Source organism: Streptomyces sp. NPDC048392, from assembly GCF_043200575.1.
GTDB lineage: Bacteria > Actinomycetota > Actinomycetes > Streptomycetales > Streptomycetaceae > Streptomyces.
Genome location: NZ_JBICYB010000023.1, coordinates 37459 through 94022, shown reverse-complemented (window position 1 = coordinate 94022; position 56564 = coordinate 37459). Strand labels below are relative to the sequence as shown.

Genomic DNA, 56564 nt, shown 5'->3' with positions numbered 1-56564 from the left:
CGCAGTCACCGAGGTGTTGGCCACGGTCACCGTGCCGCCGGCCAATGTGGCGACGCCCATGCGGGCGTCGGCGCCTTCCTTGATGGCGACGCCACCGCCGACGCTGCCCAGGCTGAGGGCCTTCGGGCTGGCGTCCCAGAGCCCGGGGCGAGCTCCACGCGTCCGTCGGGGAGGGTGACTTGGGCGGACGGCGGTATGGCCGTGGGCGCTGTGTCGGTCATGGCAGGCCAGTCATGCGGTGGACGGGAGAGGCCGTGCGGCCGGTGCCGAGGGGTGTGTGCGGACGCGTCCCGGGCCCTCTTCCCCGAAGGGAAGAGGGGCGGGGTCGGGCGGGGTCAGGCGTTGACGGCGGGGATGACCTTCGTGCCGTAGGTGTCGATCACGGCTTCCTGCGCGTCGTGCATGTCGTAGAGCGCGAACTGGTCGACGCCGAGGGCGCGCAGGGCGGTCAGCTTCGCGATGTGTGTCTCCACCGGACCGATCAGGCAGAACCGGTCGACGATCTCGTCCGGCACGAACCGGGTGTCGGGGTTGCCGCTGCGCCCGTGGTGGGCGTAGTCGTAGCCCTCGCGGGCCTTGATGTAGTCGGTGAGTTCGTCGGGAACGGCGCCGGTGTGGGCACCGTACTTGGCGACCAGGTCGGCCACGTGGTTGCCGACCATGCCGCCGAACCAGCGGCACTGCTCGCGGGCGTGGGCGAGCGCCCCGGGCGAGCCGTCGGCGGTGACGTAGGCGGGGGCGGCGACGCAGACCGTCACCTCGGAGGGGTCGCGTCCGGCGGCCGCGGCGGCGTCCCGGACGGCCTTGACCATGTACTCGGTCAGGTAGAGGTCGGCGAGCTGGAGGATGAAGCCGTCGGCCTCCTCACCGGTCATCTTCAGGGCCTTCGGGCCGTACGCCGCCATCCACACGGGAAGTTCGGCGCCCGGTCTCACCCAGGGGAACCTGACGACCGTGCCGTCGCCGAGGTCGGCCTCCTCTCCCCTGCCCAGCGCGCGGATGACCTTGACGGCCTCGCTCATACGGGCGAGGGTGTTGGGCTTGCGGCCGGCGACGCGCATCGCGGAGTCGCCGCGGCCGATGCCGCAGACGGTGCGGTTGCCGAACATGTCGTTGAGGGTGGCGAAGGTGGAGGCGGTCACCTCCCAGGTGCGGGTGCCCGGGTTGGTGACCATCGGGCCGATCTTCAGTGTGGTGGTGTTGGCCAGGACCTGGCTGTAGATGACGAACGGCTCCTGCCACAGCACGGCGGAGTCGAAGGTCCAGCCGTGCCGGAAGCCGTTGCGTTCGGCCCGCTGCATCAGGCTGACGACGCGGGAGGCCGGCGGGTCGGTCTGCAGGACGAGTCCGAAGTCCATGGGCACCGCTCCTAGTTCAGGTACTGGCAGGTGGCGCGGGGGGTGTAGACGCCGTGGCCCTTGCGCCCGGTGTACTCCCGCTCGGTGACGACCGGTTCGCCGCGCGAGAGCACGGTCTCCACGCGACCGGTGATCCGTTTGCCCTCGTACGCCGAGTAGTCGACGTTCATGTGGTGGGTCTCGGCGGAGACGACCTGCTCGGCGTGCGGGTCGTAGACGACGATGTCGGCGTCCGCGCCGGGCGCGATGGTGCCCTTCTTCGGGTAGAGACCGAACATGCGGGCCGGGGTGGCGCAGGCGATCTCGATCCAGCGGCGGCGGCTGATGTGCCCGTCGACCACGGCCTGGTGGAGCAGGTCCATGCGGTGCTCGACACCCGGCATACCGTTGGGGATCTTGGAGAAGTCGCCGCGCCCCAGCTCCTTCTGTCCGGTGAAGCAGAAGGGGCAGTGGTCGGTGGAGACGACCTGGAGGTCGTTGGTGCGCAGGCCCCGCCACAGTGCCGCCTGGTGCTCGCGCGGGCGCAGCGGGGTGCTGCACACGTACTTGGCGCCCTCGAAGTCGGGCTCGGCGAGATTGTCGGTGGACAGGAACAGGTACTGGGGGCAGGTCTCGCCGAAGACGTTGAGGCCCTCGTCGCGGGCCCGGGTCAGCTCCGCGACCGCCTCGGTCGCGGAGACGTGCACGACGTAGAGAGGCGCCCCGGCGACCTGGGCGAGCTTGATGGCGCGGTGGGTGGCCTCGGCCTCCAGGAGGGCCTTGCGGACCTCGCCGTGGAAGCGGGGGTCGGTCTCGCCGCGGGCGAGCGCCTGCTCCACGAGTACGTCGATCGCGATGCCGTTCTCGGCGTGCATCATGATCAGGCCGCCGTTTCCGGCGGCGCGCTGCATGGCGCGCAGGATCTGGCCGTCGTCGGAGTAGAAGACGCCGGGATACGCCATGAACTGCTTGAAGGAGGTCACGCCCTCCTCCACCAGCAGGTCCATCTCCTTGAGTGTCTCCTGGTTCACGTCGGAGACGATCATGTGGAAGCCGTAGTCGACGGCGCAGTTGCCCTCGGCCTTGGCGTGCCAGGCGTCCAGGCCCTCGCGCAGGGAGTGTCCGACGCTCTGGATGGCGAAGTCGACGATGGTGGTCGTACCGCCCCAGGCGGCGGCCCGGGTGCCGGTCTCGAAGGTGTCGGCGGCGTAGGTGCCGCCGAAGGGCATCTCCATGTGGGTGTGCCCGTCGACACCGCCCGGGATGACGTACTTGCCCGTGGCGTCGATGACGTGCTCGGCCGTGAAGGCGCCGGCCGCCGGGGTGCCGGTCGCGGCGAGCGCGGCGACGCGGCCGTCCTCGACGAGGACGTCGGCGTGGATCTCGTCGGAGGCGGTGACGACGAGGCCGCCGCGGATGACGGTACGGCTGCTCATGCTGCTGTTCCCTCCTGTCAGGGGCCCCGGTGGGTCAGGGCGCGGTCAGCGGGGAGTACGCGCCCGGCGCGCGGTCCCGGTAGAACTGCCAGCGGTCGCGGACCTCGCGCAGCTTGCCCAGGTCGAGGTCGCGGACGACGAGTTCGCTCTCCTTGTCGCTCGCGACCTCGCCGACGAACCGCGCCTCCGGGTCGACGAAGTACGAGGTGCCGTAGAAGTCGTTGTCGCCGTACTCCTCGACGCCGACGCGGTTGATCGCGCCGACGAAGTACTCGTTGGCGACGGCCGCCGCCGGCTGTTCCAGCTGCCACAGGTAGCCGGAGAGGCCGCGCGAGGTGGCCGACGGGTTGAAGACGACCTCGGCGCCCGCCAGGCCCAGGGCCCGCCAGCCCTCGGGGAAGTGCCGGTCGTAGCAGATGTACACGCCGACCTTGCCCACGGCGGTGTCGAAGACCGGCCAGCCGGAGTTGCCGGGGCGGAAGTAGAACTTCTCCCAGAAGCCGCGTACTTGCGGGATGTGCGTCTTGCGGTACTTGCCGAGGTAGGAGCCGTCGGCGTCGATGACGGCGGCGGTGTTGTAGAGGACGCCGGGCTGCTCCTCCTCGTACATGGGAAGCACCAGGACGATGCCGTGCTCGCGGGCGAGCCGCTGGAAGCGCTCGACGATCGGGCCGTCGGGGACGTGCTCGGCGTAGGCGTAGAACCCGGGGTCCTGGACCTGGCAGAAGTACGGTCCGTAGAACAGCTCCTGGAAGCACATGACCTGTGCGCCCTGGGCGGCGGCGTCGCGCACCGCCTGCTCGTGGACCTGGATCATCGATTCCCTGTCGCCCGTCCAGGCGGTCTGGAAGAGCGCGGCACGGATCACTCGGTTCATCTTCGGCCTCCACTCGCTCGGTGTGGCGCTCGGTGTACGGCGAGACTAGGGACGGCGGGTGGCCGGAATGAGTGGCACGGTGTCACGTCTGCGGGGCTCGGGCATGGCACGGTGTCACCCCTGTTGCGCGTCGTGGGCGAGGAGCGCGATGTGGACGGAGGCGGCCTGTTCGAAGTCGTCGAGGTCGACGCCGAGGCGGCCCTGTATCGCCTCCAGACGCCGGTAGAGGGCGGGCCGGGAGACGTGGTGGAGCTGGGCGGTGCGGGACTTGTTGCGTCCGGTGGCGAGGTAGGTGCGCAGCACCGGCAGCAGGTCCGGGTCGGCGCCGCGCAGCAGTCCGTCCAGCTCCCGCTCGGCGAAGGACTGCACGTGCGGGTCGTCGCGCAGCAGCCGCACGAGCCCGCGCAGGTGGACGTCGCGCAGGCGCACCACGGGTGGCGGGTCGAGGGCGGCCGCGGAGTCGGCGACGGCGTCCGCGACGTGCTGGGCCTCGCGCAGTCCGGCGGGTACGGCGGTCCAGTCGGCGCGCGCGTCGGCCGCCGCGACCACGGCGCGGGAGGAGTCCGGTTCCGACCGCAGCCGTGTCGCGAAGTGGGCGGTCAGTGCCCTGGCGTCCTGGTCGGGGGCGAGGCTGAGCAGGACGGCCGCCGTGCCGTCGGTGAGCCTCGCTACGATCCCGGGCAGGCCCAGCACCCGCAGTACGCGGTCGAGGCGGCCCGGCGCCGCGTCGCGGACGACCAGGGGAACGAACGCCCGCCGGTTGACCGGCAGTCCGGCCGCCCGCGCCCTCGGCAGCAGCTGCCGCGCCGGTACGGCCCCGTCGACGAGGTCGGTGAGCAGGCCGTGCGCGGACTGCTCCTCCCAGGTGGGCGTCGACTGCCCGCCGAGCATGCGGTGCAGGACGAGGGCCTCGGCGGCCCGGTCGGCGAGCAGGCGTCCGGCCGCCCGGTCGCCCCGGTGTCCGCACAGCACCAGCCGTCCCCAGCGTTCCCCGCGGCAGCTCAGTTCGGCGCGGATCCAGCCGTCGGCCGACCCGGCACCGGCCTGGCGGGCGATGCGGTCCCAGTCCCGCAGCACGTCGTCGACGGCCGCCCGCTCGCCCGCCGTGGCGAGGACGCGGTGGGCGAGGTTGGTGACGACGACCGGGCAGCCTCCGTGCCGGGCCACCTCGTCGAGCAGGCGCTGCGCCGGGGCGCCCGCGGTGATCAGGCCGGTCAGTTCGGTGCGGACGGCCTCGGAGAGGCTGACGGCGGCGAACTTGCGCCGCAGCAGCCGGGACTGCACCTCTTCGGTGAGTTCGGCGAAGGGGAAGGGGCGGTGCAGGACGACCATGGGCAGCCCGCAGCGCTCGGCCGCCCTGCGCATCACGTCCGGCGCAGTGGGGAAGGCCCGGCCGAGGCCGAGCACGACGGCCGCGGCCTCCGCGCGGTCCAGTGAGCGGATGTACTCGCCCTGCTTGTCCTCGTCACCGGCGAGCAGCACGCCGGTGGTGAGGACCATCTCGCCGCCGCTGAGCATCACGCCGACGTCGGCCGCCTCGGCGACGTGCACCCAGCGCACGGGCCGGTCGAGCCGGTGGGCGCCGGCCACCACCTCGGGCTGTCCGGCCAGCACCCGCTCCAGGTCCAGGACCTGGCGGACCGACAGGGCGGGTTCCCAGGGCTGCGGGGCCGAGGTCTCCGAGGTGGCGGTCATGGCTGCGGTTCCTCTGCTCGGGACGCTGCTGTCGGATGCTCCGCGGAGCGCGTGCACATCTGCTCCGCGAAGCGCGTGCACATCTGCTCCGCGAAGCGCGTGCACATCTGCTCCGCGAAGCGCGTGCTCAGATGCTCCGCAGGGCGCGTTCGAGGATCGCGGCACCCTCCTCGGCCTCCGCGACGGTGAGGGACATGGGCGGGGCGATGCGCAGGGCGCTGGTGTCGTGTCCGCCGCCCTTGCCGATGAGCAGCCCGCCCGCGCGGGCCTCCTCCAGCACGGTGGCCGCCGCCTCGGGAGCGGCCTCGTCGGTGCCGGGCCGGGTCAGCTCGACGCCGATCATCAGCCCGCGTCCGCGCACCTCCCGTACGTGCGGCACCTGGGCGGCGACGGCGCGCAGCCGCTCGATGAGCAGTCCGCCGACGCGCCGGGCGTTGCCCTGGAGGTCGTGTTCCAGCAGGTAGGTGAGGTTGGCGAGGCCGGCGGCCATGGTGACCTGGGTGCCGCCGAAGGTGGAGATGCTGTTGGCGTCCAGGCAGTTCATGATCTCGGCGCGGGCGATGACACCGCCGATCGACATGCCGTTGCCGATGCCCTTGGCGAACGTCACGATGTCCGGCGGGCCGCTCCGCCCGTGCGCCTGCCAGCCCCAGAAGTGCTCACCGGTGCGCCCCCAGCCGGTCTGCACCTCGTCGGCGATCCACAGGATGCCCCGCTCGTGCAGCACCTCGCGGAAGGCGGCGTACAGGCCGTCCGGCGGGGAGGTGAAGCCGCCGACGCCCTGGACGGGTTCGGCGATCAGTGCGGCGGGGGCGCGGGTGTGGCCGAGGAGGTCCTTCAGGTCGGCGACGCAGGCGTCGGTGAAGTCCCGGTCGTCCAGGTGCGCGTAGGGGCCGCGGGTGCGCACGCCGCCGTGGACGTAGAGGGTCTGGAGCGGGGAGAGGGAGGTCGGGGACCAGCCGCGGTTGCCGGTGATGCCGACGGAGCTGAAGGAGCGGCCGTGGTAGCTGTTGCGCATCGCCAGGAGGGTGTTGCTGCGCCGGTAGGCGGTGGCGAGCAGCAGGGCGGTGTCGTTGGCCTCGGTGCCCGAGGTGGTGAAGAAGACGCGGGCGTCGGGGATGCCGGACAGCCGGGCGACGCGCTCGGCGAGCTCGACCATCGGCCGGTTGAGGTAGAGCGTGGAGGAGTGGATGATCCGCCCGGCCTGCTCGGCGACGGCCTTGGTCACCTCGGGCAGGGCGTGCGCGGTCATCGTGGTGAGGATGCCGCCGAAGAAGTCGAGGTACTTGTTGCCGGCGGCGTCCCAGACGTGCCGGCCCTCGCCGTGGGTGATCTCCAGCGGGTCCTCGTAGTAGAGGGCGAGCCAGTCGGGCAGGACGGCGCGGTGGCGGCCGAACAGGTCACGGGTCACGGCCGCACCAGTCCCTCGTAGGCGTCGGGGCGGCGGTCGCGGTAGAAGGCCCACTGCTGCCGCACCTCGTCGATGAGGTCGAAGTCCAGGTCGCGGACGACGAGCTCCTCCTCGGTGTCGCTGGCCGGGTCGCCGACGAACTGCCCGCGCGGGTCCACGAAGTACGACGTCCCGTAGAAGTCGTTGTCCCCGTACTCCTCGACGCCGACCCGGTTGATGGCGGCGACGAAGTACTCGTTGGCGACGGCGGCCGCGGGCTGTTCCAGCTGCCACAGGTGGGCGGAGAGGCCGCGGTGGGTGGCGGACGGGTTGTACACCAGCTGGGCGCCGCCCAGGCCGAGTTGGCGCCAGCCCTCGGGGAAGTGCCGGTCGTAGCAGATGTACACGCCGACCTTGCCCACGGCGGTGTCGAAGACCGGCCAGCCGAGGTTGCCGGGGCGGAAGTAGAACTTCTCCCAGAAGCCCTTGACCTGCGGGATGTGGTGCTTGCGGTAGGTGCCGAGGACGGTGCCGTCGGCGTCGATCACGGCCGCGGTGTTGTAGTAGAAGCCGGACTGCTCGACCTCGAAGACGGGGACGACGACGACCATGCCGGTCTCGCGGGCGAGTGCCTGCATGCGGCGGGTGGTCGGCCCGTCGGGCACGGGTTCGGCCCAGCGGTAGTGCCCGGGGTCCTGGACCTGGCAGAAGTAGGGGGCGTTGAAGACGTCCTGGAATCCGATGACCTTGGCGCCCCGCCGGGCGGCCTCACGGGCGTGCTCCTCGTGTTTCGCCACCATGGACTCGGTGTCGCCGGTCCAGGTGGCCTGGACGAGAGCGGCACGTACGACGTTGGCCATGAGCTGCTCCTTCGACACGACGTCAGAGCCTCTACGCCCGTAGAGCAGGCCGTAGAGGGACGAACGTAAGCCTGGCCGGACGGGCTTGCCAAGACCATCGTCGTCAAGGCGCGGTGTCGATCACGTTTCGCACTCCTGTGGGTGAGTGGCACCGGAGCGGCGCCACCCTCAGAGCGCCGCGGGCACACACCTCCCCACCAGCTCGTCCATCGACAGTCCCAGCGCACCGGCCAGCGCGGCCACCGTGAAGAACGCCGGGGTGGGCGCGCGGCCGGTCTCGATCTTGCGCAGGGTCTCCGCGGAGATGCCGGCCCGCGCGGCGACCTCCGTCATGCTCCGCTCGCCGCGCGCGGCGCGGAGCAGGCGCCCGAGCCGTTCGCCGCGCTCGCGCTCTTCGGGGGTCAGAGGGGTGCGTACCATGCCGTCATTCTAATACCGGCTTCCCGTACCGGCTCCGATGTCCCGCGACCGGCGGCTCGCGATCGGCGGCTCGCGATCGGCGGCTCGCGATCGGTGAACCCAATTAAATACCGGTATAGTAATTGGCATGGTGGAACTGAAGACGGATACATCGATCGACGCCATGCACGAGGCCGGGCAGGTCGTCGCGCGCGCCCTGACGGCCGTGCGGCGCGCCGCGGACGTGGGCGTGTCCCTGCTGGAGCTGGACGCGGTGGCGCGCGAGGTGCTGCGGGAGGCGGGCGCCGGCTCGCCGTTCCTGGGCTACCGGCCCTCCTTCGCGCCGACGCCCTTCCCGGGCGTCATCTGCGCGTCGGTGAACGACGCGATCGTGCACGGCATCCCGGACGGCTACCGGCTGCGCGACGGGGACCTGGTCTCCATCGACTGCGGGGCGACGCTGGACGGCTGGGCCGGCGACTCGGCGCTCAGCTTCGTCGTGGGCACCCCGCGCGCGGCGGACATGACACTGGTCGAGACCGCGGAGCGGGCCCTCGACGCGGGCATCGGGGCGGCCGTCGTCGGCAATCGCATCGGCGACATCTCCCACGCGATCGGCAGGGTGTGCCGGTCGGCCGGCTACGGAATCATGGAGGACTTCGGCGGTCACGGCATCGGCCGGCGTATGCACGAGGACCCCGGGGTGCCCAACGAGGGCCGCCCGGGACGCGGGCTCCCGCTGCGGCACGGCATGGTCCTCGCCATCGAGCCCATGCTGATCGGCAGCGGCCGGGACGACTACCACGCGGCCGCGGACGGCTGGACCCTGCGCACCAACGACGGTTCCCGCGCGGCGCACGCGGAGCACACCGTGGCCATCACGGACGGCGGTCCGCGCGTCCTGACGTCGAGGAACGGCCTGTGAGCCGCTGAGTGACCCCCTTCGCGAGGTGCTCCGCCCGCCCGGCCCCCGGCATGCCCGGCGGAACAGAACGTGTCATGTTGGGCATGACCGCACGCCGACCGGGTTACCCGGCCCCGGCACGTCGATCAGCGATGCAGCGGAGGTCCGTACACGATGAGCAGCGGCTTCATGGGCCCGGAGGGTGACCCGTTCGCGGAATTCCTGGCCCGCTTCTTCGGCGGGCCCAGGCCCCGGCAGATCGACATCGGCCGACTGCTCAGCCAGCCCGCCCGGGAGCTGGTGCGCGGGGCCGCCCAGTACGCCGCCGAGCACGGCAGCCGGGACCTCGACACCGAGCACCTGCTGCGGGCCGCGCTCGCCACCGAGCCGACCCGGGGCCTGCTCAGCCGGGCCGGCGCCGACCCCGACGCGCTGGCCTCGCAGATCGACGAGCGGACCGGTCCGGTGCAGCACGCGCCGGGCGAGGCCCCGCCGCCCACGTCGCTCTCGCTCACTCCGGCCGTCAAGCGCGCCCTGCTGGACGCGCACGAACTGGCCCGCTCGACCGGCACCGGGTACATCGGCCCGGAGCATGTGCTCAGCGCCCTGGCCGCCAACCCGGACTCGGCCGCCGGACACATCCTGAACGCCGCCCGGTTCGCCCCCTCGGGCCTGCCCACGGAGACGCCCGACGCCGCCAAGGGCCGCGCGGAGAAACCCCGGACCACGAACACTCCGACCCTCGACAAGTACGGCCGCGACCTCACCGACCTGGCCCAGCAGGGCCGGATCGACCCGGTGATCGGCCGCGAGGAGGAGATCGAGCAGACCATCGAGGTGCTCTCCCGGCGCGGCAAGAACAACCCCGTGCTGATCGGTGACGCCGGTGTCGGCAAGACCGCGATCGTGGAGGGGCTGGCGCAGCGCATCACGGACGGCGACGTGCCCGACGTACTGATCGGACGGCGGGTGGTCGCGCTGGACCTGACCGGCGTGGTCGCCGGCACCCGCTTCCGGGGCGACTTCGAGGAGCGGATGAACAACATCGTGGGCGAGATCCGCGCCCACTCCGACGAGTTGATCATCTTCATCGACGAGCTGCACACCGTCGTCGGCGCCGGCGGGGGCGGCGAGAGCGGGTCGATGGACGCCGGGAACATCCTCAAGCCGGCCCTGGCGCGCGGCGAGCTGCACATCGTGGGCGCCACCACGCTGGAGGAGTTCCGCAGGATCGAGAAGGACGCGGCCCTCGCCCGCCGCTTCCAGCCGATCCTGGTGCCGGAGCCGACCGTCGTCGACGCGATCGAGATCCTGCGCGGGCTGCGCGACCGCTACGAGGCCCACCACCAGGTCCGCTACACGGACGAGGCACTGGTGGCGGCCGTGGAGATGTCCGACCGCTACCTCACCGACCGGCGGCTGCCGGACAAGGCGATCGACCTGATCGACCAGGCCGGCGCCCGCGTACGGCTCCAGTCGCGCACCAAGGGCACGGACGTACGGGCCCTGGAGCGGGAGGTCGACCAGCTCGTCCGGGACAAGGACCAGGCGGTCGCGGACGAGCAGTACGAGCAGGCGACCCGGCTGCGCGACCGGATCGTCGAGCTGAAGCAGCGGATCACCGAGGCAACGGGCGACGGCGAGGCCGACGAGGGGCTGAACCTGGTCGTCGGCACCGAGTCCATCGCCGAGGTGGTCTCCCGCCAGACCGGCATCCCGGTCAGCAGCCTCACCCAGGAGGAGAAGGAGCGCCTGCTGGGTCTGGAGTCCCACCTGCACGAGCGGGTGGTCGGCCAGGACGAGGCGGTACGGGTCGTCTCCGACGCCGTGCTGCGCTCCCGCGCCGGGCTCTCCAGTCCGGACCGGCCCATCGGCAGCTTCCTCTTCCTCGGCCCGACCGGCGTCGGCAAGACGGAGCTGGCCCGGGCGCTGGCGGAGGCGCTGTTCGGCAGCGAGGACCGGATGGTCCGCCTCGACATGAGCGAGTACCAGGAGCGCCACACGGTCAGCCGCCTGGTCGGCGCGCCGCCCGGTTACGTCGGGCACGAGGAGGCCGGTCAGCTCACCGAGGTGGTGCGCCGGCACCCGTACTCGCTGCTGCTGCTCGACGAGGTGGAGAAGGCGCACCCGGACGTCTTCAACATCCTGCTCCAGGTCCTGGACGACGGCCGGCTGACCGACTCCCAGGGCCGGACGGTGGACTTCACCAACACGGTCGTGGTGATGACCAGCAACCTGGGCTCCGACGTGATCACCCGGCGCGGCGCCGGCATCGGCTTCGGCGCGGGTGGCGCGGAGGCGGACGAGGAGGCGCGGCGCGAGCAGGTGCTGCGGCCGCTGCGCGAGCACTTCAGGCCCGAGTTCCTCAACCGCGTCGACGAGATCGTGGTCTTCCGCCAGCTCAGCGTCGAACAGCTGCGGCGGATCACCAGCCTCCTGCTGGAACAGACCCGGCGCATGGTGCGGGCGCAGGACATCACCGTCGACTTCACCGACGCGGCCGTGGACTGGATCGCCGAGCGCGGCTACCAGCCCGAGTACGGCGCCCGTCCGCTGCGCCGCACCATCCAGCGCGAGGTCGACAACGAGCTGTCCCGGCTGCTGCTCGACGGCCGGGTGGCGGAGGGCGGCCGGGTGACGGTCGACGTCGAGGACGGGCGGCTGGCGTTCCGTACGCCCGAGCGGCCCGTCCCCGAACTGTGAGTCGCCGCCGGTCGGTCCCGGCTAACGCGCCGGCCACACCACCATCGCCGAACCGCCGCCGCGTCGTTCCTTCTCGGCGGCGGCCAGCCACCTGCCGTTGGGCAGCCGCTGCACACCGGTCGCGGCGCCGATCTCGGGGCTGAGTCCGAAGGAGTGTCCGAGAGCCTCCAGTTCCGCCCGTACGCCGCTGTCGTAGAGGCCGGGCTCCAGGTCGGTCCGGGCGGCGTTGCGCTGGCTGGCGCGCGGGGCGGCGATCGCGTCGACGAGCGGGAGTCCGCGGTCGACGAAGCCGGTGAGGGTCTGGAGCACGGTGGTGATGATGGTGGCGCCGCCGGGTGAACCGAGGGCCACCACCGGCTTGTGGTGCCGGTCCAGGACGATCGTCGGCGCGATCGAGGAGCGGGGGCGCTTGCCGGGCCCTGGCAGGTTCGGGTCGTGGACAGCCGGGGCGGCCGGGGCGAAGGAGAAGTCCGTCAGCTCATTGTTGAGCAGGAAGCCGCGCCCGGGCACGGTGATGCCGCTGCCGCCGGTCTGCTCGATGGTGAGGGTGTAGGCGACGACGTTCCCCCACTTGTCGGCCACGGTCAGGTGCGTGGTGTTCTCGCCCTCGTACGTCGTCGGCGCCGCCGTGCCGCCGCCCGCGCAGGGGGCCGGATGCCTCGGGTCGCCGGGCGCGAGCGGGCTGGTGAGCACCGCGTCGTCCCGGATCAGGCACTCGCGCGAGTCGGCGTACCGCTGCGACAGCAACTCCTTCGCCGGTACGTCCTCGAAGGCCGGGTCGCCGATCCAGCGCCCGCGGTCGGCGAACGCGATGCGGCTGGCCTCGATGTAGCGGTGCAGGTACGCGGCCTTGTCCGCCGTGGAGAGGTCGGTGCGCTCCAGGATGTTGAGGGCCTCGCCGACCGTGCTGCCGCCGGAGGAGGAGGGCGCGATGGAGTAGACGTTCAGCCCGCGGTAGGAGGTCCTGGTGGGTGCCTGGAGCTTGGCCTCGTAGGCGGCGAGGTCCTTGGCGGACAGGCCGCCGGGGCGGGCGTTCCAGCCGGAGTCCGGGTCGACGGGCGGCTTGTTGACGGTGTCGACGATGTCCTCGCCGAGTTCGCCGTGGTAGATCGCGCCGACGCCCTCGCGGCCCAGCTCCCGGTAGGTGCGCGCCAGGTCCGGGTTCCTGAACGTGGAGCCGACGACCGGGAGCTTTCCGCCGGGCAGGAACAGCTCGGCGGTGTCGGGGAAGTAGCGGAACCGCTGCTCGTTGGAGGCGGTCTGGGAGCGGAAGGTCTCGTCGACGGTGAAGCCGTGCCGGGCGAGGCGCTCGGCGGGCTTCAGCACGGAGGAGAGCTTTCGGCTGCCCCAACGGTCGAGCGCGGTCTGCCAGGTGGCCGGGGCCCCCGGAGTGCCGACGGACAGGCCGCTGGTGACGGCGTCGGCGAAGGCGAGCGGCCGGCCGTTCTCCGTGAAGAGCTTCGCGTCGGCGGTGAGCGGCGCGGTCTCACGGCCGTCGACGGTGCGTACGGTGCGGGACTGGGCGTCGTAGTAGACGAAGTAGCCGCCGCCTCCGACACCGGCGGAGTACGGCTCGGTGACCCCGAGCGCGGCCGCGGTGGCCACGGCGGCGTCGACTGCGTTGCCGCCCTTGCGCAGCACCTCGATACCGGCGGCGGAGGCGTCCCGGTCGACGCTGGCGACCGCGCCGCCGTACCCGACGGCGACCGGGGTCTTGGGCGCGGCGGGTCTGCTCTGGGGTGCGGGTGGCGCGGCCGCCCCCACCGACACCACGGCGGCCGAGACCGCCAGGACCGTCAGATTCCGTGCGACAGGGCGACGCATCCGCACCTCCAGGTAAAGGCCGTCCGGGCAGCTTAGTTGATCGTCATGGCCGCGTCAGGAGCACGGACCATGCGCGTGGGCGCCCGCACAACGCGGCCCGTCGAACACGGGTACGCGGCCGCCCGCTAGCATGCGCGCCCATGACCGACGACGTACGCAACATCGTCCTGGGAGTGGTGGCGGCCGGCATCAGCGCCACGCTGGTCGAGTGTGTTGTCCCTCTTGACAGCGGTGCGGTTGCCGTCGGCGTCGTGGGTGGACGAGGTGGTGTGACCGAGGGCGTCGGTGACGGTCTTGACGCGGTCGGCGGCGTCGTGGCTGTAGGCGGTCGTGTACTTCGCCGGGTTCGCACCGTCGACGTTGCCGCGCGGATCGGCGACCGTCTTCACCTGCCCTGACGGGAAGTAGGTGCAGGTGGTCCGGTTGCCCTTCGGCGTAGTGACCGACGTCAGCCATGAGGGCATGGCCTTCGCGCTCGTCGAGGGAGAGCGCACCCAGGTGGGCACCGCCTTCTACTTCGACTGCCAATCGGTCGCCTACCTCCGCACCGGGGACCTCCGGGACATGGCCATCGGCACGGGCTACATCCGCGTCGACGGGGAAACCGGGGAGTGCCGCATGCTGGGAGCAACCGAATCCGCCCAGCTCGATCTTTTCTGACCAACTGTGGCCGCACCTCTGGTGTGACGCATGAGGGCCGGGCCGGTGGACGGGGCAACGCCTCGCGCATCCACCGGCTCGGCAATGCCTCATGTCTACGGAGAGCCGACCCGAACCGGGGGCCGGACACATGAGGGCAGTCCATTGCTGCAGCGCATCGTTCCCTGACACCACAAGCGGTGGCTGGTGCAGTTACCCACGCCGCAGCGGATCCTCCTAGTCATCGGCGCCTTCCGCAGTCGCCGCTGCAGACCGACTCGACGCTGCTTCAGGCCGTGGCCTCGCGCCTCGCTGGTCTCCCAGCGCGGGACCAGTCCGGCTTCTGGAGGGATCTGCTGGGAGGCCCGGGCACCCGCTTGCCGGAGCAGACGCTGGTGACAGCAGGATGGCCGTCGCTACCCGAGGCATTCGCGGCCGAGCTGCTGATCGACGGGTACACCCGGGCATCCAGGAATCCCGACCGCCGAGCCGTACTCGACCTGTGGAAGGCCGCGAACGTCGCCGCACCAGCCGTGCGCCGTGAACTGGTCCAGCAAATCCTGGTCCCCATGCTCGCGGTCAATCAGGGAGCTGCCGAGGTCGCCGTCCTCTACCTGCCTCAGCTGATGCAGTCCGTCCCCCAAAGGGATGGGGAAGGCCGTACGTGAGGCCGTCGAGGCAAGCGGCAAGAAGCGGAGCAGCCTCGAGCAACGAGGCACCAAGGCGCTGAAGGCCGTCGGCTACTCCACCGAACGCACGGGCCTGCTGAAACTGCGCGAACGCATCAGCCGTAGCAACGACGACCGACACGAAACACGGCGAGTTACTCCGGACACCCGTCCCGACGCGGTGTGCCTCGCCCACTCCCTCGCGGGCCTGCCGGATCCGCGTAACCGCCGCGGCCGGCGTTTTCCGCTGGTGGCGACCGTGACGGCCGCCGCAGCCGGCGTGCTGGCCGGTGCGAGAACCTTGACCGCGATGGCCGAATGGATCGCGGACGCCCCACGCTGGGTCCTTCGGGCTCTCGGCTTCACGTTTGACCCGTTCAGCAAGGCGATCACGATGCCTCACCCCACCACCGTGATGCGGCTGCTCCCCCGCCTCAACAGTGATGTCCTCGATGCCGCGGTAAGGGCGGCAGGTGGGGTCCGACCGCGGACTTGGTGAGCATCGACCGGACAGGCTCCACAGCACGCGGTCGTGTCTTCCACACGACGCTCTGGCCGCATGCCCGCCGCGCGTTACACCCTGCACAGAGCGTGTTCAGGTACGGACCGTCCAGACCTCCGGGCCCCACCGCGGCCACTCGATCAGTTCGGACGTTTCCACGTCAATGTCTTGCGGGCCGGCCCGCCGCAGGAACTCCGTAACGACCCGCAGGGCACCGGGACACCATGAACACCCGTTGGTTGTCGGACCACCCTTCTGCGGTGCAGAGGCCCCACCTAGACGGGCGCCCTTGCATATGCGCAGGTCAAGCACCTGTCATAAAGATGAGTTCAAGGTGGGCCTCCTGGAACGCGTTTGAACCGGCGCATGGTGGCCCACATGGCCGCCATGCTGCCCGGGGTGCGGGTCAACGTCGATCCCGAACCCGGTCCGGACCGGGGCGCCTTCCAGATCGGCAGCGAGCGCTATCGCCTGGACGCGGGTGTCACGGAGTACGTGCTGCTGGCCCGCAAGCACGGCAACAACTCCTTCGTGCTGCTGCTCAAGGTGGCCAACTCACAGGCGTACGGCCCGGATGTCGTCGAACTCGTCGGGGACGTGACGCGGGCGGCGACCACTCCCCTGCCGACGCCGGCACCGGCCTCCCGCAACTCCCACCGGGCCCAGCCCGGTGTGCAGCTGACCTCCTCCTCGCCCGCGGACACCGTGTCGTGGTGTCCACTGCGCTGCGCGAGCAGTGATCTCCGGCTGCACCTGAGTATGTCCCCCGTGCGTTCCTGTGCGTCTCCATGTGCTCGGACCACTGCAACGTATCGAGACAAACCTCGCGTATGCCGCCGACACGCACCCTTCAGGCATTACCCCTATTTACGGCAAGAGTGGGTCTGGTGGAGAACGGGAGATTCACGCTTCGGCGAGTTCGCCGTACAGCTGCGAGAGTTCGGGTACGCCGTCCGCCGCCCACTCATGACCGGACGCCACCACGTCGAACTCCCGGCCGGAGCCCAGCCGGACGACGGGCTGACCGTCGGGCCGGATGGTCCAGGCGGCGCCGGGCACGGTACGCACGATCACCGTGCCGAGGTACAGACCGGCGTCGTTGCCGAGCCAGGACAGGATGTCCTCATCGCTCCGCCAGCGCGGCAGCACCTGGTCCAGCTGCTCCAGGGAGAGCGCGGAGTCGTCGAGTCGGACCCCCTCCCGCAGCGCCTGCGAACGCAGCAGATCACAGTCGGCGAGCAGATCGCCGATGCCCTCCGCGTCGTGGGCCCGGGGGTCTTGGCGCCGCTTGCCCAGGAAGGGGAAGTTCATACCTCCACACTGTCATTCATACCGCCATGTGCACCACAGGGCACGCAGGGGGTTCGGGGCTACAGGTCCAGGTCCACCACGACCGGCGCGTGGTCCGAGGCGCCCTTGCCCTTGCGCTCCTCGCGGTCGACGTAGGAGTCGGTGACCGCCTTGGCGAAGGTCTCGTTCCCGTACACCAGGTCGATGCGCATGCCCCGGTTCTTGGGGAAGCAGAGCTGGCGGTAGTCCCAGTACGTGAAGGGGTGGTCGTACTTCAGCGGGCGCGGCACCACGTCGGACAGGCCGACGCCGCGCAGGGAGGCGAGGGCGGCGCGCTCGGCGGGGGTGACATGGGTGGCACCCTCGAAAGCGGCGCGGTCGTGGACGTCCTCGTCCGTCGGCGCGACGTTGTAGTCGCCCAGCACGGCGAAGGGGCGGCTGCCGGAGGCGTCGCCCTCGACGGCGGCGCGCAGCGCCTCGAACCACTGGAGCTTGTAGGCGTAGTGGGGGTGCTCCACCTCACGGCCGTTGGGCACGTACACCGACCAGACGCGGACCGGACCGCAGGTGGCGGAGATCGCGCGGGGCTCCTGGACGCCCTCGTAGCCCGGGTCACCGGGCAGGCCCTTGACCACGTCTTCGAGGCCCACGCGGGAGAGCACCGCCACGCCGTTCCACCGGCCGGTGGCGTGGACCGCCGCCTCGTAGCCCGCCTTGCGCAGCTCGTCGAAGGGGAACTGTGCCTCGGCGACCTTGGCCTCCTGGAGGCACAGCACGTCGGTGCCGCTGCTCTCCAGCCAGGCGAGCAGCCTCGGCAGGCGGGCGGTGATCGAGTTCACGTTCCAGGTCGCGATACGCATGTCCCACAACCTACCGGGCGGGACTGACAACGCGGTCCGGGCCGGGGCCCCCGCCCGGGGGCGGGCCTGGAGGGGCGGCCCGGTGGCGGGATCTCACACCCGGGCGGAGTCGCCCGGGGTCAGCCGCAGGTGCTCGGCGCCGCCCAGCTCGCCGATCTGGCGGTCGTAGATCGGGCGTGCGAGGTCGGTCAGGAGCGCGTCGTGAATGTCGTAGGCACGCTGCGGCCGGACCTCGCGGACGTACTCGATGACCTCGGCGATTTTGTTCCAGGGGGCCATGACCGGCAGCATCAGCGTCTCCACCGGGTGGTCGGGAACGGTGAGGGCGTCACCGGGATGGAAGACCTTGCCGCCGTCCACGAGGAACCCGACGTTCGTGATGCGCGGGATGTCCGGGTGGATGACCGCGTGCAGCTCTCCGTGGACCTGTACGTCGAAACCGGCGGCGGTGAAGGTGTCGCCGTGCCCGACGGCGTGCACGCGGCCCGGGAACGCCGTCGAGATCCTCTCCGCGACCGACCGGAGCGTCCAGATCTCGGCGGCCGGATTGTCCTCCATCGCGGCGCGCAGCCGCAGCTCGTCGAAGTGGTCCGGGTGCTCGTGCGTGACGAGGATCGCGTCCGCGCCGAGGGCGGCGTCCTCCTCGGTGAATCCGCCGGGGTCGAGGACGAGCGTCCGCCCGTCCTTTTCGAGGCGGACGCAGGAGTGCGACTTCTTGGTGAGCTTCATGCCCCCATCCTGCCGCCGCGCACCGGCTTGCGGCCCGCTGGGCTCACTCGGGTGGTGTCGTCTCCTCGCGGATGACCTGCTGCGCCACCCGGAACGCCCGGTTCGCGGCCGGCACCCCGCAGTAGACGGCCGTCTGGAGCAGCACTTCCTTGATCTCGTCCGGGGTGAGGCCGTTGCGCAGGGCGGCCCGGAGGTGGGGCGCGAGTTCGCCCGGGTGGCCACCGGCGACCAGGGCGGTGAGGGTGACACAGCTGCGGGTGCGCCGGTCCAGGCCCGGCCGGTTCCAGACTTCGCCCCACGCATAGCGGGTCATGAGCTCCTGGAACTCCGCCGAGAACTCGTCCGCCTGCGCGAGCGCCCGGTCGACGTACGCGTCGCCGAGCACTTCGCGGCGCACCTTGAGCCCCGCGTCGTAGGGGTCGGGCCGCCCCTGCTCCTGCGGCGGCACGACGGCCGGGGCGATCTCGGCGAGGGGCGCGGCCTGAGGCGGCGGAGCCAGGGCAGGCTGGACGGGAGCGACGGAGGGCCCGGCATCCGGGGCCGGGTGCGCGGCGGGGTGGGGCGGGACGGGGGTCTGGCCGGTGGAGCCGGCGTCGCGGGCCGCCTGCCAGGCGGTGGTGAAGTGCCGCACCAGCAGGTCGGTGACGGCCGCGGGCTGCTCGACCGGTACCAGGTGGGAGGCGCCCGGTACGACCGCGAGGCGTGCGTCGGGAATACCGGCGACCAGGGTGCGGGCCTCGGCGGGGCCGGTGACCTGGTCGTCGGAGCCGACGAGGACCAGGGTCGGGGCGCCGACCCGGCCGAGTTCGCCGCGGACGTCGAAGGCGGCGAGGGCCTCGCAGGCGGAGATGTAGCAGCCGGGGTCGGTGGTCCGCACCATCTGCACGGCCCACTCGGTGATCGCGGGCTGGGCGGCCGCGTACCCGCCGGTGAACCAGCGCTCCGGCGAGCTGCGGGCGATGGGGTCGAGGCCGTTGGTGCGCACGACAACGCCGCGCCGGCGGAACTCGTCGGCCGTGCCGAACCGGGGCGAGGCCGCGATCAGCGCGAGGGAGGCGAGGCGCTCCGGGTGGCGCAGGGCCAGCTCGATACCGACGGCGCCCCCGAACGCACAGCCCGCGTAGCCGAAGCGCTGCACACCGAGACCGTCGAGGGTGGCCAGCAGACGCGTGGTGAGTTCGGCGACGGATCCGGCCGGGTGGGCGGGAGCGCCTCCGTGTCCGGGCAGATCGAAACGGAAGACCCGCCACTGCTGGGCCAGCTCGGGCACCTGCCGGTCCCACATGTGCCATGTGGTACCGAGGGACGGTCCCAAGATCAGCACGGGGAGGTGTTCTGACCCGTCAAAGCGGTATTGCAGCGTTTCGATCTTGGCTTCGGTCACGGGTTCACACCTTCATCTGTCACGACTGTCACACGCCCCCCGCGAGACCTCCCCATGCCTCCGCCGCCGGAAGCAGGTCCGCCACGTCCGGCTTCACGTACCACTTCTTCGTCGTCTTCACGTTCGTGTGTCCGGCCCACAGGGCGAGGAGGTGGTCCGGCGCCCCGTTGTTGGCGAGGTACGTGAGGCATGACGCCCGAGCATCGTACAGACGGACCCCGCGAAGGCCGTCTTCGTCCATGGTCGCGGTGTGATCGAGGGCGCTGAAGAGTCGGCCAGGCGGCTCGACGACTTCGCCGGGGTGGTGGAGAAGCGCGACGCGACCCTCTTGGCGATTTCGACGAGCTGCCGACCGCCGAGAAGGTCGCCGAGCACCGACTGGTCTATCCGCCCCCACGTCGAGGGCCCGCACGTGAAGCCGGTCGCGCGACGGACCGCGCTGCGGCACCTGGACCGCCTGATCGATACGGGTCGAATCACGGAGGTCGAGAGGGGAATGTTCCGCGCGACGTAGCGACCCGCGCCGCCGCGGGCGGTTTCCACCCGAACTCGACCGAGGGACCTCGGGACCAGGCGAGCTGGTAAGTGATCGACGCACCACGTCGGGGCGGTCATGTGATCGTGGAGGTACAGGTGCGTGGCTACGGGACTTCGCCAGCTCAGCAGGACGAGATCTGGTGACGCTGGTGAGAGGGGCAGTCGTTCAGCTTGATCGGGCGGGCACTCCGGACACCGATGCAGCACGCCTGTCGCTTCCTGTACCAAGGCGGCAGCATCCACCTCGCCCCGCAGCCGGGCTCTGCGCTCGCCGACTGGCGGGCAGGGCCCGGCTCAGGGCAAACTCGTCGCCAAGGAGACAGGGCCGGGGTCGGCGCATGGCCCCGGCCACGTGGCTCCCCGCCCGTCTCTCCGGCCGGGCTCTCACGTCGTCCCGGCCTCGAGTGGTGCAGGAGTTCCTCACGGCGTGGACCTTCCGAAGCGAAGGCAGCCATGGGCAGTCACTCGTCGCAGAGATTCGGTGAGGCGCCCTGCCTTTAGAAGAAGTGCTTGCGTCCACCGACCGCGCGACCGGTCGCACCCAGGATCCACAGGATGGCGCCAACCAGAATGAGGATGCCACCGATCGTCGTCAGCAGACCCATGCCGACAAGCAAGCCGATGATCAGCAGAATAAGCCCAAGAATGATCATTGTGAAACCCCATCGTCAAATCCGGCTCAGGCGCGTATGCGCATAAGCTGCACAAGAGCCTGCATTCGTCCCTTGGTTAGTGGTTCCGACCAGCTCCGGATGTCAGGACCTCGGTGCGATAGCCCTTGTGCCCGGCGACACGGTGTTCACACACTCCTTCGAAACTTCGTTCAGTACGTCATCTCCTGGACCGTCCTCCGCTCCGGAAGACCCTCTCGTCCCGGACGGTTCGGACGTTGGTGCGGGACCGACCCGGAGACCGTTGTCACGCAGGTGGTCTATCACCTGCTCGGCCTCGTCCGGGGACGGTCGATCTCCTGGGCAAGGCACACCGAGGCGGCTTTCAAGATGTCATCCGCCCGCTTCAACTCGGCGTTCTCTCTGCGGAGTTGCTCCAACTCGTCGAGCTGAGCGGTGGCGATCCGGTCGCCTCGCTCGCCGTGGTCGGCCTCGGCCTGGCGGACCCAACCGCGCAGGGCTTCAGGGTGGATGGCGAGGTCCTTGGCGACGTGCGCGGCCCGGCGGCCGGTGGTGCGGACCTCGCGGATCGCGCGCACGCGCAGTTCATCGGGGTACTTACGGGGTGCTGCCATAGTGCTGGTGGTTCTCCTTCGCCAAGGCAGTAACCCTGGCATCAGGGACCCCACGAATCTCAGTACAGCTCAGCTCGCCCCGCACCCAGATACGCAGCGTCTCCCGGCTGATTCCCAGATCCTTGCCGATGCCCTCGAAGGTGTGGCTTGGCTCGGGTCCGACAGGGACAGCGCGACAGCGTCCGCCTTGAACTCGGGCGAGCAGACCTTCATCACCACAAGAGGTCCCTCCTACCCGGCCCCTGCCGGGGCCGGGCTCAGAGGTCCACCACTCGGGGACAGGCCCCGGTTTCGGTGTGCAGGGGGAGCAGGATGCGGAAGGTGGCCCCTTGATCGGGGGCGGTGTGTACGTCCACTCGGCCGCCGTGGGCGGTGACCAGGGAGTGGACGATGGACAGGCCCAGGCCGGCGCCGCCGGTGGGGGTGCGGCCGCGAGCTGTGTCGGCGCGGTAGAAGCGGTCGAACACGTGGGCGGCCTGTTCGGCGGTCATCCCCGGCCCCTCGTCGCGCAGTTCGAGGACCGCGAGTCCGTCTTGGACACCCACGCCGACGCGGACCGGGCTGCCGGCCGGGGTGTGGGCGATGGCGTTGCCGACCAGGTTGGACATGACCTGGCGGAGCCTGGCCTCGTCCCCCAGGACCGGGGCGCCGCCGGGTGAGCCGCCGCCGGGCCCGGTCAGGACGACGCTCCGAGCGGGGTCGAGGGCCTTCAGGTCGCGCAGGGCGTCAGCAGCCAGGGTGCGCAGGTCCATGGGGGTGCGCTGAAGAAGGGTTTGCACGGCGGCCGCGCCGCGCTCGTCGAGCCGGGCCAGAAGGAGCAGCTCCTCCACCAGCTCGACCAGCCGCTCGGCCTCGCCCTCCATCCGGTTCATCGCGGCGTCCACGTCGCTGCGGGCGGGCATGCCCCCGATCCGGTACAGCTGGGTGAAGCCCTTGATGCCGGCCAGAGGGGTGCGCAGTTCATGGCTGACGTCAGCGATGAAGCGGCGCATGCTGTGCTCGGCGTCCGCGCGTGCGGCGTCACCGGCCTCAATACGGTCGAGCATGGTGTTGAGCGAGGTGGCCAGACTGCCAAGCTCGGTGCCCGGAGCGGCCAGCTGCGGTACGCGGCTGGACAGGTCCCCCGCGGCGATCGCGGCTGCCGTCGTCTCGATACGGCGCAACGGTCCCAGCCCGGCCCGCACGGCGAACCAGCCCGCCACACCCAGGAGCCCCAGCACGGCCACGTCGATAAGCAGGACCTGCCCGGTGAGCCGGTGCATGGCGCTATCGACCTCGCTGAGCGACCCGGCCGCCACCACGCTGCCCGCCGGCTGGCCGGGCCCGTTCGGCAGGGCGATGGCCCGCCACCGCCCGTCACTCCCGGTGGAAGGGGTGGAGAAGGGCTCGCCGTCGCGCTCGGCGACCGCCGCGGTGTCGAGACGGGGCAGGTCAGGCGGGGCTCCCTCGGCAGGCCGAACGACCTGCGCGATACGGCCGTCGGCACTCAGCCGGGCCACGTACATGTCGCGGATCGCCCGCTGCTCCACGGTGTCGCGTACCTGGCTGTCATCGACCAGGTCCTCCAAGCCGGGCAGGCGTTGGGTCACCATCGCGACGCTGTGGATGCGTTCGTCCAGCTGCCGCACCAGGGTGCCCCGGAGCTGGTCGATGACCAGGCCGGTACTGCCCAGCAGCGCAGCGACCAGCAGCGCCAGCGTGAGCGCCAGCAGCCGGGCACGCAGCGACAGCCCCCGGCTGCGGGCGGCGTCCTTGGTCACGGCAGGGGCCTGCGCAGCAGGTAGCCGGTGCCGCGCACCGTGTGGATCAGCTTGGGTTCCTGGGTGTCCATCTTGCGGCGCAGATAGCTGACGTAGGAGGCGACGATGCTGTCGTCCCCGCCGAAGTCGTATTGCCACACGAGGTCCAGGAGCTGTTCCTTGGACAGCACCTGGCCCGCGTGCTCCATCAGCACACGCAGCAGATTGAATTCGGTGGGCGACAGCGGGACGGTGTGGCCCGCGCGTGTCACCTGGCGGCTCTCCGGATCCAGTGTGAGGTCGCCGACGACCAGCTGGCCGTCCGGCTGCTGGCCGCTGACACGCCGCAGGATGGCGCGGATACGCAAAATCAGTTCCTCCAGGTTGAACGGCTTGGTGACGTAGTCGTCACCACCCACCGTCAGCCCGTTGATCCGGTCCTCGGCTGCATCACGCGCGGTCAGAAACAGTACCGGTGGAGGACCAGCCGGGGCCGGCAGCTCCTGCCGCAGCCGCCGTGCGACTTCGAAGCCGTCGAAGTCCGGCAGCATCACGTCCAAGACGATCAGGTCGGGCCGCGCCTGCTGGATTGCGGCCAGTGCCTCGGTTCCGGTGGTCACCGGTGTGACCGCGAAGCCGACCAGGCGCAGGCTCGCGGACAGCAGTTCGCGCAGCGTGGTGTCGTCCTCCACCACCAGAAGGTGTTCCGTCATGGCCGTCCCGTCCTGCTTGTCCTGTACTCATCCTGCTACGCATCCCGCTTGCGGAACGTGAGGAACGCGGCCGCCAGCAGGACCACGACGCATCCCGCCAGCACCGCCAGGCCGGGCCAGGGCTGCATGAGCGCCGGGTCCTGGTAGCCGGTCATGATCTGGCCGCCGGCCGACGGCGGCCAGTACTTCGTCGTCCAGTCCGAGAGGAATCCGGGAAAGGCGGGACCGAACGCCGGAACGATCAGGAACGCGGCGAACAAGGTCGTCACGGTCGCCGTCGTGGAACGGATCAACGTGCCCAGGGCGAGGCCCAGGAGCGCGGCCAGCGCGAGGAAGAGGGCGCCGCCGAGGATGCCGCGCCACGCGGTGGAATCCGACAGCGTCAGGTGCGGCACGGCCGCGCTCCTGAGCGTCGCCTGCCCGGCGAGAAACCCGACGAAGGTGAACAGCAGCCCGGCCGGGAAGGAGACCGCGCCGAGCACGACCGCCTTGGCGCCAAGGACCCGGCCCCGGTGCGGGACCGCGGTCAGCGTACTGACCACTGTCCGGCTGCCGTACTCGGCTGTCATCACCATGCCGCCCAGGAGTGCGATGGTGACCTGGGCCACCATGTAACCCCTCAGGCTGAGGGACAAAGGATCGAAAGTGAGTTTGTCCGCAGCCGACATGGCGGCGAACTCCTCCCCGGCCGAGGAGCCCACCAAGGTGGCAATGCCCGCCCCGATGACGAGGGTGCCCAGCACGACGTACAGCGTCGACCGCATTGTACGAATCTTGATCCACTCGGCGTGCAGGGAGTTCAGGAACGTCGCACGGCCCGCACGCCGGCCTCGCTCAGGCCTGGACGGGGTCGCCTCCAGGAGGGTGCGCGACGTACGGGTGCGCGTAGTGCTCGAGATGGGGGTCATCAGGCGGCGTCCTTGTCTGCCGAGTATTCGACGCTGTCGTGGGTGAGTGCCATGAAGGCGTCTTCGAGGGAGGTCTGCCGGGGGGCCAGCTCGTGCAATTCCACGCCGCCGGCCGCCGCGAGGGCACCGATCTGGGAAGCGTCGAAGCCGGCCACGACCAGGCGGTCCTCACCGGCCGTCTGCACAGCCGCGCCCGCACCGGTCAGCCGCTGACCGAACGCCTCGGCGTGCGGGCTGCGGACGACGACCTCACACGCGGAATGCTCAGCCATGAAGTCGGCCATGCTGGTGTCGGCGATCAGTCGCCCCCGACCGATGACGACGAGATGGTCGACGGTCAGTTCGATCTCGCCCATCAGATGGCTGGACACGAGTACGACCCTGCCCTCGCCCGCCATGCGGCGCATGAGCCCGCGCATCCAGACGATGCCTTCCGGGTCGAGCCCGTTGAGCGGCTCGTCCAAGACCAGCACCGGCGGGTCCCCGAGCAGGGCGCCGGCGATACCGAGCCGCTGCTTCATCCCCAAGGAGTAGGTTCCGGCCGCTCGTCGGGCCACCTGGGCGAGCCCCACCTCTTCAAGAACCACATCGACGCGGCTGCGAGCGATCCCATTGCTCGCCGCGAGCGCCAGAAGATGGTGGTAGGCACTGCGGCTGGACAGCACCGCGCCGGCGTCGAGGAGGGCACCGATGGCCTCCAGCGGCGCGGGGTGCGCGGCCATCGCACGACCGCTGACCGTGGCGGAGCCGCAGGTGGGTGTGTCCAGGCCCAGCACCATGCGCATGGTGGTCGACTTCCCAGCCCCGTTCGGCCCCAGGAAGCCCGTGACCTCCCCGGGACGAACCGTGAAACTCAGGTCGTCGACGGCCACCACGTCGCCGTAACGCTTGGTGAGCCCTTGCACTTCGATCATCAGTGTCTCCAGAGTCCTTTCCACAACACGCACCCCTCGGTACGTCCGGGATCAAGCCTGGGTCCGGGATCTGCACGCAGTTCCAGGATTCTGTACGTCCCATGTGAGCCGGACCGCCACAGTCGCCGCAGAGTGCCAGGTCACAGCCCTCCGTCAGCTCGCGAGCACCATCCGGACGTCAGAGCTCCCACGAAGCTCACAGAAACCACGGATCCCCTTTTCAGTAACGCTCAAGGAGAACAGCGCTGAGGGCCCGCTCGGTGCGCGAGTGGGGCGACGGCACCGTGACGCCGGGGCGATTCCTGCTGCTGGGGTCAGTAAACGGCGAGGGAGACGGCTGTGTAGTGCGCGGTGAAGGCTGCCACGGTCAGGGCGTGGAAGACCTCGTGGAAGCCGAACCAGCGGGGCGAGGGGTTGGGGCGTTGGACGGCGTACACCACCGCTCCCGCGCTGTGGAGGGGGCCGCCGGTCACTATCAGGGTGACTTCGGCGGCTCCGCCGGTGTGCGGGAAGTCGGGCAGGTAGCGCACCGGTGCCCAGCCCAGGGCCAGGTAGCAGGGGGTGTACAGCCAGCGGGGAACGTTGACCCACAGGACACGGAGAACGATGCCGGCCAGCGCCCCCGTCCACACGATCCACAGCAGCGGAGCCTGCCGGTCAGAAGAAAGGAGCACGGCCGAAGGCGTGCAGGTTCCCGCGATGATCAGAAAGGTGTTGGCATGGTCGAGGCGACGCAGGACGGCCTTGCCCAGTGGTCCCCAGGTGCCCAGAGGGTAGACGGCGCTCGTTCCGAACAGCAGCAAGGCAGTCACGGAGTACACGGCGCAGGCCCAGGTCACCAGCGTCCGGGCCAGCCAGATCAGGACGATGCCGGCACTCAACGAGGTCGGGACCATCTAGGCGTGGAGCCGGCCACCCGGCTTCGGCTTGACCGGCTCGACCAGGTCCGCCGCCCACCCGGCCAGGCCGGCAACAGGATGAGGGTTCTCCCCGGCATCGCCACGGCGTGCTCCGCCGGGAAGACCGGCTACAGCCTCCCCGCCGCAACTCCCCATGCCGTCTCGGGCCTATGGGCATCATCGAAAACCATCCGACGATCATGCTGGAAGCCTGCCTGAAGCAGCCTTGCCAAAGGTCCAGCTCCCAACGCCAGACCGGCATCGCCAGGCGGGGTCGGTGCTGCCCTCAAGAAAGCGCCGACGTCGGCGACCTGCCGCCGCTGGGTCAGTGAAAGCCGTGTAAGAGGTCGCGCGGAGAGGCGCGGTGGTACCGAAGCAGCGAGGCGGGAATTGTGTCGTGGCGCTCATGGAGTTGCGACGCTCTGTGGTCATGGATGCGACTCCCCTTCATCGGGGCACCTACTCATTTGATGGCTAGCGTCGCCCTGCCACGCCCCTGGACTCATGCCTGTCGCCTTGCGGAAGAACACCGAGAAGTTGGACGCGTCGGAGAAGCCGAGCATGTTGGCGCAGCGGGCCGCGGTGAGGCGGTCGTGCGCGAGGAGCCGCTTGGCTTCCAGGACGATCCGGTCGACGATGTACCCCTTCGCCGTGCGGCCACTGACCTGCTGCACCGCGCGTGAGAGGGTGCGGGGCGCGTATCCCAGCGCACGGGCGTAGTAGCCGGCGTCGTGATGTTCCCGGAAGTGCGCTTCGACGCTGGGCCGGAACAGCCGGAACACCCGATGTGAGATCCGTGCTTGGGCGTGCGGTGGCCGGAGCCGGGCGATCAGCGCGGAGAGCAGGATGTCGGGCAGCTCCCTCGAGATGTCCCCAGGTGGGGCGGATGCCTCAAGGAGGAGGTGGTTGCGTGCGGCGTCCACGAACGGCCAGTCGGCGTCAGGAATGCTCCATTGCGCGACCAGGTCCGGGGACGCGACGAGTTCACGGGTGGCGTGGGTGACCGGAGCAGTCGGCACGAACAGCACGAGGTGCCCCGCCACGTCTGCGATGTCGTCCCATCGGTGCACCGCACCAGGAGGGATCCACACCGCGGACCGCTCCCTGAGCGGGTGCTGGAGGAAGTCCACCGTGACGGAGCCGTGCCCGGCGTCGACGACGGCGAGGACGTGGAAGTCGGCACGCTGAGTGCCGCCGTCGTTCAGATCGCGAAGGCGGCCGAACGTCATCGTCTCGACCGTGGCGGCACGGCGCTCTGCGGGCTGGTAGGCCATCTGCCGGATCACGGTCACATGTCCAGTTTCCACAATCAGGAGACCAATCACGCCGATGCCCCGCCTGGGTGCGGAAGTTTCAATGAACGTCTAGGGAAATCGCCCAGATCTGTGACCAGGAGAGCCACGATGACTGCAACGCAGCCGACGCTACTGCCCGCTTACGACCATCGGCCGGGGACCGGACCCACCCTGGTGTTCCTGCACTACTGGGGTGGTTCCGCCCGCACGTGGGACCTCGTTGTCGACCGCGTCCCGGGCCGTGACGTGCTCACGATCGACTTCCGAGGGTGGAGCCGGTCGAGCGGCCTGCCCGGCCCCCACACGCTCGGTCAGCTCGCCGACGACACGCTCGCCGTAGTCGCCGACGCGTGCGTCAGCGACTACGTCCTCGTCGGACATTCGATGGGGGGCAAGGTCGCGCAACTGGTCGCGGCAACCCGGCCCGCCGGCCTGCGCGGCATCGTCCTCGTCGGCTCCGGCCCGGCGAAACCCGCCGCACAGATCACTCACGAGTACCAGGAAGCCCTTTCCCACGCCTACGACTCCGACGAGTCCGTAGCCGGGGCACGGGACCACATCCTCACCGCGACCGAGCTGCCCGCGTCGATCAAGGCGCAGGTCGTGACCGATTCGCGAGCCTGCGTCGACGCCGGCCGCACCGAGTGGCCGCTACGCGGTATCGCGGAGGACATCACCGAGCACACCCGCATGGTCAGCGTTCCCGCCCTCGTCGTCGCCGGAGAGAACGACAAGGTCGAGCCCGTCGACGTGCTTCGCGACAACCTTGTGCCCTACCTCTCCCAGGCCGGGTTCACAGTGATACCGACCACTGGTCACCTGATCCCGCTGGAAGCTCCGGCCGACCTCGCCGACGCCATCACGGCCTTCGCACCAGCAGTCTGACCATCTGCGCGACCTGACGACAAGTCTCCCCCTGATCACCGGCCGGACACCCTGCCGTGCAACAGCCGGCGGTCGAGGGGCGACCCTGCCACGTTGGTACGCACACCACCGCCGGCCGGGGCGTAAGACACCCGGTAGGCCGCTGGGCCACGTCGTGGACGGCCCTCTTTCCGGCTGGCCCCTCCGTCCCCGGGAAGCGATGCGGTGAGCACACCCGCGGCCGACCGGCCGTGTCTTCGCATTCCCGTCTCACCGTCCGACCGGGCCCGGCCATTCCCTTTCACGCCTCCTCACCGTGCGCCATGTCCCGGGGCCGCCGGGGGTTCAGTGGGGGCATCCTTGTGCGGCGTGCGGGCGGCGACGGCGGCGGCCGCCGCCGCGACAGGCAGCGCGGCGAGAACAAGGAGCCCGGTGCCGTAGTGGCCGGTGAGGTCGTGGCCCAGTGACACTGTCAGGGGTCCGAGGGCACTGGCGGCGATGGTGACGGTGTGGGCGCTGCCGCGGATGGCGCCGAGGTGGGCGGTGCCGAAGTAGCGCGGAAGGCTGGCCGACTCGACGGCTCGGAGCAGGCCGTTGGAGGCGCCGAGGAGGATGCCGTAGGCGATGGCGGTCCAGCCGGGGTGCAGGTAGCGGGCGGACAGGGTGGCGCCCGCGAGGATCACCATCGCGCAGGTCAGCACCACCTTGGGAGGCAGGCGGTCGATGAGGGCGCCGGCGGCGAGGGTGGCGAGCAGGGCGGCGGCGGTCTGGGGCAGGAAGTTGGCGGCGGCCTCGGCGGGGCTGAGTCCGCGTTCGCCGAGCAGGCCGATCTGGTGGAAGTTGAGACCGGTGGTGAGCATGCTGCTGGCGGACAGGCAGGCGACCACGGCCCAGAAGGCGCTGGTGCGCAGTGCTTGGCGCAGCGTCCAGCCGGTGAGCGGGGTGTCAGCGGCGCCGTTGTCCGCCGGGGTGATGCCGTCGACGTGCTGGCCGAGGTCGGCGGGCCGGTTGCGGATGCCGAAGAGGGCGAGGGGGATGACGATCGCCCAGACGGCGATGCCCTCCATCGCCCACGCCTGGCGCCAGCCGTGGTCGGCGACGAGGCGTTCGAAGAGGACGGGGGCCAGCGAGATTCCGGCGGTGCCGACGGCGCTGGTGATGCCGAGCGCCAGTCCGCGGCGCCGGTCGAACCAGTACGCGACGGTGGTCGTGGCGACCAGCGAGAGGGCGCCCTGCCCCGCCATCCGTACGCCGATGAAGCCGGCGGTCAGTCCGATCAGCCCGGTGACGAAGGAGAGGGCGAGCAGGACGGCACCGAAGACGGCGCCGACCACGGCGATGACCCGGCGCGGCCCGTAGCGGTCGATGGCGCGGCCGACCAGGGGCATCGCACAGGCGCCGACGAGGGTGCCGGTGAGGTAGGCGGAGGAGACCTGGGTGCGGCTGACGCCGAGGTCGGCGATGAGCGGGTCGATGAAGACCGAGACGCCGGTGGTCTGGCCGGGCGCGGTCATCGCCATGGCCAGCGCGCAGTAGACGACCATGCGCCAGCCGTGGAAAACCGGGCCGGGCAGCGGTGCGGCGGGGGTGGAAGGCGCCGTGGGAGCCTCGGTCGGAAGACGCTTGGCGGGGCGGCTCAGTGTTCCTCCTCTGACAGGCTCTCCGAGCGTCCCCGGGGGCGGGGCCCAGGGAGCGCACGGGGCATTGTCCCGGGCCCGGCCTGCGCGTGAGAAGGCCGCCGGCCCGCGGTCCGTGATGTGCCGCGGGTCGGCGGCCGGCCTGTCAGTGGCCTCCGGTGAGCTGTCCGGCGAGGCGCTGGTGCATGTCGGCGCTGGACTCGTTCAGGCCGACGATGGTGACCTTCTTGCCGCGCTGGGCGTACTTGGTCTCGATCGCGTCCAGGGCGGCGACCGACGAGGCGTCCCAGATGTGGGTGCCGGACAGGTCTATGACCACGTCGTCGGGGTCGTCCTTGTAGTCGAACTGGTAGACCAGGTCGTTGGAGGAGGCGAAGAACAGCTCTCCGGTGACCGCGTAGACGACCTGCTTGCCGTCGGGGTCGACGACAGCGGAGACATTGGCCAGGTGCGCGACCCGCTTGGCGAAGATGATCATCGCGGCGATGCTGCCGACGACCACCCCGATGGCGAGGTTGTCGGTGGTGACCACGCACACGACGGTGACGACCATGACGATGGTCTCGCCCACCGGCATCCGCTTGAGGGTCTTGGGCTGGATGGAGTGCCAGTCGAAGGTGCCGACCGAAACCATGATCATGACAGCGACCAGGGCGGCCATGGGGATGTCGGAGACGACGGAGCCGAAGACGACGACCAGGATGATCAGGAAGGTGCCGGCCAGGAAGGTCGAGAGGCGGGTACGGGCACCCGAGACCTTCACGTTGATCATGGTCTGGCCGATCATGGCGCAGCCGCCCATGCCGCCGAAGAAGCCGGTGACGATGTTGGCGATGCCCTGGCCGACGGACTCGCGGGTCTTGTCCGAGTGGGTGTCGGTGATGTCGTCGACCAGCTTCGCGGTCATCAGCGACTCCATTAGGCCGACCAGCGCCATCGCGAGCGCGTACGGGGCGATGGTCGTCAGGGTGTCCAGGGTGAACGGCACGTCCGGCAGGCCCGGCACGGGCAGGGAGGACGGCAGCGCGCCCTTGTCGCCCACGTTCGGGACGGCGATGCCCGCGCCCACCGTGATGACGGTCAGGATGACGATCGACACCAGCGGGGCCGGGATCACCTTGGTGACCTTGGGGAAGAACACCATCAGGGCCAGACCGGCGGCGATGAGCGGGTAGACGGCCCAGGGCACGTCGTGCATCTCGGGCACCTGGGCCATGAAGATCAGAATCGCCAGGGCGTTGACGAAGCCCACCATGACGCTGCGCGGCACGAACCGCATCAGTTTGGCGACCCCGAGAGCGCCGAGGACGATCTGGAAGACGCCGGCGAGGATGACTGCCGCGATCATGTAGCCGAGGCCGTACTCATGGTTGAGCGGCGCGATGACCAGCGCGATGGCGCCCGTCGCGGCGGAGATCATCGCCTTGCGGCCGCCCACGACGGAGATGACCACGGCCATCGTGAAGGAGGCGAACAGGCCGACCGCGGGGTCGACGCCGGCGATGATCGAGAAGGAGATCGCCTCCGGGATGAGCGCCAGGGCGACGACCAGCCCGGCCAGCACCTCGGTGCGCACGATCTTGGGGGACGCGAGCCACTCGGGCTTGGACAGGCGCAGCTTGGGAGCTTGGGACAGCGGTGAGGACATGCAACCGTTTCTGTTCAGGCGCACGCGTCCGTTACCGCTGGACACACGCGCTCGGCGTACGTGATCCCGATGAGGGATCATCCGGCAGCCCGGCCGCTTCGGCGGGGGCCTTGCCGGACAGGGCGGCAGCCCTTTGGGGCGCCGGTCGGGCATCATTGCCCAGAAGTCTTCAGTGCCGCGGGGGGCCCGACCAGGGCCGCCACTGCGGCGGTTCCGCCCCTGTTGCGCACTGGACACCAAAGGCGAACACCGGGAACAGTCTACCCTGACGTGAACGCAGAGTACGAGTCGCGGCTTGTGAAGCGCAGGTAAACAGCGCCCATGATCCTGTGATTGTTCTCACGTAGAGTAGTTCACTTACCCGTTTCAAAACCAGGCGGACAGCAGAGGGAGATGGCAGGACGATGACGGAACAGCGGCGGATGCAGATCGGCGAGGTCGCCGAACGGACCGGTTTGTCGCTGCGCACCATCCGTCACTACGAAGAAGTCGGCCTCGTTATTCCCTCGGCCCGCAGCAAGGGCGGCTTCCGGCTGTACACGGACTCGGACGTCGAGCGGCTGATGGTGATCCGCCGCATGAAGCCGCTGGACTTCTCCCTGGAGGAGATGCGGGATCTGCTGGACATCACCGACCGGCTCGCCGCTCCGGACGGTTCACCGGCCGGCGAGGAGAGGGAGCGGTTGCGGGAGCGCCTCGACTCCTACCGGAAGGTGGCCGACGCGCGCTGTGAGACGCTGCGCGCGCGGCTCACGATGGCCGAGGACTTCGCCGCCACGCTGCAGCGACGGCTTGAGGCGGAGTCGGGCACGAAGACTCCGGGGCGGTAGGACGCGAGACGCACCTCGCGCGGCACCGGCACGTGGCGCGCGCCCGCGTTGGTGCTGGTCATCCGCGCGCGGCTGGTCCCGCTTCCGCACGATCCCCGGAGGGCAGGTCAGGGCGGCCTACGCTCGCACGACCGACGAGAACGACGCGGGCCGCCGGGAATTCCAGCCGTCACCGGGCGTTGGTGTGCCTGCCGGCCTTCGGCCGGGCGCACCACGGCACTCCCCTGACGCGCGTACTCATGTCACAGGGCCGCGGTGGGCATGCCACGCAGCGACAGAGGGTGGCGCGGCGGGCGGCATGCGAGCAACCTGACCGCCAGGGGGAGAACCGGGCACGCCTCGGGAGGCGGTGCCCGCAGCAGCGGCACCGACCACGCGTATCTAACCGGACGGGAGAGTATGGCACCTGTGAAGCGCGCTCTGCCCAGGCGCGGCTGGCGACATACTGTGACGAGAGGTTAGAGTTGCACTGCCGACGCCCCCCTGGACAGGTCGCCGTCGGCATGACAGTCCCGGGACGGTCCTCCATGCCGCTCATGGCCCGGGGCTGTCTTCGTACCGTCAACGGCCGCGTCTAGCGCAGGCGTGCGGCGGGGTCGGACACGAGCCAGCCGCGGGCACCCCAGAAGTCGACGGCCCGGCAGATCGCACTCAGGGCGCGCCGGTCGCGGTCTCCGTCGCCGCCCCAGTGTCCCCGGCACCAGTCGGCGAGCCGGTCGGCCGCGCCTTCCTCCTCCAGCACCCCGAGCCGTTCATGAGAGCCGAGATGGGTGCCCAGCAGCAGCATCGCGGTGGCGTCGGGCTGGTCGGAGGCCTCCGCCATGAAGGCGGCGATCGCCTGCCGGACGGTGGGCACCGCCGCAGGCGACGGCGCCGCCTTGGACCGACAGGGCCGCGGGCGCGGTGCGGCCCGCGGGGTGGCTGCCTCGCGCGGGGCCTCGTCAGGCCTGGCTTCCGGTGTCGGCACGGGGCCCGCGACGGGCGCCTGGGTCGTTGGCGCGACGGGCGCCCGGGTCGTTGGCGCGGCGGGCGGCGCGGTGTCCACCACCGGGTCTCGCCCGGCAGCGGCCCCGAGGCACACCGCGACGTAATCGCTGGGCACGGGAACGTTCTGGGAGATGGACGTCTCCAGAGCAGCGGCGTCGCACGTGCGGCACAGGGGAAGTTCGCGCCAGCCGATGATGGACAGCTGGGTCCCGCGCGAGTGCCGGGTCATGGCCTGCGGGCGGCGCACGATGTCCTGACCGCCGCAGCTCACACAGCGCCGGCCGCCGCGCATCCACTGCGCGCGGCACTTGAGGCAGGTGACCTGGATGTCGTCGTCCACCGGGGTGCCGCGCAGTTCTTCCGCCTCCCCGCAAGCCGGACAGGCCGTCACACTCGCCATGATCCTCCCTACTCCTCGACGGAAGATTCCCGTCCAGCCTACTCTCACGTGAGAGGAGGCTGGACGGGTCGCGGAAGCGTGGGCAGCCGTACGACGCGCTAGTCGTGGGCGGCGATGAGGTGGGCGAGGTGGGCGTCGGGGAACTCGCGCTGGAAGGAATTGGCCTGCCAGCGGTCGGGGAAGACGGCCAGCTGAGCCTTGTCACGGATTCGGGTGAGGGCTTCGCCCTTGACGATGCGGGACCGGTTGAGTGCCTCGGCGCCGGCGGCGTCGGTGGCGCGGGCCAGGTGGTACGGGAGGCTCTCCAGCCTGACGGCGGCGGAGAATTCCCCGGCCATCCGGGCGCTGACGACGTCGAACTGCATGGGGCCGACCGCCGCCAGGACCGGTGCCTGGTCACCGCGCAGGTCGGAGACGAGGACCTGGACGACGCCTTCCTCGTCCAGCTGTGAGATCCCGCGCCGGAACTGCTTGGAGCGGCTGATGTCGACGGGGCGGACCACCGCGAAGTGCTCGGGCGCGAAGGTGGGCATCGGCGGGAAGACGGCCGCCTGTCCGGCGTACAGGGTGTCGCCGACGCGCAGGGCGGTGGCGTTGACGAGGCCGACGACGTCGCCGGGGTAGGCGACGTCGACCATGGAGCGGTCCTGGCCGAAGACGCTGTGGGCGTACTTGGTGGCGAACGGCTTGCCGGAGGCCGCGCGGGTGACCGTCATGCCACGCTCGAAGATGCCCGAGCACACCCGCATGAAGGCGATGCGGTCCCGGTGGGCGGGGTCCATGTTGGCCTGCACCTTGAACACCAGCCCGGAGAACGGCGCGCCGACCGGCCGGGTGCCACCGCCCTCCAGCTCCCGCGGGCCGGGCGGCGGTGCGAGACGGACGACGGCGTCCAGCAGCAGGCGCACGCCGATGTTGGACACGGCGGCGCCGAAGAAGACGGGCGTGGAGCGGCCCGCCAGGAACGTGTCCTGGTCGTGCACGGCGTCGTCGGCCCGCAGCAGGTCCAGTTCCTCCAGTGCCTCGCCCCAGTCGGCGCCTTCTTCCAGGGCCGCCCGGTCGGCGGACAGGCACTCCTCGACCGCTTCCTGTGCGCCGCCGGGAGCCCTGGTGTACCGGAGCATCCGGCCGGGTTCGCGTACGTCGATCAGTCCGCGCAGGTAACCCGCGTCGCCGACCGGCCAGGTGACGGGGGTCGGCTTGAGGCGGAACTCGCGCTCGATCTCGTCCAGCAGTTCCAGGGCCTCACGTCCTGGCCGGTCCCACTTGTTGATGAAGGTGATCACCGGGATGCCCCGGTGGCGGCAGACGTCGAAGAGCTTGCGGGTCTGCTCCTCCAGCCCCTTGGCCGCGTCGATCAGCATCACCGCGCAGTCCACCGCGGCCAGCACCCGGTAGGTGTCCTCCGAGAAGTCCGCGTGCCCCGGGGTGTCCAGCAGATTGAGCACGCACCCCTGGTGGGCGAACTGCAGCACCGCGGAGGTGACCGAGATGCCGCGGGCCTTCTCCATCTCCATCCAGTCCGAGGCCACGCCGCGCCGCCCGGCCTTCCCGTGCACCGCGCCCGCCGCGGTGATGGCGTGCGCGTGCAGGGCCAGGGCCTCGGTCAGCGTCGACTTGCCCGCGTCCGGATGGCTGATCACCGCGAAGGTGCGTCGCCGCGCGGCCTCACCGGCGGCCCATTCACCGTTCGGGCTCATCGCGCCGCCTCCCGACCGGCCTCGTCGGCCTCCGTCAGCCGGGCCAGGTGGCCATGCAGGGAGCGGGCGAAATCCTCGGCGGACGCCAACTGGCGCCGCAGATCGTCACACCGCGCGTCGGCTTCCACCCCATATGAACGTAGTCGTGCCACCAGTTCCTCATGTACTTGCTCGTCGGTCTCCGGCAGCGGCCCGCCGCCGTCCGGAAGCTGCTCCAGTACGTCCAGCACGGCGCGGACGTCTTCCAGGCAGAAGCCCAGCGGGCGCATGCGCCGGGCCAGCGCGAGGCGGCGTACTTCGGCCTCCGTGTAGAGGCGGAAGCCCCCGGCACTACGCTCGCTGGGCGCCACCACCCCGACATCCTCGTAGTGGCGGATGGTGCGCAGGGAGAGTCCCGTGCGCTCGGAGACCTCGCCGATCTGCATCAGTCTTCCGCCCATGGCTCACCGCCTCGCTCGATGTGCTGGCACCGTTGCCGACTACAAAGCTACCCTCTCGTTAGGGTAAGTTCGCAAGTGTGTGGAGCGGACCCCGGTGAGGCCGCCGCCTCCTCCGCCGGATCACCGCCGCATTCAACACCACCGGCACGGGCGACAGCGCCATGCCCCGAGGCCGGTGACCGCGTCAAGGTCCACCCCGTCATGTCCGGCACGCCGGGTGCGCGGCTCGCCCAGGACGGGCATGACCGCCTCCACCGTACAGCTGGGGCATGCCCCGGCAAGCACTGACCGCCCGCACAGGCGGGGATGGCTACGCTGCGGCCGGCCGTGGCGAGGGGACGTGCCGGGACACGACTTCGGTGATCACCGGGTCGGTGAGGTCCTCCTCGACCGGGACGACGTCCTGGTCGGCGTACGGTGCCGCGGTCCCAACTCGATTACGGACCTGTGGTTGTGCCGCCTCGCCGTCCGGCATCCGCGCCCCGCGGGTCCGGAGCCGCGACCGTAGGCCCCGAGGCCGGACACCCGCCCGTTCCTCGGCCTCGGGGCGTCGCCACACCCGATTCTCCGGGCAGGCCGGCGAACACCTTCGGCGGACTCTTCGGTAGCGTCAGGGTATGAGTCATCCGCATCCAGATCTGAAAGCCGCCCCGCCCCTTCCGGAAGGAGGGCTGCGGGTCATCGCCCTGGGCGGCCTGGGTGAGATCGGCCGCAACATGACCGTGTTCGAGTACGCCGGCAAGCTGCTCGTCGTGGACTGCGGCGTGCTGTTCCCCGAGGAGAACCAGCCCGGCGTGGACGTGATCCTCCCGGACTTCACCTCGATCCGGGACCGCCTCGACGACGTCGTGGCCATCGTCCTCACCCACGGCCACGAGGACCACATCGGCGGCGTGCCCTACCTGCTGCGCGAACGGCGCGACATCCCCGTCGTCGGCTCCAAGCTCACCCTCGCCTTCATCGAGGCCAAACTCAAGGAACACGGCATCCGGCCCCGCACGGTACGGGTACGGGAAGGCGACCGGCGCCGCTTCGGCCCCTTCGACTGCGAATTCGTCGCCGTCAACCACTCCATCCCCGACGGACTCGCCCTCGCCCTGCGGACGGGCGCCGGCATGGTCCTGCACACCGGCGACTTCAAAATGGACCAGTTCCCCCTCGACGACCGCATCACCGACCTGCGCGCCTTCGCCCGCCTCGGCGAGGAGGGCGTCGACCTCTTCCTCACCGACTCCACCAACGCCGAAGTCCCCGGCTTCACCACCTCCGAACGCGAACTGAACCCCGCGATCGAACAGGTGATGCGCACCGCACCCAGACGAGTCATCGTCTCCAGCTTCGCCAGCCACGTACACCGCATCCAGCAAGTCCTGGACGCCGCCCACCAGCACGGCCGCAAGGTCGCCTTCGTCGGCCGGTCCATGGTCCGCAACATGGGCATCGCCCGCGAACTGGGCTACCTCAAGGTCCCGTCCGGTCTGGTCGTCAGCACCAAGGAACTGGAAAAGCTCCCGGACCACAAGATCACCCTGGTCTGCACCGGCTCCCAGGGCGAACCCATGGCCGCACTGTCACGGATGGCCAACCGCGACCACATGATCCGCGTCGGCAAGGGAGACACGGTCCTGCTCGCCAGCTCCCTCATCCCCGGCAACGAGAACGCCATCTACCGCGTCATCAACGGCCTCACCCGATGGGGCGCCCACGTCGTCCACAAGGGCAACGCCAAAGTACACGTCTCCGGCCACGCCAGCGCCGGCGAACTCGTCTACTGCTACAACATCGTCAAACCCCGCAACGTCATGCCCGTGCACGGCGAATGGCGCCACCTGCGCGCCAACGCCGACCTCGCCATCCGCACCGGCGTCGACCCCGACCGCGTCGTCATCGCCGAGGACGGCGTCGTCGTCGACCTCGTCGACGGCCGCGCCACCATCACCGGCAAAGTACCCGCCGGCAACGTCTACGTCGACGGCACGGAAGTCGGCGGCGCCACCGAAGCCTCCCTCAAGGACCGCCTCACCCTCGCCGAAGAAGGCGTCGTCACCGTCGTCGCCCTCGTGGACGCCGACACCGGCGCCCTGACCGAAGCACCCGACTTCCTCGCCCGCGGCTTCGTCCACGACGACACCACCTTCGAACCCGTCACCCCCCTCATCGAGAAAACCCTGGCCACCGCCGCCCAGGAAGGCGTCGGAGACGCACGCCAACTCGAACAGCTCATCGCCCGCACCGTCGCCAACTGGGCATTCCGCACCCACCGCCGCAAACCCCTCGTCATCCCCGTCATCATCGACGCCTGACAGGGCTGCGCTCCAACACGACCCGGGCCGGCCGTGCCGGACGTCGCCCGGGCGGACTCTGCCAGGACACCGAAGTCAGAAGGGTGAACGGATGAACTTGCGTTTCGAGGAGATCGACTGGCAGGAGACGCCGATCGGTGACATCAGCCTGCGAAGGCGCCGCCATCCGGCAACGGGCGAGGACGTCTACGAGGTGAAACTGGGCGACGAGTACCTGATGTCCAGTCTCTTCACCTCCGGCGAGATCGCTCTGGCCGAACTGGGACTGGCGCACCTGCCGGACACCCGGCTGGACGTGGCCGTCGGCGGACTCGGACTGGGATACACCGCCCGGGCAGCGCTGGACGATCCCCGGGTGGGCACCCTCACGGTGATCGACGCACTCGCCGAAGTCATCGACTGGCACCAGCGCGGCCTGGTCCCCCTCGGCACCGCACTGACCTCGGATGCGCGCTGCAGACTGGTGCACGGCGACTTCTTCACGCTGGCCGCGGATCCCGGGGGTCTCGACCCGGCGATGCCGGGCCGTCGCTTCCACGCCATCCTGCTGGACATCGACCACTCACCGAGCCATGTGCTCAACCCCCGCCATGCCGCCTTCTACCGGCCCGACGGGCTCCGCGCTCTGGCAACGCACCTCCACCCCGGCGGAGTGTTCGCCCTGTGGTCGAACGACCCGCCGGACGAACAGTTCACCTCCGCGCTCGCGGATGCCTTCGCCGCGCCGGAGGCTCACGTCGTCGCTTTCGACAACCCCCTCCAGGGCGGCACCGCGACCAACACCGTGTACGTGGCGCACAAGGAGTAGCCGGTGTGAACAACCGATCGAGGTGGCCGTCCAGCAGTGTCCTGGCGGCCTGAGCGGTGCGCCGGCCGACCACGACCTCGTACCGAGTCCGGCTCGGGGCGAGCAGGCGGACCGCCTCGGCGTCCGGACCCGCCCCCGGTCGAGCAGACCGTCGGCCTGCGCCTGCCGCAACAGTTCGGCGAGCCGTGCCTCCGCGCGGTGGGGTCCTTCGGCACCGCCCTTGCGCCTGCTCGGCGCCATCGCCTTCGGCGCCCACCGCGTCGGCGCCGAGACTGGTCCGCGAGCCGCGGTGAGGGCGTCGGCCACCGAGGCAGGGGCGGCGTACGACACTCGCGCCGGTGGTCAGCTCTGCGTTCGCTGACGGGACTTGCGCGCATGCCGGACGAAGACCTCCCCGAGCGTACCGACGAACATGCCCAGCGAACCCACCACGAACAGCCACAGGGCGACCCGTTCCAGGCTGGGGAACAGGAAGAACACGCTTCCGATCAGGAACGCCGTGTTACCGAAGCCGCCGATGATCAGGTGGATGAACGGAAAGTCCTGGAGCAGGTATCGCTCGAGTCGGGGCAGCACGCGAACATCCCTTTCAGTCGCATCGTCCAGTGTCTGCGGGGGTGTGGGGTACCTCCCGGACCAGCGCGGGAAACACCATCAGCCTTCTCGTCTCAGCCGCTGGGTCACCGCAGGCCGCCTTCACCAGCCGACGGCTGCTTGCGGTCGCAGCGTCATCACCCGCGGCGTACACAGGTCGTATGAGCAACGACGACGATGACGTCCACCGGCCCGGCGAGATCGTGCCGGCCTCCGGGATCTACGAGTGCGACTGCGGGCGGCACCACGAGTACAGCACCGACGTCAAAGGCCACCGTTTCCCGCCGCTGCACGACCCCTGCACCGGCAGCGGCTGGAGACTCAAAACCCCCTCGCACCCCAACCCCTGACCACAAGGCCGCCCGGCACGCGCCCGGTCAGGTGCGGATCGGCGCGGCCGACGGAGATCCGAGTACGGGGGCAGGCGCAGCCCTGCCCCAGCAGTCTGTCCGCTACCGGCTGGTTCCGGCCACCGTTCCTAGCCGTGCGGCGCCTGGTTTCCCTGCTGGGCCAGGCGAGACGACGAAGACTCCGGCATATGCGATGACCGAACAGTGCTGTCTTACTCACCAAGCAGCGGATACCAGTTTTCTTCTTCCGCAAGGGCGCTTTGAGCAGCGTCTTCGGTCGGTGTTCGTGCCGATCAAGCCGCCGCACATGAGGTCATGCGGGTATCGCTGTGCGACGATGGGTGGACACGAGACCGACGGACACCGAGCGTGCCCGTCTTTGGGTTCTGGACATTGCCCCCTTTCAGGGCATCCAGCTCCCGCCATCGTCGGCTCGCTCCCTCGCAACGGGCGCTTCGCCTTTGGGCTCCCCACCCCCGTGAAGGGGGGCGTGCCCACCATGTACTTCACCATGCGTATCGACGCCACCGCCGCACACATCACCGTGCACGGAGAGATCGACTACAACACCTTGCCCACGCTGCGCAGCGCGGCTGCCGGGCTGCCGCCGGAAGTGACCGAGCTGGTCTGGGACCTGCGTGACGCCCGCTTCATGGACGTCGCCGGCCTCCACCTCCTTTTCGAACAACCGTCGCAGGAGAGCCCGCCGCGCAAGACGACCGTGAGCAATCTCGCACCCCAGCCGCTGCGGCTGCTGCTTCTCGCCGCCGAAACGAACCCCGCCCTCGAACTCGCCCGCCTGCTCCCCGACACACTCGCGGCCACCATGCTCGACGAGTGACGACCAAGCCGGAGCCGAGCCCGGTGCATGAGCCGGGTCGCCCCTGAGGCGCCGCAGGAGACGTCGAACACCCTGCCGACCAGCGTGGCCACCCTCGCCGCGGTCCATACCTGGTCCTCCACCCAGCCGTGCGCGGCCGACCCGGGCTACGGATTCGCGGCCGGCTTCTCCCGACGGCGCGGCGAAATCCGGCACCGCGACCGGCTCGGCCCACGGGAGGCCGGAGCCTGGACGCCACTGCCCCGCCACTGCCCCGCCACAGCCGGTGCCCTTGCGGCACGCGTGGCAGGCGGGCGGCCGCCGTCTCCGGCAGTGTCGTCATGACGGTCCGCGGCCGCGCGCGGAGTTCTGGCAGCCATGCAGGCCGGCAGCCGCCGCGGGCGCCGTGCTGCGTCGGAGGGAGAGATCCGCACAGGCGATGGATCATCTCGTTCCGCTCTCCGGGTACCGTCAGGGTATGAGTCATCCGCATCCAGATCTGAAAGCCGCCCCGCCCCTTCCGGAAGGAGGGCTGCGGGTCATCGCCCTGGGCGGCCTGGGTGAGATCGGCCGCAACATGACCGTGTTCGAGTACGCCGGCAAGCTGCTCGTCGTGGACTGCGGCGTGCTGTTCCCCGAGGAGAACCAGCCCGGCGTGGACGTGATCCTCCCGGACTTCACCTCGATCCGGGACCGCCTCGACGACGTCGTGGCCATCGTCCTCACCCACGGCCACGAGGACCACATCGGCGGCGTGCCCTACCTGCTGCGCGAACGGCGCGACATCCCCGTCGTCGGCTCCAAGCTCACCCTCGCCTTCATCGAGGCCAAACTCAAGGAACACGGCATCCGGCCCCGCACGGTACGGGTACGGGAAGGCGACCGGCGCCGCTTCGGCCCCTTCGACTGCGAATTCGTCGCCGTCAACCACTCCATCCCCGACGGACTCGCCCTCGCCCTGCGGACGGGCGCCGGCATGGTCCTGCACACCGGCGACTTCAAAATGGACCAGTTCCCCCTCGACGACCGCATCACCGACCTGCGCGCCTTCGCCCGCCTCGGCGAGGAGGGCGTCGACCTCTTCCTCACCGACTCCACCAACGCCGAAGTCCCCGGCTTCACCACCTCCGAACGCGAACTGAACCCCGCGATCGAACAGGTGATGCGCACCGCACCCAGACGAGTCATCGTCTCCAGCTTCGCCAGCCACGTACACCGCATCCAGCAAGTCCTGGACGCCGCCCACCAGCACGGCCGCAAGGTCGCCTTCGTCGGCCGGTCCATGGTCCGCAACATGGGCATCGCCCGCGAACTGGGCTACCTCAAGGTCCCGTCCGGTCTGGTCGTCAGCACCAAGGAACTGGAAAAGCTCCCGGACCACAAGATCACCCTGGTCTGCACCGGCTCCCAGGGCGAACCCATGGCCGCACTGTCACGGATGGCCAACCGCGACCACATGATCCGCGTCGGCAAGGGAGACACGGTCCTGCTCGCCAGCTCCCTCATCCCCGGCAACGAGAACGCCATCTACCGCGTCATCAACGGCCTCACCCGATGGGGCGCCCACGTCGTCCACAAGGGCAACGCCAAAGTACACGTCTCCGGCCACGCCAGCGCCGGCGAACTCGTCTACTGCTACAACATCGTCAAACCCCGCAACGTCATGCCCGTGCACGGCGAATGGCGCCACCTGCGCGCCAACGCCGACCTCGCCATCCGCACCGGCGTCGACCCCGACCGCGTCGTCATCGCCGAGGACGGCGTCGTCGTCGACCTCGTCGACGGCCGCGCCACCATCACCGGCAAAGTACCCGCCGGCAACGTCTACGTCGACGGCACGGAAGTCGGCGGCGCCACCGAAGCCTCCCTCAAGGACCGCCTCACCCTCGCCGAAGAAGGCGTCGTCACCGTCGTCGCCCTCGTGGACGCCGACACCGGCGCCCTGACCGAAGCACCCGACTTCCTCGCCCGCGGCTTCGTCCACGACGACACCACCTTCGAACCCGTCACCCCCCTCATCGAGAAAACCCTGGCCACCGCCGCCCAGGAAGGCGTCGGAGACGCACGCCAACTCGAACAGCTCATCGCCCGCACCGTCGCCAACTGGGCATTCCGCACCCACCGCCGCAAACCCCTCGTCATCCCCGTCATCATCGACGCCTGAGCGACAGCCCGGCAACACGACCCCGGGCCGGCCCGCGGTCGTGTCGAGACAGACCGCTTCCAGGACACCGACCGTGTGCCGGGCGCCGACGCCCACCGGTATGCGGAGACGACAGCGGCAGGTAGCCGAGCCGGGCCTCCGCCGGGCGTCGTAGGTGGCGAAGTCGCCCGGGTCGGCTGACCATGGAGATGACGAGGGGCCGGGCCGAAGCGACCCGCCCAGTTCACCGGAGAAGCCGCTCGCCTTCGGCCACGCGGACGGTTGCGCGGTGCCACCAGCGAGTTCGCCTCGGTGGCACCCACTGCCAGGCGCCTCGGCCGACCGTCGGCCGCGCCTGAGGCGTGATGGTCCGGGCAGTCGATACGCAGAGGCCGGAGAAGCCGCTGCCGTCCGAGCTACCGCCGAGGAGGGTGCCCCATGAAAGGGCCCGACCATGTCGTCCACGCTCTGCAAGCGACCATCGACCGTGAGGACCGCGACCTCGGGACATTGATCGAGAGGTCCTTGCGGAAAGCCAGAGAAGTCGCCGAGGCCGAGCTGAACACGGAGCTGCTCGACGCGCTCGACTGGCCGCAGTCCCTCCCGGACTACTACGCCTATCTCAAGCGCTTCATCCGGTGGGTGCCGCGCCAGTCCGACGCGGCGGCGTGGAAGAAGACGGCTCCGGAGCAACGGTACGCCAGAGAGGTCAGCGACCGCCTGGCCCACTTCTTCTGGCTGATCGACCAGAAGGTGGACGACGGCCGGACCTCCATCGCCGAGAACTCGGACTCGTTCCGAGAGTGGCTCACCACGTTCGCCCGCCAATGGGGCAGCTTCCTGGACACCACGGAGTCCTTCAGCCCGGAGATTCTGGACTCGTTCATCCGAGACGCGCCCGAATACAACGTCGACGAATCTCTGGTGGACGGCCGTCCGAACACGCCCAGCGGCTGGTTGACCTTCAACCAGTTCTTCGCCCGGGAGCTCAACCCCGGTCTGCGGCCCGTGTGCGAGCCCGCGAACAACATGGTCGTGACCTCGCCGGCCGACTGCAGATTCCGGCATTCCTACGGCATCGACGAGTCGTCCAACGTCCCACGCGTCACGGTCAAGGAGACGCACCACTACGGCAACATCCGGCAGCTCATCGAGGGCAGCCAATACGCCGACGCCTTCGCCAACGGCACCTTCGCCCACTACATGCTGCCGCCCTCGGCCTACCACCGCTACCACGTACCGGTCTCCGGGTTGGTCAAGGAGTCGTACGTGACCAGCGGGAAGGTCTTTCTGCAGGTCGACCTCGAGGACCACGAGCTCGTCTCCAAGGACAGCGCCCAGAGCGGTTACGAGTTCTCCCAGACCAGGGGCGTCCTCACCCTTGACACCTCGGGATCGGACCACGGTGACCTGGGCATCGTCGCAGTCGTCCCGGTGGGCATGGCCCACGTCGCGTCGGTGAATCTCACCACGGTCGCGGGCACCCACGTGACCAAAGGCGAGGAGTTCGGCTATTTCCAGTTCGGGGGCTCCGACATCATCGTTCTGTTCCAGGACGGTGCTGCTCCGGAGGTGAGTACCGACGACGGACTCCGGCATGTCGGCTCGGTCATCGCGCGATGCCATCCGATCGCCTGACCGGAGTCGGAGTCCCGGGCCCGCCGCCCGGTGGGCTTCGTCCGCTTGCGTCGGGTGTCCGTTCGTTCACGCACCGCTCGGCGTCCGCGAAGTTCGCGGCGGTGCCCGCGGGGCGTACGAGAGTCCGTGCCACTCCTCGGCTCCCGCAAGCCGGACACCGGTGCACCGCCGACCGCCGCACCGCGTCATCCCGGAGGAATGCGGAACTCGAATTCCGGACGGTCCCACGGCACGGCCGGCGGGTCCGCGAACGCTGTCCCGGTCCGCACCGCGCCGACGCGGTGGTAGAAGTCCTCGGCGGGACGGTGCGACACGACCTTGACACGGTCGAGCCCGGCGGCACGGGCCTCGCGCCGCATGTGCGCGACGAGCAGCCGACCAATACCCCGTCCCTGCACTTCGTCGGCGACGAACAGCAGGTCGAGCTCCGGTGGAGCGAGGACGAGCGAGTAGAACCCGAGAACCCGGCCCCCTTGCTCGTCGGCGCCGACGGCCACGAAGACGCGGTGGGCCTCGATGTAGTCGGGACCCACCCGGTAGCCCGCGACCGCGGCTGCGTACTTACCCTCGTAGGCGCCCGAGCCACGCACGAGCCGCGTGAGCCGTTTGGCGTCCCGCGCGACGGCCCTCCGTATCGTGATCGGCAGGCCGATCGGGGAAGTGCGTGGCCTCATCGGGAGAGTATCTCGCACCGAGGGGTGCCTTCGTGCGGCGGTAGGGCTGCTCACGCGGGCGCTCCCGCGACGCTTCCCCCGAGTTGCGTTCTTCGGCCTGCTCTCCGGTGTCCGTGTCACCACCGCGGCGACCCGCTCGTCCCTCACCGGCCGCGGACCACCCGGGGCACTGTGGACGACCCGGCCCCGCCGCCACCCGCTCAGGACGCCGGCACGGGCGGTCTTCGGTCCGTAGTCGGTAGTCGGTAGTCGGTAGTCGGTAGTCGGTGGGGCCGGTGATCCCCGAGCGTCTTGTCAGACGGTCCGTTCGGGTCGCCGGTTTCACCGGGACGACGGCTGTCAGGCCCTCGCCGCCCGGGTACGGGCCGCGCTCCTGATCCGCGATCGCCGAGGACGACGTGCCAGGGCACCGCGTCTGCCACGCCCCCGCGGTCAGACGTCGCCGGGTCCGCCCAGACCGGTGAGCGCGCCGACCGGGTCGAGGTCGGGGGTACCGCGCGGCCACCAGTCCTCGCGGTCGGGCTCCGACTCGTAGGCGTACCAGAGACCTGCTCGGCCGAGCCTCAGCTGGGCGTGGCCCCGGGGGTGGGTGAGGCGGTTGCGCCAGGGGCGGAAGGCGGGGAGGTCGGCGGCGAGCAGCAGGGGGCGGGCGCGGTCGAAGCGGCCGGCCGGTGGGTCCCAGGTGTCCTCCAGGACGTCGAGACCCTCCGGCCCGCCCTGCCGCCAGGCGGCCACGGCACGCGCCAGCTCCGCCGGGTCGCGGCCGGCGGCCGAGGCGAGGGACGCGTAGAGCGCGCGGGTGCCGGCGGTGAGGCCGGAGCCGGGGCGTGCCGCGGCGAGGCGGACGGCGTCCTGCCACAGGGTCAGTCCGCCGACCGGGTCACGCCCGGTGGTGAGCAGGGCGTGGGCCCTGGCGGCCGCTTCGGTGGCCAACTGGTCCAGCGCGAAGGGGTCGGGACCGCCCGGCGCGGCCGGGTAGGCCGGTGGCTGTTCGGGGTGCGGCGGCGTGGGCAGCGGCGCGGGGAGGGGTGGCAGGGTCCGGCGGGACAGGGCTTCTCCCGCGCGGACGCCGGGCAGGGGTGCGGGTCCGCGGTCCTGCGCCGCGCGAGCCGCGCGGGCGGCGTTCAGCCGGGACAGGGCGTCGAGCAACTCGCGTTCGCCACGACCGCGCAGCAGCAGCAGGACGAAGGGGTCGGCGTCGAGCAGACGTGCCGTCTGGTAGCACAGGGCGGCGGCGTGCTTGCAGGGGTGCCCGGAGTCGGGGCAGCTGCACTGCGGGGCGAGGTCGCCGGGGCCGGGGAGCAGCGGGACGCCGCGGTCGGCCAGGTCGGCCAGGGAGTGCGGCAGCTCCTTGTCGAGAAGGGCGGCGATGTGCCCGGGGCGTTCGACGGCCGCGTCCAGGAACCGCTCCCAGTCGGCGTCGTCCAGCGTCCGCAGCCGTACCTGGACGCGGTACGGCCGGGCGCGGCTGCCCTGCACGTAGGCGAGGACCAAGCCGGGCGTCACGGTGATGGCGTCGACGTGGCCCCGCTCGGCGTACCCGCGCCCGCGCTCCAGCCGCGCGGCGTCCAGGGCGCCCTTCTCCAGCGCGGTCACCCACGCGTTTCCCCACCAGGTTCCGGCGAAGCCCTCGTCCTCGGCCGTCCGGGGCGGAAGCGCGGGGAAGGTGCGCCGGAGCTCCCCGTCCCGGTCCGGGGCCGCCATCGAGCGGGGGGCGCGGGGTGTCGCGGGCGGTGCGGAGGGGGCCCGGTCGCGGGCCGCCGGGGGTGAGGCCGGCTGGCGTGGGCTCGGCGGTCGTGGGCTCTCCGGTCTCTCCGGTCGTGGGGCCGACTGGTGGGGAGACGATGGCTGGTGCGGCGACATGGGCGAGGGCCACCGCTCGGCGCCGGACACCGGACCTTCGACGCCCACCGTGTGCGCGGCGCGCGGGGAGTCGGCGGTGGTTCCGGCGGCCGTGCCCGAGCCGGGCGACGGGTCCGGCTCCGGACGCGACGTCAGACGCGGCCGCGGCTCCGGACGCGGCTCCAGAGACGGTCCGGGCTCCGGACGCGGCTCCGGCTCCAGACGCGGCTCCGGCTCCAGACGCGGCTCCGGCTTCGGATGCGGCTCCGGATGCCGTGCCACCCGGCTCTCGGCGGAGGACGCATCGGTCGGCGCTCCCGGTACCGGAGCCTCGGCCTCCGCGGCCTGGTCGGCCTCCGGGGGCAGGCGGAACGCGTCCGCGACGAAGTCCCTTACGGCACGGGCGCGGGCGTCGGCGGCGCCCGAACCGCCGCCCGGCCGCTGACGAACGGCCGGGCTGGAGGGCCTCCGTGCCGTCACCGCGGCCCCCGCCGCGGTGTCCGCCTTCGCCTGCCGACGGGCCGCCCGCAACGCCTCCCGCGCCACATCCGCCGGTCGGCTGTCGCCCCCGTCCGCCGCGCCGGGGCCGTCCGCCGCGTGGCCGAATCGGTCCGCCTCGCCGGAGACTGTCGTCTCGGCCGGGGCAGCCGTCCCGGCGGGGGCAATCGGTCCGGCGGGGGCAGCCGGCCCGGCCGAGGCAGCCGGCCCGGCAGGGGCAGCCGGCCCGGCGGGGGCAGCCGGCCCGGCGGGGGCAGCCGGCCCGGCGGGGGCAGCCGCCTCTTCGGGCCGGGATGCCCCCTCTTCCATTCCCGGGGCTTCACCTCGCCCTGCCGCGCTGCCTGCGCCGCCGTCCGTCCCCGCACGCCGTGCGGTCCGCGCGCCGCGGAGCGCCGCACGTGCGATGTCCCCGGGGCGCGGCTCGCTGTGCTCACCGGCTTTTCGGTCCAGGTCGTGCGCCGGCACCCGCCACTGACCCTGCGCCGGCTCGGCGGAGACGGCGTCCGTATCCGTGTCCGCGTCCGCGCACACGTCCGCGTTCGCGTCCGCAGTGGCATCGGCGGCGCGGTCGGGCGCCCCCTCGCCGCGCTCACGTGCCTCCCGCAGGGCGCGGCGGGCCTCGTCGGCGGGCCTCGGGGTCATGACGGCCTCCGCAGGGAGACGAGGTCGGACAGTTCACGGGCCGTCAGCTCGGTGAGGGCCGACTCTCCGGAACCGAGGATCGCGTCGGCGAGGGCACGCTTGGCCTGGAGCATCTCGGCGATGCGGTCCTCGACCGTACCCTCGGTGATGAGCCGGTGGACCTGGACCGGCTGGGTCTGGCCGATGCGGTAGGCGCGGTCGGTGGCCTGTTCCTCCACGGCCGGGTTCCACCAGCGGTCGAAGTGCACGACGTGGCCGGCGCGGGTCAGGTTCAGGCCGGTGCCGGCGGCCTTCAGGGACAGGACGAGGACGGGGGTCGCCCCGCTCTGGAAGCGGTCCACCATGCGCTCCCGCTCCGGCACCGGCGTACCGCCGTGCAGCAGGTCGACCGGGACCGCGCGGTCGGCCAGGTGCGAGGTGATGAGGCGGGCCATGCCGACGTACTGCGTGAAGACGATCGCCGAGCCGTCTTCCGCGAGCACCGTGTCCAGCAGCTCGTCCAGCAGGGCGAGTTTGCCCGAGCGGGCGGTCATCCGGTCGGCCCCGCCCGGCGGGTGCTCCTCCCTGAGGAACAGGGCGGGGTGGTCGCAGATCTGCTTCAGCGAGGTCAGGAGCTTGAGGACCAGGCCCCGGCGGCCCATGCCCTCGGCCGTCTCGATGGCGAGCATCGACTCGCGTACCACCGCCTCGTACAGCGCCGCCTGTTCGCGGGTGAGCGGGACGGGGTGGTCCGTCTCGGTCTTCGGGGGCAGCTCGGGGACGATGCCCGGGTCGGACTTCCTGCGGCGCAGCAGGAAGGGGCGAAGAAGCCGCGCGAGGCGCTCCACCGCCTGCTCGTCCTCGCCGTTCTCCACCGCGCGTGCGTGCCGGGCGCGGAAGGACTTCAGGGGACCGAGGAGCCCGGGGGTGGTCCAGTCGAGCAGCGCCCACAGCTCGGAGAGGTTGTTCTCCACGGGAGTGCCGGTCAGGGCCACGCGTGCCGGGGACGGGATCGTGCGCAGGGCCTTCGCCGTCGCCGAGTACGGGTTCTTCACGTGCTGGGCCTCGTCCGCGACGACCATGCCCCAGTCCCGCTCGGCCAGTGTCGTGGCGGCGGATCGCATCGTGCCGTAGGTGGTGAGGACGAAGCCGCCGGTCAGGTCGTCGAGGGTGCGGTCGGGGCCGTGGAAGCGGCGGACCGGGACGCCGGGCGCGAACCGGTTGATCTCCCGCTGCCAGTTGCCCAGCAGGGAGGCCGGGCAGACCACCAGGGTCGGTTCGGTGCGGGCCCGTGCGAGGTGCAGGGCGATGACGGTGACGGTCTTGCCGAGGCCCATGTCGTCGGCGAGGCAGCCGCCGAGACCGAGTGAGGTCATGAGGTCGAGCCAGGCCAGGCCGCGCAGCTGGTAGTCGCGGAGGGTGGCGTGCAGGCCGGGCGGCGGTTCGGCGGGTTGTACGCCCGCCGTGAGCCGGTCGCGCAGGGCGGCCAGCGCGCCGACGGGCAGCACGTCGACCGTCTCGCCGTCGGCCTCCGCGCTGCCGGAGAGGGCGACGGAGAGTGCGTCGACCGGGTCGAGCAGACCCAGGTCGCGCTTGCGTGCCCTGCGGACGAGCGCCGGGTCGACCAGCACCCATCGGTCGCGGAGCCGGACGACCGGGCGGTGGGCCTCCGCGAGCATGTCCATCTCGGCCTCGGTGAGCGGGTCGCCGCCGATCGCCAGTTGCCAGCGGAACTGGAGGAGGTCTTCGCTCTCGAAGAAGCCCGTGCCGTCGGTCGCGGAGCCGGGCGCGGTCCTGACCACCGCGGTCGCCGTGAGGTCCTGCGCCAGGTCGCGGGGCCAGTGCACGGCGACCCCGGCGGCGGCGAGCCGGCCGGCCGCCACGCCCAGCAGGTCGGTGACCTCCTCCTCTGACAGGCCGAGTACGTCGGGCACGTCCTGCTCGGTGAGCCGGTCGAGCGGCGGCCAGACCCGCGCCGCGCGCCGCACCGCCAGCGCGGTGTCCACCCGTGCGCGGGCGCCGAAGGCCGCGTCGGCCGCCCCCGACCACAGGTCCGCCGCGTCGGCCACGAGGGTGGGGTCCGCGAGGCTGTGCACCTGGACGATCGCCGCACCCGCGCTGCGTACGCCGACGCTGCCCCCGGCTCCTCCGTCCGCGGCCGCGTCCCCGTCCCGGTCGAACAGGTCGTACGCCGACAGGTCGAGGCGGAGCGAAATCCGCAGGCCCGCGTCCATGCCGGCGGCGACCTCGGCGGCCCAGTCGTGGGCGTCGGGCAGGCGCTGGGCCTCCCGTGCGGCGAACGGCCGGCCCGAGGCGTGGGGCGCGGCCGGAGTGCGGGGCAGGGTATCGGCGACCGCGTCCAGGAAGGCCCGGATCAGGGCTTCCGGCTCGGGCAACCGGATCGGGCCGGGGCCGTCGAGCGGCACCGCGTGGCCCTCCGGGGGCAGGGCGGCGGCCACGGCCCGCAGGTGCGCGATGTCCTCGGCATCGAGGGGGCCCGCCCGCCAGGCGTCGTGCCCGGTCGCGGTCAGGCCGGGCAGCAGCCGGCCGCGCGCGGTGAGCCGCAGGGCGTGCTGGGCCGCCGCGCCCCAGCAGGCGGTGGCCGGGTGGGCGGCCGGGTCGTGCCGGGCGCCCACCAGGAGAGGCAGCGCCTCGACGAGCGGCAACGACAGCGCGGGCGTCGTCCTGCGCCGCACCCCGGCGCCGTGCCGCCGCACGACTGTCAGTTCCCTGAGGCCGGCCGGTCGGTCTCCGTCCCCGGCAGGCACTCCGGTGGTGGCGTCGGTCCCGTGTGCGGACAGAGCGGAGGTGACGGGGCCGCCGTCCGGGTCCCAGAAGACGATCCGTCCCTCACGCGGGAGGGGCGCGGGCAGGAAGATGGCCGCGAGCCGGACGGGGACGGGCGCAGGCGCCCCATCTGACCGCCTCGTCCCCCCGGGCTCTCCCCGCTCCCCCGCCCGCCCGGCAGCCACGGCGTCCACCGCGTCCACCTTGTCCGCCACGCCCGCCACGACCATGTCGCCCATACGTCCTGTCACCTCCCCGCCCGTCTGCCGTATCAGATGTCTTCGACTTTACGGGCGGGGTCTGACAATCGGCTCCGACGGCCTCCCGGGTCGGGACAGAACCGGCTGGACACAACCGGACAGGCCAGGACCGGACGCGCCAGGTCCTACGGAACCGTGTGCGAGACGACGTACACCATCGGGTAGTCCGGGTTGTCCATGTTCACGACGACGTCCTGCGTCGGCGCCGGGTCCCGCTGCTCGTTGACGACGCCCCACCAGGATCCGGAGCCGGCGAACTCCCAGCCGGTGACCCGCTGGGCGCGGTCGCTGATCGCGATCTTGTCCTTCTTCAGCGCGTCCCGGTCCACGCCCAGCCCCGCCAGGAAGACGTCGAGACCGGCACCGGTGGTCTCGAACTGGACGTAGAGCCGGCTGGTCTTCCAGTTGTTCGTCTCGTAGTACGCGACCTCTTCGGCCGGGACCGGGACGGGCACCTCGTAGATGCGGCGCTGCAGCTTGGACGGCCAGCCCTCGGTCATGCCGGTCGCCGCGTACTTCGCCTCCTTGTCCCTGCCGCTGTCACGGCTCTGGTTGGCGGAGACGACCAGGTAGCCGGCCGGGACGCCGATGAGCAGCACGATGATCAGCAGGGTGAGCGAACGGCGGCGGATCACGTGCCGACGGTCCTTCGCCGGGAGGCCGGTCTCCTCCGGGGGACCGGCCTGGTGGGGCAGCGATTCCGTCACAGCGACTCCCGGGACGTGCGGCGGGCCTCGGCGTAGCGCTCGTAGCGCTCGTACCGCTCCACCCGGCGCCGCTTGGCCCGGCGGAACCTCCGGGCGACCAGCCGGGCCAGGTCGGCGGCGCCCACCATGCCGGCCTCGGGACCGAGCTGGGCGCGGACGATGCGGGCCTCGGGCCGGTAGCCGCGGCCGGTGAGCTGGCGTTTGAAGGCGTCGCGGGCGGGGCCGATCAGCAGGTCGTCGGCGGCGCTGACCCCGCCGCCGATCACGAAGCAGGACGGGTCGAGGGCCGCGGCGAGGTTCGCGATGCCGACGCCGAGCCACTGTCCGATGTCCTGGAGCAGCTCGATGCACATGGCGTCGCCGTCGCGGGCCAGCTCGGTGATCATCGGGCCGGTGATGTCGCCGATGCTGCCCTTGACGTGCTCGATGATCCCGTACGCCACCGGCGAGTCCGCGGCCGCCAGCTCTCGGGCCTCCCTGACCAGTGCGTTCCCGGAGCTGTACTGCTCCCAGCAGCCGCGGTTGCCGCACGGGCAGCGGTGGCCCCCGGGGACGACCTGCATGTGCCCGAACTCACCGGCGACGCCGTACTTGCCGCGCTTGACCTGGCCGTCCTCCAGGATCGCGCCGCCGATGCCGGTGCCGAGCGTGATCATGACGAGGTGGTCCTCACCGCGGCCGGCGCCGAAGCGCCACTCGGCCCAGGCGGCGGTGTTGGCGTCGTTGTCCACCAGGACGGGGACGGCGAGACGGCCGGCGATGCGGTCGCGCAGCGGTTCGTTGCGCCAGGACAGGTGGGGGGCGAACAGCACGCGGTTGCGGTCGGCGTCGACCCAGCCGGCCGCGCCGATGCCCACGGCGTGCACGTCGTGCCGGTCGGAGAGGTCCAGGACCAGCTCGACGATCGTGTCCTCGACGACCTTCGGGCTCTTGGACTTGTCCGGGGTCTCCGCGCGGAGCTTCTCCAGGATGTTGCCGTCGGCGTCGACGACACCCGCCATGACTTTCGTGCCGCCGATGTCGATGCCGACCGTGGGCACCCTGGGTGCCGTGAGGTGCGAGCGGCGTTCCCGCGTGCCCACGGTGCGCAGGACCGGGGCGCGGCGGGAGCCGATGGGGGCGGTGAAGTCGCGGTAGGTGCTCATCGGGTGCGATTGTGCCGCACGGCTGTGCCGGGTGCCGAATGGGACAGGGGCCGGGGGCTTGGTTCGTCGCCGGGTGCGGCTGGGTCGTGGTTACTCGCGCGGTTCCCCGCGTCCCTGCGTGCGCTGCAGCTCATGGCGTAGATCGTCCAGCTCGTTTCCGCCTGCCATCTGCCTCGTCAGCTCGTCCAGCGTGATGTCCTCGCGCTCGTGGTTGCCCACCATGGTGCCGCGCTGCAGCAGCACGAACCTGTCGCCGACCATGTACGCGTGATGCGGGTTGTGGGTGATCAGCACAACACCCAGGCCCTGGTCGCGTGCCGCCGCCACATACTTCAGGACCACGCCGGACTGCTTCACGCCCAGCGCCGCCGTCGGTTCGTCCAGCACCAGGACCTTCGCGCCGAAGTGCACCGCGCGGGCGATCGCCACGCACTGGCGCTCGCCCCCGGAGAGGGTGCCGATGGGCTGGTCGACGTCGCGCAGGTCGATGCCCATGCGCAGGAGTTCCGCGTGGGTCGTGCGGCGCATGAGGCCGACGTCCATGCGCTTGAACGGTGCGACGCCCTTGCGCGGCTCGGAACCCAGGAAGAAGTTCCGCCAGACCGGCATGAGCGGGACGACGGCCAGATCCTGGTGGACGGTGGCGATGCCGCGGTCCAGGGCCTCGCGCGGGGAGGACAGGCGGGTCTCCTCTCCGTCGAGGGCGAGGGTGCCGCCGTCGTGCCGGTGCAGACCGGCGATGATCTTGATGAGGGTGGACTTGCCGGCACCGTTGTCGCCCAGCACGCAGGTGATCTCGCCGGCGTGGACCTGCAGGGACACGCCTTCGAGGGCGCGTACGTTGCCGTAGTTCTTGCTGACGCCGGACAGCTCGACGAGCGCCGTACGGCTGCGCGGCGTACCGCTTGCGGTCTGCGTCACTTGGTGGCCTCCGCGCGCTTGCGGACCCAGGCGTTGAGCAGGGTCGCGAGGAGCAGCATCGCTCCGAGGAAGAACTTGAACCAGTCGGGGTTCCACTCGGCGAAGACGATGCCCTTGCTGGTCATGCCGAAGATGAAGGCACCGACCGCCGAGCCGACGGCGCTGCCGTGGCCGCCGGTGATCAGGCAGCCGCCGATGACGGCCGCGATGATGTAGATCAGCTCGTTGCCGACGCCCTCGCCGGACTGGACGACGTCGTAGGAGAAGAGCAGGTGCTGGCCGGAGATCCAGGCGCCGAATCCCACGCCCATGTAGAGGCCGATCTTGGTCCTGGTGACCGGGACGCCGACCGCGCGGGCGGCGTCCTTGTTGCCGCCGACCGCGAAGATCCAGTTGCCGGCGCGGGTGCGCAGCAGGATCCAGCTGGCGACGGCGACCAGGGCGAGCCACCACAGGATGGTCACCTTGAAGCCGACGCCGCCGACGGTGATCGTGGAGGCGAAGACGTCCCGGGCGGAGGGGAAGCCCTCCATGTCGGCGATCGTCTTGGTGGAGACGGTGCCGTCGATCAGCTTGGTGAAGCCCAGGTTCAGGCCGGTCAGCATGAGGAAGGTGCCGAGCGTGATGATGAAGCTGGGCAGTTTCGTGCGGGTGAGCATGAAACCGTTGAAGGCGCCGATCGCCAGGGTGACCAGCAGGGACACGCCGACGCCGACCCAGACGTCGGCGGTCGTCTGGTAACTGACCATCGATGACACCAGGGCCGACGAGGTGACCATGACGCCCGCGGACAGGTCGAACTCGCCGCCGATCATCAGCAGCGCCACCGGGACGGCCATGATGCCGATCGTGGAGGCGGCGTAGAGCACCGTGCTGAGGCTGGAGGCGCGCAGGAAGCTGTCGGCGAGGAGCGCGAAGAAGACGAAGACGGCGATCGCGCCGACGACGGAACCCAGCTCGGGGCGGCCCAGGAGTCTCCGCAGCGGAGAGGTCTGCAGAATCCTTTCGTCTGCCCCCTTCGCCTGCGTGGCGCTCATCGTGTGCCGCGCTTCGTGTAGTCGGCCAGCGCGGCGGCGTCGTCCTTGGTGATGATCTGCGGTCCGGTGAGCACCGGACGGCCGCCGCCGAGGACGTCGGCGTTGTACTTGTACAGCCACAGCAGGTCCACGGCCTCGTAACCCTGGAGGTAGGGCTGCTGGTCGACGGCGAAGCCGAGGGTGCCGTCCGCCAGTCCGGCTGCCACCTTGGCGTTGAGGTCGAAGGTGTCGATCTCGGCCTTGCTGCCGGCGCCCCGCTTGGCCTTCACGGCGGTGTCGGCGTAGGGGGCTCCCAGGGTGACCACGGCGTCGACGGCCTTGTCGGTCTGGAGCTTGGCCTCGATGGCGGACTGCACGTCCGGCATGCTGGTGCCGTTGACGTAGAGCCGCTGGACCTTGCCGTCGAAGGTCTTCTCCACTCCGTCGCAGCGCTGCTCGTGACCGACGTTGCCCTGCTCGTGGAGCACACAGAGGGCCTGCTCGCGGCCCCGCGCGTTCAGTTCCCCGCCGACGGCCTCGCCCGCGATCGTCTCGTCCTGGCCGACGTGGGTGAGGGCGCCGAACCTCCTGGACTCCTCGGAGCCGGAGTTCACGGTGATCACCGGGATGCCCGCCTTGCGCGCGCGGGCGAGGGCCGACCTCATCGCGTCGGGCTTGGCGAGCGTGACGACGATGCCGTCGACCTTCTTGTCGACGGCCGCGTCCACGAGCTGGGCCTGCTGCTGTGCCTCGTCGTCGTGGGAGTACAGGAAATTGATGTTGTCCTTGACCGCGGCCTGCTCGGCGCCGCTCTGGACGATGTCCCAGAAGGTGTCGCCATCGCCCGAGTGGGTGATCATCGCGAAGGTCCAGCGGGGGGTGTCGACCGCCGCCCCGCCCTGGGCCGACGCGGCCTTGCGGGCGTCCTCGGCGCGCTTGCCGCCGGTGCTGCTGCAGCCGGCCAGGGACACCGAGAGTGCCCCTGCCAGCGCGATGCCCACCCATGTCCGAAACCGTGCCACGAGGCCGTGCCCTTCTCGCTGTGCCGTGCTGTGCTCGGGGGGGGGGGGGGGGGGGGCGCCCCCCCCCCGGGCGGGCCCAGGAAACCCCCAACCCCCAATTTACCACACACAAACCGACCCCAATCCACCCGGTACCCGCACGCGGTACCAATGTGCGGACA

51 protein-coding genes and 3 pseudogenes (1 of these 54 running past the window's edge) are annotated in these 56564 nt (G+C 70.9%); 15 read left to right on the top strand and 39 right to left on the bottom strand.

The features are described from left to right. The 8 genes from ACGFYH_RS26450 to ACGFYH_RS26415 form a co-directional block, all read right to left on the bottom strand. A protein-coding gene (locus ACGFYH_RS26450) for a hypothetical protein (protein ID WP_393805662.1) crosses the window boundary here: on the bottom strand, positions 1-60 show its 5' portion. It extends 150 nt beyond the left edge of the window; only the first 60 of its 210 coding nucleotides appear in the window; the start codon lies at positions 58-60; its stop codon lies beyond the left edge, outside the window. Between the two features lie 275 nt (positions 61-335). Further along, positions 336-1358 (bottom strand): TIGR03842 family LLM class F420-dependent oxidoreductase, encoded by a 1023-nt coding sequence (locus ACGFYH_RS26445; protein ID WP_393805661.1) that lies wholly within the window; start codon positions 1356-1358, stop codon positions 336-338. A gap of 11 nt (positions 1359-1369) precedes the next feature. Next, complete coding sequence (gene hydA / locus ACGFYH_RS26440; RefSeq protein ID WP_393805660.1) at positions 1370-2773, bottom strand: dihydropyrimidinase; 1404 nt, start codon at positions 2771-2773, stop codon at positions 1370-1372. Positions 2774-2807: 34 nt separating this feature from the next. After that, positions 2808-3650, bottom strand: a complete 843-nt coding sequence (locus ACGFYH_RS26435) for a nitrilase-related carbon-nitrogen hydrolase (RefSeq protein ID WP_393805659.1) — start codon at positions 3648-3650, stop codon at positions 2808-2810. 114 nt (positions 3651-3764) lie between these two features. Further along, positions 3765-5345 carry a PucR family transcriptional regulator gene (locus ACGFYH_RS26430; protein WP_393805658.1) on the bottom strand — a complete coding sequence of 527 codons (1581 nt, stop codon included), beginning with the start codon at positions 5343-5345 and terminating at the stop codon, positions 3765-3767. Between the two features lie 127 nt (positions 5346-5472). Then, complete coding sequence (locus tag ACGFYH_RS26425) at positions 5473-6756, bottom strand: aspartate aminotransferase family protein (RefSeq protein WP_393805657.1); 1284 nt, start codon at positions 6754-6756, stop codon at positions 5473-5475. Continuing rightward, the gene (locus ACGFYH_RS26420) at positions 6753-7595 is read right to left on the bottom strand and encodes a nitrilase-related carbon-nitrogen hydrolase (RefSeq protein ID WP_393805656.1); all 843 of its coding nucleotides are present in this window, start codon (positions 7593-7595) and stop codon (positions 6753-6755) included. The genes ACGFYH_RS26425 and ACGFYH_RS26420 overlap by 4 nt, the downstream gene beginning before the upstream one ends. A 168-nt stretch (positions 7596-7763) precedes the next feature. Further along, complete coding sequence (locus ACGFYH_RS26415; RefSeq protein WP_393805655.1) at positions 7764-8015, bottom strand: helix-turn-helix domain-containing protein; 252 nt, start codon at positions 8013-8015, stop codon at positions 7764-7766. A gap of 127 nt (positions 8016-8142) precedes the next feature. Here ACGFYH_RS26415 and map point away from each other — a divergent pair, with 127 nt between their 5' ends. Both map and ACGFYH_RS26405 read left to right on the top strand, forming a co-directional pair. After that, on the top strand, positions 8143-8919 hold the full coding sequence (gene map / locus ACGFYH_RS26410; protein ID WP_393805654.1) for a type I methionyl aminopeptidase: 777 nt from the start codon (positions 8143-8145) through the stop codon (positions 8917-8919). A gap of 153 nt (positions 8920-9072) precedes the next feature. After that, positions 9073-11601: an ATP-dependent Clp protease ATP-binding subunit gene (locus ACGFYH_RS26405; protein ID WP_393805653.1), complete on the top strand. Its 2529-nt coding sequence runs from the start codon at positions 9073-9075 to the stop codon at positions 11599-11601. Positions 11602-11622: 21 nt separating this feature from the next. On the opposite strand, the gene ggt is transcribed toward ACGFYH_RS26405, so the two are convergent. Together ggt and ACGFYH_RS26395 are read right to left on the bottom strand one after the other, a co-directional pair. Further along, complete coding sequence (gene ggt / locus ACGFYH_RS26400) at positions 11623-13425, bottom strand: gamma-glutamyltransferase (protein WP_393805652.1); 1803 nt, start codon at positions 13423-13425, stop codon at positions 11623-11625. Between the two features lie 125 nt (positions 13426-13550). Further along, positions 13551-13889 (bottom strand): RHS repeat domain-containing protein, encoded by a 339-nt coding sequence (locus ACGFYH_RS26395; protein ID WP_393805651.1) that lies wholly within the window; start codon positions 13887-13889, stop codon positions 13551-13553. Between ACGFYH_RS26395 and ACGFYH_RS26390 the strand changes: the two genes are divergently transcribed. From ACGFYH_RS26390 to ACGFYH_RS26375, 4 genes and pseudogenes are all read left to right on the top strand, one after another. Next, positions 13888-14085: a hypothetical protein gene (locus ACGFYH_RS26390; RefSeq protein WP_393805650.1), complete on the top strand. Its 198-nt coding sequence runs from the start codon at positions 13888-13890 to the stop codon at positions 14083-14085. The two genes, ACGFYH_RS26395 and ACGFYH_RS26390, sit on opposite strands and share 2 nt — an antisense overlap. Positions 14086-14459: 374 nt before the next feature. Next, the gene (locus ACGFYH_RS26385; RefSeq protein WP_393805649.1) at positions 14460-14732 is read left to right on the top strand and encodes a hypothetical protein; all 273 of its coding nucleotides are present in this window, start codon (positions 14460-14462) and stop codon (positions 14730-14732) included. Beyond that, positions 14713-15231: a transposase family protein gene (locus ACGFYH_RS26380; RefSeq protein WP_393805648.1), complete on the top strand. Its 519-nt coding sequence runs from the start codon at positions 14713-14715 to the stop codon at positions 15229-15231. Before ACGFYH_RS26385 ends, ACGFYH_RS26380 begins: the two co-directional genes overlap by 20 nt. Positions 15232-15570: 339 nt before the next feature. Further along, a pseudogene (locus tag ACGFYH_RS26375) lies at positions 15571-15897 on the top strand (hypothetical protein); the annotation flags it as partial. A gap of 240 nt (positions 15898-16137) precedes the next feature. Here the strand turns inward: ACGFYH_RS26375 and ACGFYH_RS26370 are convergent. The 5 genes from ACGFYH_RS26370 to ACGFYH_RS26350 all read right to left on the bottom strand — a co-directional run bounded on the left by ACGFYH_RS26370 (position 16138) and on the right by ACGFYH_RS26350 (position 19738). Continuing rightward, entirely contained in the window at positions 16138-16545 is a 408-nt protein-coding gene (locus tag ACGFYH_RS26370; protein WP_393805647.1) for a DUF6278 family protein, read from the bottom strand. 59 nt (positions 16546-16604) lie between these two features. Then, complete coding sequence (locus tag ACGFYH_RS26365) at positions 16605-17384, bottom strand: exodeoxyribonuclease III (RefSeq protein WP_393805646.1); 780 nt, start codon at positions 17382-17384, stop codon at positions 16605-16607. 93 nt (positions 17385-17477) lie between these two features. Next, complete coding sequence (locus ACGFYH_RS26360) at positions 17478-18113, bottom strand: MBL fold metallo-hydrolase (protein ID WP_393805645.1); 636 nt, start codon at positions 18111-18113, stop codon at positions 17478-17480. Positions 18114-18156: 43 nt separating this feature from the next. Next, positions 18157-19497 (bottom strand): 4-carboxymuconolactone decarboxylase, encoded by a 1341-nt coding sequence (pcaC, locus tag ACGFYH_RS26355; RefSeq protein ID WP_393805644.1) that lies wholly within the window; start codon positions 19495-19497, stop codon positions 18157-18159. Positions 19498-19525: 28 nt separating this feature from the next. Then, positions 19526-19738: a hypothetical protein gene (locus ACGFYH_RS26350; RefSeq protein WP_393805643.1), complete on the bottom strand. Its 213-nt coding sequence runs from the start codon at positions 19736-19738 to the stop codon at positions 19526-19528. A gap of 9 nt (positions 19739-19747) precedes the next feature. Here ACGFYH_RS26350 and ACGFYH_RS26345 point away from each other — a divergent pair, with 9 nt between their 5' ends. Continuing rightward, on the top strand, positions 19748-20011 hold the full coding sequence (locus ACGFYH_RS26345) for a hypothetical protein (protein WP_393805642.1): 264 nt from the start codon (positions 19748-19750) through the stop codon (positions 20009-20011). 520 nt (positions 20012-20531) lie between these two features. Here ACGFYH_RS26345 and ACGFYH_RS26340 read toward each other — a convergent pair. The 9 genes and pseudogenes from ACGFYH_RS26340 to ACGFYH_RS26300 form a co-directional block, all read right to left on the bottom strand. Beyond that, positions 20532-20687, bottom strand: coding sequence for a hypothetical protein (locus tag ACGFYH_RS26340; protein ID WP_010059700.1), 156 nt, complete (start codon positions 20685-20687; stop codon positions 20532-20534). A 281-nt stretch (positions 20688-20968) separates the two neighbouring features. Beyond that, positions 20969-21280, bottom strand: coding sequence for a transposase (locus ACGFYH_RS26335; RefSeq protein WP_393805641.1), 312 nt, complete (start codon positions 21278-21280; stop codon positions 20969-20971). 13 nt (positions 21281-21293) lie between these two features. After that, positions 21294-21499 (bottom strand): annotated as a pseudogene (locus ACGFYH_RS26330) (IS3 family transposase); the annotation flags it as partial. Positions 21500-21537: 38 nt separating this feature from the next. Then, the gene (locus tag ACGFYH_RS26325) at positions 21538-23040 is read right to left on the bottom strand and encodes a sensor histidine kinase (RefSeq protein WP_393805640.1); all 1503 of its coding nucleotides are present in this window, start codon (positions 23038-23040) and stop codon (positions 21538-21540) included. Then, the gene (locus tag ACGFYH_RS26320; RefSeq protein ID WP_393805639.1) at positions 23037-23732 is read right to left on the bottom strand and encodes a response regulator transcription factor; all 696 of its coding nucleotides are present in this window, start codon (positions 23730-23732) and stop codon (positions 23037-23039) included. Before ACGFYH_RS26320 ends, ACGFYH_RS26325 begins: the two co-directional genes overlap by 4 nt. Positions 23733-23767: 35 nt before the next feature. Beyond that, on the bottom strand, positions 23768-24640 hold the full coding sequence (locus tag ACGFYH_RS26315) for an ABC transporter permease (protein WP_393805638.1): 873 nt from the start codon (positions 24638-24640) through the stop codon (positions 23768-23770). After that, positions 24640-25554, bottom strand: a complete 915-nt coding sequence (locus ACGFYH_RS26310) for an ABC transporter ATP-binding protein (protein ID WP_393805637.1) — start codon at positions 25552-25554, stop codon at positions 24640-24642. The genes ACGFYH_RS26315 and ACGFYH_RS26310 overlap by 1 nt, the downstream gene beginning before the upstream one ends. Positions 25555-25868: 314 nt before the next feature. Beyond that, positions 25869-26450 carry a hemolysin III family protein gene (locus ACGFYH_RS26305; RefSeq protein ID WP_393805636.1) on the bottom strand — a complete coding sequence of 194 codons (582 nt, stop codon included), beginning with the start codon at positions 26448-26450 and terminating at the stop codon, positions 25869-25871. Positions 26451-26881: 431 nt separating this feature from the next. Next, positions 26882-27745 (bottom strand): helix-turn-helix domain-containing protein, encoded by an 864-nt coding sequence (locus ACGFYH_RS26300; RefSeq protein WP_393805635.1) that lies wholly within the window; start codon positions 27743-27745, stop codon positions 26882-26884. A gap of 111 nt (positions 27746-27856) precedes the next feature. On the opposite strand from ACGFYH_RS26300, the gene ACGFYH_RS26295 reads away from it, so the two are divergent. Beyond that, positions 27857-28633, top strand: a complete 777-nt coding sequence (locus ACGFYH_RS26295; RefSeq protein WP_393805634.1) for an alpha/beta fold hydrolase — start codon at positions 27857-27859, stop codon at positions 28631-28633. 290 nt (positions 28634-28923) lie between these two features. Here ACGFYH_RS26295 and ACGFYH_RS26290 read toward each other — a convergent pair whose 3' ends face one another. Both ACGFYH_RS26290 and ACGFYH_RS26285 read right to left on the bottom strand, forming a co-directional pair. Beyond that, positions 28924-30156 carry an MFS transporter gene (locus ACGFYH_RS26290; protein ID WP_393805633.1) on the bottom strand — a complete coding sequence of 411 codons (1233 nt, stop codon included), beginning with the start codon at positions 30154-30156 and terminating at the stop codon, positions 28924-28926. A 238-nt stretch (positions 30157-30394) separates the two neighbouring features. After that, entirely contained in the window at positions 30395-31897 is a 1503-nt protein-coding gene (locus ACGFYH_RS26285; RefSeq protein WP_393805632.1) for a SulP family inorganic anion transporter, read from the bottom strand. Between the two features lie 404 nt (positions 31898-32301). On the opposite strand from ACGFYH_RS26285, the gene ACGFYH_RS26280 reads away from it, so the two are divergent. Next, complete coding sequence (locus tag ACGFYH_RS26280) at positions 32302-32727, top strand: MerR family transcriptional regulator (RefSeq protein WP_393805631.1); 426 nt, start codon at positions 32302-32304, stop codon at positions 32725-32727. Positions 32728-33301: 574 nt separating this feature from the next. Here the strand turns inward: ACGFYH_RS26280 and ACGFYH_RS26275 are convergent. From ACGFYH_RS26275 to ACGFYH_RS26265, 3 genes are all read right to left on the bottom strand, one after another. Next, on the bottom strand, positions 33302-34114 hold the full coding sequence (locus ACGFYH_RS26275; protein WP_393805630.1) for a hypothetical protein: 813 nt from the start codon (positions 34112-34114) through the stop codon (positions 33302-33304). Between the two features lie 98 nt (positions 34115-34212). Then, complete coding sequence (locus tag ACGFYH_RS26270; protein WP_393805629.1) at positions 34213-35814, bottom strand: peptide chain release factor 3; 1602 nt, start codon at positions 35812-35814, stop codon at positions 34213-34215. Continuing rightward, positions 35811-36254 (bottom strand): MerR family transcriptional regulator, encoded by a 444-nt coding sequence (locus ACGFYH_RS26265; protein ID WP_393805628.1) that lies wholly within the window; start codon positions 36252-36254, stop codon positions 35811-35813. The genes ACGFYH_RS26270 and ACGFYH_RS26265 overlap by 4 nt, the downstream gene beginning before the upstream one ends. A 617-nt stretch (positions 36255-36871) precedes the next feature. Between ACGFYH_RS26265 and ACGFYH_RS26260 the strand changes: the two genes are divergently transcribed. Then, on the top strand, positions 36872-38557 hold the full coding sequence (locus ACGFYH_RS26260) for a ribonuclease J (RefSeq protein ID WP_393805624.1): 1686 nt from the start codon (positions 36872-36874) through the stop codon (positions 38555-38557). Between the two features lie 91 nt (positions 38558-38648). Beyond that, entirely contained in the window at positions 38649-39365 is a 717-nt protein-coding gene (locus tag ACGFYH_RS26255) for a spermidine synthase (protein WP_393805627.1), read from the top strand. Positions 39366-39707: 342 nt separating this feature from the next. On the opposite strand, the gene ACGFYH_RS26250 is transcribed toward ACGFYH_RS26255, so the two are convergent. Further along, positions 39708-39941, bottom strand: coding sequence for a YrhK family protein (locus tag ACGFYH_RS26250; protein ID WP_393805626.1), 234 nt, complete (start codon positions 39939-39941; stop codon positions 39708-39710). Between the two features lie 179 nt (positions 39942-40120). Here ACGFYH_RS26250 and ACGFYH_RS26245 point away from each other — a divergent pair, with 179 nt between their 5' ends. Together ACGFYH_RS26245 and ACGFYH_RS26240 are read left to right on the top strand one after the other, a co-directional pair. Next, a complete protein-coding gene (locus tag ACGFYH_RS26245) occupies positions 40121-40309 on the top strand; it encodes a hypothetical protein (RefSeq protein ID WP_393805625.1) in 189 nt (62 codons plus the stop codon). A 499-nt stretch (positions 40310-40808) separates the two neighbouring features. After that, positions 40809-41150, top strand: a complete 342-nt coding sequence (locus tag ACGFYH_RS26240) for an STAS domain-containing protein (RefSeq protein ID WP_393805673.1) — start codon at positions 40809-40811, stop codon at positions 41148-41150. Between the two features lie 20 nt (positions 41151-41170). Here the strand turns inward: ACGFYH_RS26240 and ACGFYH_RS26235 are convergent. Continuing rightward, positions 41171-41272: pseudogene (locus ACGFYH_RS26235) on the bottom strand (winged helix-turn-helix domain-containing protein); the annotation flags it as partial. Positions 41273-41607: 335 nt separating this feature from the next. On the opposite strand from ACGFYH_RS26235, the gene ACGFYH_RS26230 reads away from it, so the two are divergent. Together ACGFYH_RS26230 and ACGFYH_RS26225 are read left to right on the top strand one after the other, a co-directional pair. Then, on the top strand, positions 41608-43293 hold the full coding sequence (locus ACGFYH_RS26230) for a ribonuclease J (RefSeq protein ID WP_393805624.1): 1686 nt from the start codon (positions 41608-41610) through the stop codon (positions 43291-43293). A 417-nt stretch (positions 43294-43710) separates the two neighbouring features. Further along, positions 43711-44910, top strand: a complete 1200-nt coding sequence (locus ACGFYH_RS26225) for a phosphatidylserine decarboxylase (protein ID WP_393805623.1) — start codon at positions 43711-43713, stop codon at positions 44908-44910. 185 nt (positions 44911-45095) lie between these two features. Here the strand turns inward: ACGFYH_RS26225 and ACGFYH_RS26220 are convergent, their stop codons facing one another. The 8 genes from ACGFYH_RS26220 to ACGFYH_RS26185 form a co-directional block, all read right to left on the bottom strand. Next, the gene (locus ACGFYH_RS26220) at positions 45096-45584 is read right to left on the bottom strand and encodes a GNAT family N-acetyltransferase (protein WP_393805622.1); all 489 of its coding nucleotides are present in this window, start codon (positions 45582-45584) and stop codon (positions 45096-45098) included. A 432-nt stretch (positions 45585-46016) separates the two neighbouring features. Then, complete coding sequence (locus tag ACGFYH_RS26215; protein ID WP_393805672.1) at positions 46017-48233, bottom strand: SWIM zinc finger family protein; 2217 nt, start codon at positions 48231-48233, stop codon at positions 46017-46019. Between the two features lie 329 nt (positions 48234-48562). Further along, positions 48563-51571 (bottom strand): SNF2-related protein, encoded by a 3009-nt coding sequence (locus ACGFYH_RS26210; RefSeq protein ID WP_393805621.1) that lies wholly within the window; start codon positions 51569-51571, stop codon positions 48563-48565. A 146-nt stretch (positions 51572-51717) separates the two neighbouring features. Further along, positions 51718-52299 carry a sugar kinase gene (locus ACGFYH_RS26205; protein WP_393805620.1) on the bottom strand — a complete coding sequence of 194 codons (582 nt, stop codon included), beginning with the start codon at positions 52297-52299 and terminating at the stop codon, positions 51718-51720. Further along, on the bottom strand, positions 52296-53444 hold the full coding sequence (locus tag ACGFYH_RS26200) for an ROK family glucokinase (RefSeq protein ID WP_393805619.1): 1149 nt from the start codon (positions 53442-53444) through the stop codon (positions 52296-52298). Before ACGFYH_RS26200 ends, ACGFYH_RS26205 begins: the two co-directional genes overlap by 4 nt. 90 nt (positions 53445-53534) lie before the next feature. Continuing rightward, positions 53535-54365, bottom strand: a complete 831-nt coding sequence (locus ACGFYH_RS26195; RefSeq protein ID WP_393805618.1) for an ATP-binding cassette domain-containing protein — start codon at positions 54363-54365, stop codon at positions 53535-53537. After that, positions 54362-55402, bottom strand: coding sequence for an ABC transporter permease (locus ACGFYH_RS26190; protein WP_393805617.1), 1041 nt, complete (start codon positions 55400-55402; stop codon positions 54362-54364). The genes ACGFYH_RS26195 and ACGFYH_RS26190 overlap by 4 nt, the downstream gene beginning before the upstream one ends. Next, positions 55399-56403, bottom strand: a complete 1005-nt coding sequence (locus ACGFYH_RS26185; protein ID WP_393805616.1) for a sugar ABC transporter substrate-binding protein — start codon at positions 56401-56403, stop codon at positions 55399-55401. The genes ACGFYH_RS26190 and ACGFYH_RS26185 overlap by 4 nt, the downstream gene beginning before the upstream one ends. Between the last annotated feature and the right edge of the window lie 161 nt (positions 56404-56564).

Coding starts and splice junctions, on each gene's coding strand:
- ACGFYH_RS26215 (WP_393805672.1), bottom strand. CDS start 48,233: ATGGAAGAGGGGGCATCCCGGCCCGAAGAGGCGGCTGCCCCCGCCGGG.
- ACGFYH_RS26210 (WP_393805621.1), bottom strand. CDS start 51,571: ATGGGCGACATGGTCGTGGCGGGCGTGGCGGACAAGGTGGACGCGGTG.
- ACGFYH_RS26285 (WP_393805632.1), bottom strand. CDS start 31,897: ATGTCCTCACCGCTGTCCCAAGCTCCCAAGCTGCGCCTGTCCAAGCCC.
- ACGFYH_RS26265 (WP_393805628.1), bottom strand. CDS start 36,254: ATGGGCGGAAGACTGATGCAGATCGGCGAGGTCTCCGAGCGCACGGGA.
- ACGFYH_RS26445 (WP_393805661.1), bottom strand. CDS start 1,358: ATGGACTTCGGACTCGTCCTGCAGACCGACCCGCCGGCCTCCCGCGTC.
- ACGFYH_RS26340 (WP_010059700.1), bottom strand. CDS start 20,687: ATGATCATTCTTGGGCTTATTCTGCTGATCATCGGCTTGCTTGTCGGC.
- ACGFYH_RS26220 (WP_393805622.1), bottom strand. CDS start 45,584: ATGAGGCCACGCACTTCCCCGATCGGCCTGCCGATCACGATACGGAGG.
- ACGFYH_RS26370 (WP_393805647.1), bottom strand. CDS start 16,545: ATGAACTTCCCCTTCCTGGGCAAGCGGCGCCAAGACCCCCGGGCCCAC.
- ACGFYH_RS26255 (WP_393805627.1), top strand. CDS start 38,649: ATGAACTTGCGTTTCGAGGAGATCGACTGGCAGGAGACGCCGATCGGT.
- ACGFYH_RS26270 (WP_393805629.1), bottom strand. CDS start 35,814: ATGAGCCCGAACGGTGAATGGGCCGCCGGTGAGGCCGCGCGGCGACGC.
- ACGFYH_RS26430 (WP_393805658.1), bottom strand. CDS start 5,345: ATGACCGCCACCTCGGAGACCTCGGCCCCGCAGCCCTGGGAACCCGCC.
- ACGFYH_RS26275 (WP_393805630.1), bottom strand. CDS start 34,114: ATGGCGAGTGTGACGGCCTGTCCGGCTTGCGGGGAGGCGGAAGAACTG.
- ACGFYH_RS26420 (WP_393805656.1), bottom strand. CDS start 7,595: ATGGCCAACGTCGTACGTGCCGCTCTCGTCCAGGCCACCTGGACCGGC.
- hydA (WP_393805660.1), bottom strand. CDS start 2,773: ATGAGCAGCCGTACCGTCATCCGCGGCGGCCTCGTCGTCACCGCCTCC.
- ACGFYH_RS26310 (WP_393805637.1), bottom strand. CDS start 25,554: ATGATCGAAGTGCAAGGGCTCACCAAGCGTTACGGCGACGTGGTGGCC.
- ggt (WP_393805652.1), bottom strand. CDS start 13,425: ATGCGTCGCCCTGTCGCACGGAATCTGACGGTCCTGGCGGTCTCGGCC.
- ACGFYH_RS26405 (WP_393805653.1), top strand. CDS start 9,073: ATGAGCAGCGGCTTCATGGGCCCGGAGGGTGACCCGTTCGCGGAATTC.
- ACGFYH_RS26200 (WP_393805619.1), bottom strand. CDS start 53,444: ATGAGCACCTACCGCGACTTCACCGCCCCCATCGGCTCCCGCCGCGCC.
- ACGFYH_RS26435 (WP_393805659.1), bottom strand. CDS start 3,650: ATGAACCGAGTGATCCGTGCCGCGCTCTTCCAGACCGCCTGGACGGGC.
- ACGFYH_RS26240 (WP_393805673.1), top strand. CDS start 40,809: ATGTACTTCACCATGCGTATCGACGCCACCGCCGCACACATCACCGTG.
- ACGFYH_RS26315 (WP_393805638.1), bottom strand. CDS start 24,640: ATGACCCCCATCTCGAGCACTACGCGCACCCGTACGTCGCGCACCCTC.
- ACGFYH_RS26395 (WP_393805651.1), bottom strand. CDS start 13,889: ATGCCCTCATGGCTGACGTCGGTCACTACGCCGAAGGGCAACCGGACC.
- ACGFYH_RS26380 (WP_393805648.1), top strand. CDS start 14,713: ATGGGGAAGGCCGTACGTGAGGCCGTCGAGGCAAGCGGCAAGAAGCGG.
- ACGFYH_RS26365 (WP_393805646.1), bottom strand. CDS start 17,384: ATGCGTATCGCGACCTGGAACGTGAACTCGATCACCGCCCGCCTGCCG.
- ACGFYH_RS26280 (WP_393805631.1), top strand. CDS start 32,302: ATGACGGAACAGCGGCGGATGCAGATCGGCGAGGTCGCCGAACGGACC.
- ACGFYH_RS26225 (WP_393805623.1), top strand. CDS start 43,711: ATGAAAGGGCCCGACCATGTCGTCCACGCTCTGCAAGCGACCATCGAC.
- ACGFYH_RS26360 (WP_393805645.1), bottom strand. CDS start 18,113: ATGAAGCTCACCAAGAAGTCGCACTCCTGCGTCCGCCTCGAAAAGGAC.
- ACGFYH_RS26390 (WP_393805650.1), top strand. CDS start 13,888: ATGGCCTTCGCGCTCGTCGAGGGAGAGCGCACCCAGGTGGGCACCGCC.
- ACGFYH_RS26260 (WP_393805624.1), top strand. CDS start 36,872: ATGAGTCATCCGCATCCAGATCTGAAAGCCGCCCCGCCCCTTCCGGAA.
- map (WP_393805654.1), top strand. CDS start 8,143: ATGGTGGAACTGAAGACGGATACATCGATCGACGCCATGCACGAGGCC.
- ACGFYH_RS26320 (WP_393805639.1), bottom strand. CDS start 23,732: ATGACGGAACACCTTCTGGTGGTGGAGGACGACACCACGCTGCGCGAA.
- ACGFYH_RS26350 (WP_393805643.1), bottom strand. CDS start 19,738: ATGGACGAAGACGGCCTTCGCGGGGTCCGTCTGTACGATGCTCGGGCG.
- ACGFYH_RS26190 (WP_393805617.1), bottom strand. CDS start 55,402: ATGAGCGCCACGCAGGCGAAGGGGGCAGACGAAAGGATTCTGCAGACC.
- ACGFYH_RS26305 (WP_393805636.1), bottom strand. CDS start 26,450: ATGGTCCCGACCTCGTTGAGTGCCGGCATCGTCCTGATCTGGCTGGCC.
- ACGFYH_RS26335 (WP_393805641.1), bottom strand. CDS start 21,280: ATGGCAGCACCCCGTAAGTACCCCGATGAACTGCGCGTGCGCGCGATC.
- ACGFYH_RS26290 (WP_393805633.1), bottom strand. CDS start 30,156: ATGGTCGTCTACTGCGCGCTGGCCATGGCGATGACCGCGCCCGGCCAG.
- ACGFYH_RS26245 (WP_393805625.1), top strand. CDS start 40,121: ATGAGCAACGACGACGATGACGTCCACCGGCCCGGCGAGATCGTGCCG.
- ACGFYH_RS26415 (WP_393805655.1), bottom strand. CDS start 8,015: ATGGTACGCACCCCTCTGACCCCCGAAGAGCGCGAGCGCGGCGAACGG.
- ACGFYH_RS26230 (WP_393805624.1), top strand. CDS start 41,608: ATGAGTCATCCGCATCCAGATCTGAAAGCCGCCCCGCCCCTTCCGGAA.
- ACGFYH_RS26295 (WP_393805634.1), top strand. CDS start 27,857: ATGACTGCAACGCAGCCGACGCTACTGCCCGCTTACGACCATCGGCCG.